Genomic DNA, 57,671 nt, shown 5'->3' with positions numbered 1-57,671 from the left:
ATTCGCGTTGGCCACGTGCGACTCCTGCCGCAACGTCAGATGGTTGAACGACCAGAACTTGTCATCCGGCCACGGCCCCGGCGCCGGCGCCACCAGGCTCGGCGGCAGATACGTCACCCCCTGCTCATGGTTGGCCCGCGCATCATACGTCTGGTACAGATAACCCACCGCCCCAAACAACCAGGGACGAATCTGCCGCTCCACCTGCAACGTATTGACCGCCTGAAAACTCCGCAGTTGCTCCACGATCCGCGCCACCTTGTCCGGCCCGTCCTTCCCCGCCACCAGCGTGGCCAGCTCCCGCTCATGCTGCAGCCGGGAAAACTCCACCCGCAGCGCCTCGCTCATCTGCCACCCGCGCCACGCGTGCGCCGCCTCCAATCGCACGACGTGCGTCCCTTCATCCTGCCGTTTCCACGCCGGATATATCCGCCGCACCTCCCCCGCCCCATCCGTCACATCCCCCCACTGGGTCAGCGCCGTGTCGCCCTGCCGGTAACGATACTCATACCCCACCGTCACCTGCGGCCCGCGGGACCGCCTCAATCCGGCCTCAATCCACGCCCGGCCAAGGTCCAGTTTCAATTCCCGCCCCAAACTCCACGCCTCGCTCGCCAGCCCCCCATAATACCCGCCCGCATCGTCCTCATAGCGCCGATATTGCTCCATGCCCGCCCGCACATAGCCCAACCCCGGACGGCTCAGCGACAACCGCGCCGCATACTCGGGCGTGCCCGCCACCGCGCGGGTCTCCACCTCAATCAACGTCCCATTCGTCAGGCGCTGCGCATAACTCAACTCCTGCACCCCGCCCCACACCCCCTCCCGCTGCCCTGTGTGTTCACGAAATAGATTTTGCCGCCCCCCCACCCATAGCCCGCCCGCTGTGGTGGTTAGCGTCAAACGGGGAGCATACGCCAGCGCATCGGCCGTTTCATCCCACGCGGCCCCCTGGTCAATCCACGCCCGAATCAGCGCCAACTCCTGCGTGCTCACCGGCGGCGCCTTGCCCGGCGGCGGCATCTCCATGTCCGGCACCAGGCCGGCAATGTAATGCACCAGCGGGCTTTGCGCGCTGTTGCCGGGAATCACCGCCCGGCCCTCCGCCCCCCCGCGCAACAATGCCTCCCGCGTCATGAGACTGAAATCACTCTTCGGCCGCTCATTGCCGTGACAGCGCAAACAGGAGCGATCAAAAATCGGTTTGATGTCCCGCAGGTAATCCACCTTGAACGCCACCGGCGCCGGCAGCCGCGCCAGCTCCGGCCCCGCCGCCGCCGCCAGCAGCGCCCCGGCCCACAGCCCCAGCAGATGGAGATGACGCGCCATGTCAGTACCTCAGGCGGGGGTTTAGGTTTGAGCCATGCACCGCGCTATGGCAGCCGGCCGACCAGCAGGTGCCCTGCCGCAAATAGGCCCCGTGGGGCACCTTGCCAATGTAGATGTCCCCCGCCGCCCCCGGCCCGGGGGTTTGGGCATGGCATTTCAAACAGAGATTGGCATCGCGCTCCAGCAACAGCTTCGCCGCCACCGTCCCGTGCGGACGATGGCACACCGTGCAGCCCTCGCGCAGCGCCTCGTGCTCAAACACATGCGGCTTGCTCTGCTCCTGATGGCACCCCGCACACTGTTGATTCACCCGTGCCATCGCCAGGCCCCCGGCGGCCTTCATGATGTCGCGCCCGTGCGGATCATGGCATTGCACGCAATTCATCCGCCCCTCCAGCACCGGATGATGCGACGGCAGCCGAAACTCCATCTCGATGTCCTTGTGACACGCCAGACACGCCGCCGGATCCTTGCCCGGATTCACAATGTTCTGGCGCCCGCCCCCCTGCGCAATATGCAGGCTGCCCGGCCCGTGGCACGCCTCGCAACTCGTCTGACCGGCCAGCGGCGCCCCGGCAAAGTGCACCCGCGCATGAGGACTCAGCGGAAACTGCTGCACCAGGTTGGAATGGCAATCGGCGCAGGCGGCATTCCCCACAAAGCTGGCGCCCGGAATGTCCGGCGGCCGCACCACCGCCCGCTCCACCGAGGCGCACGAAACCAAAAAAGACACCACCGCCCCACCGGCGGCGGCCGCCAGGGCCATGTGGACCCATCGGGAACAAAACGATCTGCTGCGCCAATAAATCATCATGCCCCGCCCAAATGCTAAGTGACCGGCTGCTGGGTTGGAACCGTTGAAACATAGCTTTGAACCCACCTGCGCCAAATTATTTTTGACCGCCCCTGACCCCAACGACGCCGGAGGGAAAAAGCCGTTTGCACTGCGCCCCCCGATCCGCCCCCGCAAATCTTCCCCCGCCTTCCGGCCTTTAATCTTTCCCGCAAAGCCCGGCCGTGTTAGCTTGCCTGTCAGCGGGCGACACCATCCCCGCCGTATTTCAAGCGCATGTTGGCAATACGCATCATACCGTGTTTGGATGTTCACGCCGGCCAGGTCACCCGTGGCCAGCAATTCGGCGTGGCCGAAAAGGGCGGCCTGCGCAACGTCGGCGATCCGGTGGAGCTGGCCCTGCGCTACAACGAGCAGGGCGCTGATGAACTGGTGTTCTACGACATCACCGCCACCGCCCACGGCCGCGCCACCATGATTGACGTCATCCAGCGCGTGGCCGATCAATGCTTCATGCCCCTCACCGTCGGCGGCGGCCTGCGCACCGTCGAGGACATGCGCGCCATGCTCAAAGCCGGCGCCGACAAGGTCAGCATCAACTCCTCCGCCGTGGCCAACCCCGATCTCATCCGCGCCGGCGCCGAAAAATTCGGCAGCCAGTGCATCGTGGTGTCCATTGACGCCCGCCGCGTCCCGGGCGAGGAGCGCTGGGAGGTGTACGTGGCCGGCGGACGCAAGGCCACCGGCTGGGACGCCCTCGAATGGGCGCAGCGCGCCGTGGCCTTGGGCGCCGGCGAAATCGTCCTCAACAGCATCAATGCCGACGGCATGCAAACCGGCTACGACATCCCCGTCATGCGCCGCTTGAGCCAGCTTATTTCCGTGCCCCTCGTCGCCAGCGGCGGCGCCGGCACCCTCGAGCACATGGCCGAGGTGGTCCTCGAAGGCCATGCCAGCGCCGTCCTCGCCGCCAGTGTGTTTCACTACGGCAAGTACACCGTGGGCCAGGTCAAGGAGTACCTGGCCGCCCGCGGCATCCCCGTGCGCCCCTTGCCGTCCTTGCCCGCCCGCGCCTGACCCCACCTTGCCGCTCCGGGAGCAGCCCGCCCTCCCCCGCGTGCCGTCGAAGCTCCGCCGTGGACTATGGCGGCCATACTTCCTGCCCGCCACCGCGCCGCCGCCGACGCGATGGCACAGATCTTCCTGCCCTATCAAATCGCCTGGATTCTGGATGAATCGCGCTTGTGCCTGGCGGAGAAATCTGTGCGCATCGGCTGGACGTTTGCCGACGCCTTCAAAAACGTCCGCAAACGCCTGCTCCATCCGCGGCGTGATTATCTGTTCACCACCAAGGACGAGGCCACGGCCCTCGAATACATCCGCCTGTGCCGGCAGTTCTGCGAATGGTTTGGCGGCGCGGGGGTGATGCTCGCCCACGGCGTGGAGCGGTTGCGCGCCCCCCGGCCGGGCGCGCGGCATCCCTGGCAGGTGGAGGAGTTCAAGGCCGGCGTCATCAAGTTCGCCAACCGCTCCCGCATCCTGGCTTTCAGCTCCAACCCCAACGCCCTCCGCGCCTTCGGCGGCGATGTGGGCGTGGACGAATTCGCCTTCCACCCGCGGCCCGAGGAGCTGTATGCCACCGTCTCCGGCCGGGTCACCTGGGGCTTCGATCTCGCCCTCTGGTCCTCCCACTGCGGCAGCCAGACCCTCTTCCATCGCCTGGCCCAGGAAGCCGCCGCCGGCAAAGGCGGCTGGAGCTATTACCGCGTGACCCTGCCCGACGCCATCGCCCTGGGGCTGGTGGAGAAAATCAATGCCGCCACCGGCGCCACCTTCACCCGCGAATCCTTCGTCGAGGACTGCCGCGCCCGTGCCCGCCTCCCCGAAATCTTCGAGCAGGAATACCTCTGCCAGCCCTCCGGCGCCACCGGCGCCCTGGTGCCTTGGAGCGTCATTGAACAATGCGCCACCGAAGACCGCATCCCACGCCTCCATCTGGAGGAGGCGGAAATCCAGCATCTCTTCGGCGCCTTTGCCCCCGCCCACGCGCCCGCTAGAGGCCATCGCATTCACTCCCTGCTGGCCCAAACCCTCGGTCCGGCCGGCCAGCTCCCCAACCAGGGTTTCGCGCTGGGCTTCGATGTGGCCGCCTCCGGCGCCGGCGATCTCTCCGCCTTCTACCTCGACCGCCTCCTCCAGAACGAGGCCCGCCTCTGCGCCCTCCTCACCTGCCGCACCCAGGACTGGCATTTCCTGCAGGCCGCCCTCGCCTTTTTCATGGACAACTTTCCGCAGCTCCAAGCCGCCGGCGACGAAACCGGCCTCGGCCGCCAAATCTGCTGGGAGGCCGCGCAGCGGTATCCCGGCCGCTTTGTGCCGGTCAATTTTGCCCGCGAAAAAGCCGCCCTCGGATTTCAACTCATGCAGGAACTCACCGCCGTGCGCAAACGCTTTCCCCGCAGCGAGCCAGACGTGGGCGCGGATTTTTTCGCGCTGCGCAAGTGCTGCCGGCAGGGCCGGTGGTGCTTCCTGGAAAGTGCCAACCCCCTCAATCCCGCCTCCCACGGCGACCTGGCGTGGGCGGGCGCCCTGGCCAGCCGGGCACGGCCGGTGGCGGGTGCCGTGCAGGCGGTCATCATGGATTAAACGAAATACATGGCCGAAAACACCGGACCCCCGCGGCCCGAACCTGGAAAAATCCCCCGTAAAAAAACATTCGGGAGCGAGGGTTCCCGTCTCGTCGTAACGCCTTAAATGCCACGCTTGCCTCTGGCCAGCTCGAGGCGTGGGGTGCGCAGCAGCGTCACGTGCAGACGGGAACCCCGCTCCCGAACGCGACATTACTTTAACCTTCTTAAGAAACGCTTTGCCATGCGGAAGGAATCCGAAAATAATGTCGGCGTTTATCCTACCCCATCCACGGGCATGTCGGAATAATGGCGAATTGGCAGGCATTTTATTGATGGATATAGTGGGCGGGTTAAACTATATTGATTGTGGCCGTGGCCTGAAGACAGCTCAATCATCTGGCCTTAAGGCTGTTTCCGCAAGGCACCCCAAAGGTGTTTGAGCAGCAAGGTTGTCGTGAAAGCGCAAAGTCAAACTCATGGTGCAACCCATGCCCGTGGCGAGCCGTCACATCCCTTGCGGATGTTGATTGCGGATGACCATTCCCTGGTGCGCCGCGGCCTGCGCCAAATCCTCGCGGACGCCTTCCCCAATGCCGAGTTTGGCGAAACTTCCACCGTCCCGGAAACCCTGGCCGCCCTCCGCAGCCATCCCTGGGACCTCCTGGTGCTGGACATCAACATGCCCGGCCGCTCCGGCCTGGACGTCCTCAAGGAAATGAAGTCCGCCAGCATCAAAACCCCCACCCTCGTCATCAGCGTGCATTCGGAGGACCAATACGCCCTGCGCGCCCTCAAGGCCGGCGCCGCCGGCTACCTCAGCAAGGACACCGCCCCGGAGCAGTTCTTGCTGGCCGTCGAACGCATCCTCGGCGGCCGCACCTTCATCAGCCCCGCCCTGGCGGAGAAACTCGCCGATGAAATGCGCGGACGCCGCCAGGCCAAGTCCGCCCTCGAACGCCTCAGTGATCGGGAAATGGAAGTGCTCCGCCTCATCGGCAGCGGCCGCACCGTCAAGGAAATCGCCGGCCTCCTCTCGCTCAGCGTCAAAACCGTAAGCACCTACCGCGTCCGCCTGCTGGCCAAGCTGCGCATGAAAACCAACGCCGAACTCATGCGCTTCGCCCTCGAGGAGCGGCTGGTGGATTAACCCGTCAGATGCCGGCACAGCCGGCGCAGCCCCTCCTCCAGTCCCACCTCCTCGCGCCAGCCCAGGCCCCGCAGCCGCGTGACATCCGCCACCATGTAATCCAGCGGATCTGCCACCCCCCCCGCCGCCTCGCGCACCAGCCCCGTCCTGCCCAGCAGGCCGGCGATCATCTCCGCCATCTGCCGCACCGTCACCCCGCGGCCCGTCCCCAGATTCAACGGCCCCCCACAGCGTTGCTCCAGCGCCATCACGATCGCCAGCGCCAGATCGTCTATGTAGATGTAATCCTTGGTGCTCTCCGGCGTTTTCAACGTCACCGCCTCGCCCCGCGCCAGCCGCCGAATCAGCGCGCTGCACAACCGCTCCGGATGCTCCCCCGGGCCAAAGGGATAAAACACCCGCCCCCAGCACGCCGTGCCCCCAAACTCACGCGCCAAATCCTCCAGCGCCAGCCGCAACTGATTTTTGCATCGGGCATACAGCGTGGCCTCGTTCAACGCCGCGCTCTCCTCGGCCAGCGGCTGCCGCGCCGGGCGATACTCCGCGCAACTGCCCAGCCCCATGAAGTGCCGGCCGCCGCGCGCAAAAAACGCGCGGGCAAAATGGCGGCTCCACTCGAGCAGCCGCTCGTTCTCCGGCGACTCCAGATACACCCCTGGCGTGGTGATCCAGGCGGTGTGCAAACAGGCTTCCCACGGCGTCGCGGCCAGCTCCTCCCACGGCGGCTCCGCCAGCGTGCCCACACAGGCGCGCACCCCTTCCCGGCGCGCCAGCTCCTCCGGCAACGCCTCCCCCGGCAGCACCAGCGCCGTGATCGCGTGCCCCCGCGCCACCGCCCGCCGCAGCACCGCGCGGCCAATGAAACCCGTGGGGCCGGTCACCAGCAAATTCATGGCAGCTCGCTCAAATACGGCCACTGCCGATCCCGCTCGCTCAGGCTCGGCTCCGGAATCGGCCACGGAATCGCCAACTGGGGATCATCCCACCGCACCCCCCGCGCCAGCTCCGGATGATAAAACTCGGACATCTGATAAAACACCTCGCAATTCTCCGTCAAACATTGGAAGCCATGGGCCACCCCCCCCGGCACATACAACATCCGCCCGCTGGCCGCGCTCAGCTCGAAGGCCGCCCACCGCCCATAAGTGGGCGAGCCGCGGCGCACATCCACCAGCACATCAAAAATCACCCCCGCCGCGCAGCGGATCAGCTTGATTTCCGGATGCGGCTCCGCCTGATAGTGCAGCCCCCGCAGCCCGCCCCGGCGCCGCGTCAGCGTCAAATTGCATTGCGGCCACCGCGTGTTCAAACCCTGCGCCGCAAACTCGCGCTCGCAATACGTCCGCGCCAGAAACCCGCGCTCGTCCTCGCGCTTCTCCAGCTCGATCACCCACACACCGGGCAGTTGGGCGGGCGTGAAAATCATGGCAGCCTCAGATGATGCGCACCTCCGGGATGGGCAGGATGAACTTGCCGCCCGCCGCGCGGTAGGCGGCCTGTTGCTGCAAAATCTCCTCCGCAAAATTCCATGTCAGCAGCAGCGTGTAATCCGGCCGCCGCCGCAGCAATTCCTCCGGCGGCACAATGGGCAAATGCACGCCCGGACTCAGCCGCCCCTGCTTGTACGGACTGCGATCCGCAATGAACTCCAGTTGCCCGCGGCCCAGGCCAAAATAATTCAACAGCGTGCTGCCCTTGGCCGAGGCGCCATACGCCGCCACCGTCCGCCCCTCCTGCCGGAGCCGCCCCACCAGCGCCGTCAGCTCCGCCTTCAACCGCCGCACCCGCGCCGCAAACGCCTCATACGGCGCCAGCGTGGTCAACCCGGCCCGCTGCTCCTCCGCCAGCAGCGCCGCCACCGCCGGCGCCGGCTCCGCCGTGCCGGCATGCGCCGCCAACAGCCGCAGCGAGCCCCCATGAATCGGCAGCCGCTCCACCCCCACCACCTCCAGACCGTGCCGCCGGAACAGCGGCTGCAGCGCCGTCAGCGTGAAGTAATACACGTGCTCGTGATAAATCGTGTCAAACTCCGTCTTCTCCAAAAACTCCACCCCGTACGGAAACTCCAAAATCACCCGCCCGCCCGGCCGCAGCAGATGCTTCAAGCCCGCCACAAAATCGTTGGTGTCCGGCGCATGCGCAAACACGTTGTTGCCCAGGATCAAATCCGCCCGCCGCCCCTCCCCGGCCAGCCGCTGCGCCAGCGCCAGCCCGAAAAACTCCACCAGCGTCGGGATGCCCTTCTCCCTGGCCACCTGCGCAATGTTCGCCGCTGGCTCAATCCCCAGGCACGGCACCCCGGCGGCGACAAAGTTTTTCAGCAGGTAACCATCATTGCTGGCAATTTCTATCACCAGGCTCTGCGCCCCCAGCCGGAACTCCCGGCAGTACCGCTCCGCGGCCGCCTGCGCGTGGCGCAGCATGGTGTCCGAAAAGGAGGAAAAATACAGGTACTCGCTGAAAAGCTGCACCGGCGGCACATCATCCGCAATTTGCAACATCCAGCAGGCCGGACACACCACCAGCCGCAGCGGAAATTTCGGCTCCGGCCGGGCCAAATCCTCCTCCCGCAACAGGTTGTTGGCCAGCGGCTGCACCCCCAGATCGAGAATCAGCCGCGCCCCCGCGGCGCCGCACGCCCGACAACGAAAATCCGGCAGCTCCTGGCTCATGGACGGGTCCACACCGCGCCGCGCGCCGCCGCGTCAGCGCAATATTGTTCAATCTGTTGCCGGCTCCACGCGGCCATGTCCGGCTGCTTCACCACATGCCGCTCATAATACCAGCGGGCCGTGTGCGCCACCGCCTCCTCCAGACCCCACACCGGCCGCCACTCCAGCAGCCGCACCGCCTTGTCAATGGTCAGATTCAACAGCGGCGCCTCCTTGGGCGCCGCGCTCTCCTGCAGCCGCTGCCACTGGCCCGGCCAGTGCCGCAAAAACAATTCCACCACCTGCTGCACCGGCACATTCGCCAGCGGGCCCGGACCAAAATTGAACGCCGTCGCCAGCGGGTTGGGCCGCCCTGCCGTCGCCAGCCGCGCCCCCAGCCACAAATAACCGCTCAGGCAGTCCAGCACATGCTGCCAGGGCCGCGTGGCCGCCGGATTCCGGATGCCGATCGCCCGCTCCTGCACCAGCGCGCGCACGCAGTCCGGAATCAGCCGGTCTTCGGCGTAATCGCCGCCCCCGATGACGTTGCCCGCCCGCGCGCTCGCCACCGGCCCCAGCGCCGGATGCGTCTCGAAAAACGAGCGCCGCCACGCCTGCGTCACCAGCTCGGCCGCGGCCTTGCTCATGCTGTACACATCATGTCCCCCCAGCGCATCCCCTTCCCGGTAGGCATAATCCCATCCCTGATTCTCGTAGCACTTGTCGCTGGTCACCACCACCACCGCCGCCGGCGATTCCATCTGCCGCAACGCCTCCAGCAGGTGCGCCGTCCCCAGCGCATTGATGGCAAACGTCTCCAGCGGCTCCCGGTACGACCGCCGCACCAGCGCCTGCGCCGCCAGATGAAACACCACCTCCGGCCGGGCCTCGCGCAACGCCTGCGCCAGCGCCTCCAGATTTCGCACATCCGCCATCCGCTCATGCGCAAACCCCGCCGGATCCAGCAGCTCATACAGGCTCGGCCGCGTCGGCGGCGGCAGGCTGAAGCCGCTGACCCGCGCCCCCAGCGCCTGCAGCCACAGGCACAGCCACGCCCCCTTGAAACCGGTGTGGCCGGTCACCAACACCCGGCGGCCCTGATAAAAGCCCTTGAACATGCCTACCAGATTTTCCATGGCGCCTGCCCGCTCTTCCACAGCTTGTTCAACAGCTCCGCCTCGCGAAACGTATCCATGCACTGCCAGAAGCCACTGTGCAGATACGCCCGCAACTGCCCCTCCGCCGCCAGCCGCTGAAACGGTTCATGCTCCAAAATGCACCCATCCTCCTCCCCCAGGTATTTCTCTATGGCGCGGTTGAAGACAAAAAAACCCCCGCTGATGAAACCGCTCTCCTTCTCCGGCTTCTCGTGAAACAGCACAATCTTGTCCCCCTCCAGCGCCAGCCGCCCAAACCGCCCCGAAGGCTGCACCGCGGTCAGCGTGGCAATGGCGCCATGCTGCTGATGAAAACGAATGGTCTCGTTGATGTTGCTGTTGGTCAGCCCATCCCCGTAAGTCATCAAAAACGTGTCGCTGTCAATATACGGCATCACCCGCCGCAACCGCCCCCCGGTCTGGGTCTCCAACCCCGTGTCCACCAGCGTCACCGTCCAGTCCTCCTCATCGTGCTGCGTGTGATACCGGATTTCCGGCACGCGCCCCAGTTTCAAGGTCACGTCGCTGGTGTTCCACTGATAGTTGCGGAAATAGTCCTTGATGATCTCGCCCTTGTATCCCAGGCACAAGATGAACTCCTTATGCCCGTACTGGGCATAAATTTTCATGATATGCCACAAGATGGGACGCCCCCCAATGGGCACCATCGGCTTGGGCCGGAATTCCGTTTCCTCGCGCAAGCGCGTCCCTAATCCGCCGCACAATATCACCACTTTCATGTCGGTTAATCGCCGAAACAAAGTTGGGGCTGGCTTCGGCGCGCGGCCTCAACCTAAAAGACTTTCCCCCCGCAACGCAATGCCAAAGAAACCACACCGGCCCCCGGCCGGCGCGGGCTTCGCCACCCGCGCGGTGTCACGGCGCTCGCGGCTCAGGGTTTCTGCGGCCCCACCTTGCTCAAATCAAACGGTTGGAATCCCACCCGCGCGGCCGGCGACCCCGGCTTGAGGGCAAAGTTGCCCCGGGCCGGATCCACAAACAGCGGATCCGCTATCACACTGCCCACGTCCTGCCCCCCTTGCTGCCATTCGCTCAACGTCTGCTTGCCAAAACGAATCTCCCCGCCGTCCACCCGCCAGTAAAGATTGGACACCATCAGAAAATTCGTGGGACCGCCCGCCCAGGTGCCGCCCAGCGCCACCCCCTCCTTCCACAACACCAGATTGTGGGCAAAGGTGAAGCTCAGATGTGGCTCGTTGCGCGAGCGCTGGATTTGATGATCCCGCGCAAACGCGAAGATGTTGTTGCGCACCACGTTCTCCCGCCCGTAATGCTGGTGAAACCCGCCGTGCGTCGTGTGGTACACCACGTTGTTCTCCGCCACAATGCGCGTGGTGCCTTCATCAAAGTAAATCCCCCACCCGCCATAACGGCGGCCGTAGCAGTCATGCCACAGGTTGTTGCGGATTACCGTCCCCTCGTGCAACCCCAGCGTGTAAATGCCCCCCATGTCGCTCAATATGGGCCCGTCCCCGTTGCTCTTCCGCCCAATGTGATGCACATGATTAAACTCCACCAGATTGTTGGTCGCCAGCGCCCGCGTGTACCCCCACGTCCACCCGATGCTGATCCCCGTGTAGTAAAAATCATGAATATGATTGTGCACCAGCCGGTTGCCCGGCGTCTGCCCCAGCCAGATGCCAATGGCGCTGTGAAATATCTGGCCCCCGTCATGAATGTGGCAGTCGGCAATGACGTTGCCCCGCGCCATGTCCGCCTCCGCCGTCCGCAACGCCGTCTCCCCCAGCTTCACCCCGCCCGCCCCCAGATCCGCCATCTCACACCAACGCACCGTGTTGTCTTGACAGCCCCGCCCCAGCTCCAGCGCATAGCCGCCCAGGTGCACAAACCGGCAGTGCTCAAACACCGCCACGTGCACATGCTCCCCCCACACCGCCCCGCTCACCCCCACCGCCGCCTGCGCAAACCCGCCAATGCTCGCCTTGGGCGGCGGCCACACCTCCACCTTGTCGCGCCCCGTGTCAAAACCCGGCGGGAAATACCATTCGGTATGGGCAAACGTCAGCCCCCGAAAGGCCACCCGGCTCAGGGGTTGATTCGACGCCCCCTCCAGCCGCACCACCTGCGACAACACCGGCGCCACCGCCGTGAATTTCTCCGCCTGCTCGCCCGGCCGCGGCCAGTAGTACAAACGCCCGCTGGCCTTTTCCAAATACCATTCCCCGGGTTGATCCAGCGTCTCAAACGTATTCTCCAGGTAATACTGATCCCCCGGATCCAGCTTGAACACGCTGTTCTTGGTGAAGCTCAACTCCTGATTGGCCGCCTCAAACGCCCGCACCGGCAGATGCGACTCCACCCAGCGCGTCATCGCCCGCACCTCCCCTTCCTTCAATGTGGGCCAGTCCTGAATCTCCCCCGCCTTTACCCGGAAACGCGCCTGACCCACATTCCATGGCGAGTCAGGCTTGGCATCCGGCACCGCCGCAATCTCAAAATATCCCTGATTCGGATGCCGCGCCCGCACCAGCCGCTGCTCCCCCGCCCAAAGCTGGCGAAAATACCACCGGCCTTCGCGCACTTCCGGCAGCTCAAGCATCCACAGGTTTTTCCCTTCGCGTGTGACGGCCTTCCAGCCACTTAGGGGACGCCCCCCGCTGAGGATGGGCGTGGCCCCCGGCAACGCCGCAATTTCCAGGCCGCTGTCCGTGGGTTTGAGTACCAGCGGGCGCGTCAATCGGTACGTGCCCGAAGCCAGATAAATCCGCAGCGGCATCCCTGCATTGGTGGCGCGCACCTGCCGGGCCAGCTCCAGCGCGCGCTCCAAGGTGGCCACCGGACCGTCCTTGCCCTTCACGGTGGGGCGGGCGCCATTGGCGGCATCATTTCCCTGCGGGGCCACAAAAAACGCCCGCGGCCCAAGTTTCCCCACCCCGGCCGTGCCCTCCCGCGAACCAGACTCGCACCCAGCCCACCAGAACAATGCAGGGACGAAAACCACCAGCCCAAAATACCTAAGCTTGCGCATAAAATTGTGTATCGGATTGGACTGTCATTAAAACGGGAACCCGCCCCCTTGCCAACGGCAAAACTTGACCCGCACGCCCCGGAAGAAAACCGACTTCGGCGGCGGCCTCCGCCGCCCGGACCCCGATCCCGGCAAAACGACCCGGCCTCTGCCTGACGCAGCCGCTTAATCCCGCAGGAAGTGACAATTATACCCGCCCGGATTTTTTTGCAGATAATCCTGATGATACTCCTCGGCCGGCCAGAATTTGCCCGCTTTCGTAATCTCCGTGACCACGGGCCGTTTCCACTTGCCGCTGGCGTTCACGCGCGCCTTGACCTTTTCCGCCGTCTGCCGCTGCTCCTCCGAATGATAAAAAATGGCCGAGCGATACTGCGTCCCCACATCGTTGTGCTGCCGGTTCAGGGTGGTGGGATCATGCATCCGGAAAAAGTATCCCAGCAGCTCCTCGTAGCTCAGCCGCGCCGGATCAAACACCACCTGCACCGCTTCCGCATGCCCGGTGCGCCCCGTGCACACCTCCTTGTACGTCGGCGTTTCGGTGGTGCCGCCGGTATAGCCCACCGTCGTCTCCAGCACGCCGGGGATTTTTCGAATTATCTCCTCCATGCCCCAAAAACACCCCCCGGCCAGCGTCGCCACCTCGGTCTTCTGCGTAGCCACACCCGACGGGGCTGCCGCCGCGGCCGCGGCCGGCGGGCGGTACACCCCCGCCTTGATAAACGGCTCCAGGTAATCGCCGTAACCTTCCTCCGCCATCTTCTCCACCGGAATGAACCGCAGCGCCGCGGAGTTGATGCAATAGCGCAGGCCGGTGGGTTTGGGCCCGTCGGGAAACACATGGCCCAGGTGGGAATCCGCCACCTTCGAGCGCACCTCCATCCGCTCCATGCCATGGGAAAAATCCGGTTTCTCGACCAACTGCGTCCCCGGCAGGGGACGGGTGAAGCTGGGCCAGCCGGAGCCTGAATCATACTTGTCCAGCGAGCTGAACAACGGCTCCCCGCTGACCACATCCACGTAAATGCCCGGCTTCTTGTTGTCCCAATAGGCGTTGCGGAACGGCGGCTCCGTGCCGCACTGTTGCGTGACCGCGTATTGCAACGGATCAAGCTTCTTCTTCAGCTCGGCGGCGTCCGGCTTGGTAAATGCGGGTTTGTTCTGGGCCATAAGCAGGGGAACCATGCAAAGCAACCATGCCGCCGCCACGCCGGCACACCAGCGAACCGCGGCCGGCCAGTTGAATCCGGTGGAAGGCCGTGCCTTCATCACTCATAAGTTAGCGCATCTGCCCGGCACCGCAACGGCGCCGCCCCCGCCCCGCCGGTTGACCCCGGCGGCCCTCCCGCCGCCCATGTCTTAAAAAAAGCCATGCCAAAAGGACTTGCCCCCCGGCACGATTTTTTTTTGACTGCTCCCATGGCACAAGCCTTTGCGCATTTTCTCAGCCCTCCCCGCTTCCCCCCGGCCTTGGACCCGGATTTCCGGCCGGCCGTGCTGGCCCATCAGGCCTTCGCGCGCGCCGTGGACGAGGCCGGCGGCGGGGAGCCTGTCATCCTGGCCCTGGAACAGGCCGACGGCTCGCTCTATCATCATCGCACCGCGCTCCTGCCGGCGGCGCATCCGCTGGCCAGCGCCAATGCCTTTTTCCTGGAGCGCCTGGTGAAGTTCCTGCTCTGGTCCCGCGGCGGTTTCCGCGTGTATGTGGCCGGGCCGCCCTCCCTCGCGGCGGACCTCGACTGGTATTACCGCCAGACCGCCACCGGCCGGTTTGACGCCGAAATCATGGGCCAGCGCATCTATGAGCGCCCCTTCGAAGTGGTGGCGGCCGACGCCGCCACCCTGCCCCCGGAGCGGGCGGTCACCCGTCCCCTGGGCCGGCATCTCAACGGCTGCCGTATCGGCTTTGACCTGGGCGGCAGCGACCGCAAAGCCGCGGCCGTCGTGGATGGCCGGGTGGTGTTCAGCGAAGAGGTGGTCTGGGACCCCGTCCCCCAACGCGATCCCCAATACCACTTCGACGGCATCATGGACTCCCTCCAACGCGCCGCCCGGCACCTGCCCCGCGTGGACGCCATTGGCGGCAGCGCCGCCGGCGTCTATGTGAACAACCGCGTCAAAGTCGCCTCCCTCTTTCGGGGCGTGCCCCCGGACTTGTTTCAGTCCCGCGTCAAAGACCTCTTCCTGGAAATCCGCCGCGCCTGGAACAACCTCCCCCTGGAGGTGGTCAACGATGGCGAAGTCACCGCCCTGGCCGGCAGCATGGCGCTGGAACGCAACGCCGTCCTGGGCCTCGCCATGGGCACCAGCATGGCCGGCGGTTACGTCACCCCCGCCGGCAACATCACCTCCTGGCTCAACGAAGTGGCCTTCATGCCGGTGGATTACGCCCTTAACGCGCCGGTGGACGAATGGAGCAAGGACCGCGGCTGCGGCGTGCAATATTTCTCGCAACAGGCCGTCGCCCGCCTCCTCCCCCGCGCGGGCATCGAAACCCCCGCCGACATGCCCCTGGCCGAGCGCTTGAAGGTGTTGCAGGCGTTGATGGCCCAGGGCGACCCCCGCGCCGTGCCCGTCTATCAAACCATCGGCACCTGCCTCGGCTACGCCCTGGCCCACTATGCCGCTTTCTACACCATCGAAAACGTGCTGGTGCTGGGCCGCGTCATGACCGGCGCCGGCGGCGATGTCATCCTGCGCGCCGCGCAGGAGGTTTTACAGGGGGAATTCCCCGAGCTGGCCCGGCGCATCGCCCTCCACGTGCCCGGTGAAAAGGAAAAACGCCACGGCCAGGCCATCGCCGCCGCCAGCCTGCCGGTGGTGGAGGATAAACCATAAACCCCGCTTCCCCGTCCCACACCCCCAAACGCATCCAATCCCTTTATGTCCACTCCCTACCATCAACTGGTGGCCAATCTGGCCCGGCTGATTCACGAAGCCAAAACCTATCCCCTCGGCGGTTTTGCCCCACTCCCGCCACCCGCCCCGGCACCCAACGCCCCCAAGGCGTTGATCTTCTCGCCCCATCCCGATGACGAGGTCATCATCGGCGGCCTGGCGCTGCGGCTGTTGCGCGAATCAGGCTGGCGCATCATCAACGTGGCCGTCACCCAGGGCAGCAACAAGGCCCGTCAGGCCGCCCGCTGGGAGGAATTAAAGCAGTGTTGCGCCCACATCGGTTTCGAGCTGCTCCAAACCGCGCCCCACGGCCTCGAAAAAATCAATCCCCGCACCCGCGCGCAAGATCCCCGGCACTGGCAGCAGTGCGTCGCCGTCATCGTGCAAATCCTGCAACGCGAGCAGCCCCGCGTTATTTTCTTTCCCCACGACGCCGATTGGAACAGCACCCACATCGGCGTGCATCATCTGGTGGTGGACGCGCTGCGCTCCCTCCCGGCGTTCACCTGCGAAATCGTGGAAACGGAATATTGGGCGCCCATGGCCTCCCCCAATCTGATGGTGGAAATCTCCCCCACCGACCTGGGGGATTTGATCGCCGCCCTCACCTTTCACGTGGGCGAAGTCCAGCGCAATCCCTACCACCTCTCCCTCCCCGCCTGGATGATGGACAATGTCCGCCGCGGCGGCGAAGTGGTGGGCGGCCAGGGCGGCGCCGCGCCGCCCTTCACCTTTGCCACACTCTACCGCGTGCGCACGTGGCGCGAGAGCCAATGGCAGCCCCGCTGGGAAGGGGGCCGTTTCCTCTCCCTGGCCGAAAAGCCGCACCTCCTGTTTGGCGCCTAACATCGCGCTTTTCCTCGAAGCCGCCCCGGCGTAAGATGAGGCCATGCAGCCATCATCACCGCCCGTTTTTAATCGCCGTCAATTCCTCGGCCTCACCGCCGCCGCCGCGGCGGGCGCAACCCTGGCCCCGCGCGCCACGCTGGCCGCCGACACCCCCGCGCCGCCCCGCCGCCCCGTCGTCGTTTTCTCCAAGGCCTTCCAGCAACTCAACCCCCAGGCCACGGCCGACCTCGTGGCCGAAGTCGGCTGGGACGGCATCGAATGCCCCATTCGCAAGGGCGGTCAGGTCCTGCCGGAGCGCATCGAGGAAGACCTGCCCAAACTCATGGACGCCCTGCGCCAGCGGGGCAAACAGATTTACATCGCCACCACCGATGTGGGCGAGGTGAACCCGCTCAACGAAAAAGTCCTGCGCACCTTGAGCCGGCTGGGCATCAAGCATTTTCGCATGACGCATTTCCGCTACGACCTGCGGCAACCCATTGTCGAGCAACTGGCGCGGCTCAAACCGCGGTTTCAGGAGGTGGCCGCCCTGAGCCGCGAGCTGGGCCTGCGGGCGGGCTATCAAAATCACTCCGGCACGGGTTATGTGGGCGGGCCGCTGTGGGATGTGCACCTGTTGCTGGAAGGCACCGATCCCCAGGCCATGGGCGTCCATTTTGACATCGGCCACGCCACCGTGGAGGGCGGCTCCTCCTGGCCCGTCCAGGTCAAGCTGCTCGAAGCCCGCTTCCACGCCGTCTATGTGAAGGATTTTTACTGGGAAAAGACCGGCTCGCAGTGGCGGACGCGCTGGTGTCCCCTGGGCGAAGGCATGATCCCCCGCGCCTTCTTCCAGCAGCTCAAAGCCGGCAACTTTGCCGGCCCCATCTCCATGCACTTTGAATACCCCATGGGCAATGAGCAGGAAACCTTGCAGGGTTACAAGGATTCCCTGGCCCGCCTGCGGGAATGGCTGGCCTGAGGCCATACCCAGGGGGGGACATGCCCGCCGGGGACAGTTGCGGTTGGCAGGTTGCAGGCTATGTTGGGGCCGCGTCGCGAAACAGCGAAACGCCATCATGGCAGAGTAATCATGGCTAAAAAAATGGCATTCAACCCCGCGGTGGGGGTCGGGGACCCGGCCCCGGATTTCACGGCCCAAGACCAGCACGGGCGCACCCTTCGCCTCTCCCAGTTGCGCGGGCAGGTGGTGGTCTTGTATTTCTATCCCAAGGACGACACCCCCGGCTGCACCACCGAGGCCTGCGCCTTCCGCGATGAACACACCGCCCTGCAGCAGGCCGGCGCCGTCGTGCTGGGCGTCAGCACCGATTCGGCGGCCAGCCACGATAAATTCGCCCGCAAATACAACCTCCCCTTCTCCCTGCTCGCGGATGAGGACCGCCACATCGTGCAGGCCTACGGCGTCTGGGGCAAAAAAACCTTCATGGGCCGCGAGTACGAGGGCACGCACCGGGTCACTTTTCTCATCGGGCCGGACGGCCTGGTGCGCCGGGTCTGGACCGAAGTCAAACCCGCCACGCACGCCGCCGAGGTGTTGGCCGCCGTGCGGGACTTGGCCGCGGCGAAGTCCGCGCCCCGGCAGGCTTGAACCCTTTTCGTCAAACGCTGAAACCCTAAACCCAAAACTCAATCGGAACTATGGCAATACCTGTTGGCTCCAAAGCCCCGGACTTCACCCTCAAAACCAAAAACGCCGCCGGCCTGGCGGACGTGACGCTGAGCAAAAATTTCGGCGTCAAAAACACCGTCCTCCTGTTCTTCCCCCTGGCCTTCACCGGCGTCTGCACGCAGGAAATGTGCGACATCACCGCCGGCCTCAACGCCTACCAGAGCCTCAATGCCGACGTCATCGGCATCAGCGTGGACAGCCCCTTCGCCCAGGAGGCCTGGGCGCAAAAGGAAAAAATCGGCATCACCCTCTGCAGTGACCTCAACAAGAAAACCGCCGAAGCCTACGGCGTGCTGCTCCCCGATTTGATCGGCCTCGGCTCGGTCTCCGCCCGCGCCGCCTTTGTGATTGATAAAAATGGCATCGTCCAATACAGCGAGCAGACGCCCACGGTGAAAGACCTGCCCAATTTCCAGGCCATCAAGGCCACGCTGGAAAAATTGAAATAACGGGGGATGCTTCCCTCCTTGCTCCGCCCTCTCCCCTCTCCGGGGAGGGGGCATTTTTTTGCCCCGGCTGAAATCAGCGCTGGACTGACCGAATGGCGCCGACCGCCCCAGCCCATGGCTCCCGATGGATTTACTTCTTCTTGCGCGCCAGCGCCGCCTGCGTGGCGGCGCGCATCCGCTCCAGCTCCGGCTGCCATTTCTCGCGCGTCTCCGCCGGCATGCGGTCAATGAAGAGAATGCCGTTCAGATGATCCACCTCGTGTTGAATGGCCCGCGCCAGCAACCCGCCACAACGAAATTTGATCGGCCGTCCCTCCTGATCCTGCGCCTCCACCTCCACCGCCCCCGGCCGGGTGATGTCCCCATAAACCTCCGGAAAACTCAGGCACCCCTCCGGCCCGGTTTCCGGCGCGCCCACGGGCGTGACTTGCGGGTTGATGAGCACCATGGGCATGTGCGCCGCAATCTCCGCCGGCTGGCCGTGGATTTCCAGGGTGGAGGGACGATCCGTGGCCCCGCGCACGTCCACCACTGTCAGTTGCAATGCCAGCCCCACCTGCTGCGCCGCCAGCCCCACCCCCTCGTACTCATACATCGTCTCGAGCATGTCCGCGATCAACCGCCGGAGCTCCGGCGTGATCTGCTCAATCCGCGCCCCCTTCTGGCGCAGGGCCGGATGACCATACTGGACAACTTCCAAAACCATGAGCGGTCAGGACGCCGGCCACTGGCGCATCAGGTTCACCAGATCGGACACCGCCGGGCTTTTCGCCGTGCGCACGTAGAATCCGCTGGTGGACACCCCGCAGCAGAGACTCGTCGCGTTGTCCAGCCCCAGCAGTTTGCCCAGACAGAACCCGGAGTTGAAATGATCGCCCGCGCCCGTGGTGATGAACGGCTTCTCCGTGTACGGGCCTTTGACCATGGACACCTCGCCGCGGCTGCACGCCAGCGCATAGGACGTGGGATGAATCAACACCGTGTCCACCGGCACTTTTCGGTTGATCTCCAGCGCCAGCGCCGCCAGCCCCTCGGGGGTGTGCGCCGGGGCGGACAGCCCCAGCGCCTCGGCCACCTCGAAAGCCTCCTTCTCGTTCAACCCCAGAATGACGCTGAAATAGCGGTTGAAGTTGCCGATCAGCTCCATCGCCCGCGCAATGTCGCTGTTGGAGCGCTTCTCCGGATCGCACAAATCAAAAAACATCGTCCGCCGCGGCCCTTTCACCTCGGGACACAGCTCCTGGAGGATCGCCGTCCAGATGTCGCTCATGTACGGCAGCATCGTCCAGTTCACAAAGCCCACCAGCGACGCGTTGTGGAAGCGCTGCGCAAACTTGTCCTTCCCGTAACGCGCAATGAGATTGGCCCAGTTCACCTCGGCCAACTGGGTCAGCTTGCCGAACATCAGCTTCCCGTCGTCAAACTCCAGCGCGTCCGTGTAACCCGGCTCCCCGATGGTCACCACCTCCGCCCGCTGGGCAAACTCCTTGAACACCGGATGCAGCTCCGGCCACCCCAGCGCCCCCACATAAGAAACCTGAATGCCAAAGGCGGCCAGCGCGTTGGCCATGATGGGGCCGTTGCCCCCCAGCTTGGTCATCACCCGCACCAGCTCAACGTTGGTGCTGCGCCCCGCCGCGGCAATGATGCGCTCGCCCAACTGCGCCATGCGGTGCATGCGGTCAAATTTCTCGGCATTCTCCCGCTTGTCCACCACATGGATGATCTGATCCACAAATCCGTCCAGCCCCACAAACGCGGTCAGTTGCGGCACTCGGGCGGCGGCGGCTTCCAGTCGGCCGGCGCAGGCATCGCGGAAGGCTTGGTTATCCAACATCTGGCTCATGTTTCAATAATTAGTTTCTGTTATCAATTAAAGACCGCTATTACTCCAGTTTTATGCCGCTGATGTCAAGTATTCGTTCCAGCTCGGCGTCACTGTAAAAACGGATTTCCACCGCCCCCTTCCCCTTCCGGTATCGCAGCGTCACCCGCGTCCCAAACCGCTGCTGCAGCCGCTGCTCCAAATCCACAATGTGCACATCCCGCGCCGGCGCGGGCGCGGCCGCCGCGCTGCTCTTCCTGGGCGGCGGCTGCGACTGCCACAACGCGGCCAATTCCTCCAACTGCCGCACGCTCAGGCCTTCCTTGATCGTCTTCTCCGCCGCCAGCCGCTGCTGCTCCGGCGCCAGCAGGCTGAGCAGCACCTTGGCATGGCCCACACTGAGCTGGCCCTCCTTGAGCCACTGCTGCACCTCGACCGGCAGCTTGAGCAGCCGCAGCGCATTCGCCACCGACGCCCGGCTCCGCCCCACCTTGGCGGCGGCTTCCTCCTGGGTAAGTTGAAATTGATGAATCAACTCCGCATACCCCAGCGCCTCCTCCATCGGATTGAGGTTTTCCCGCTGCAGGTTCTCCACCAGCATCATCTCCAGCGCCGTCCGGTCATCCGCCTGCTTTACCACCACCGGCACCGTGGCCAGCCCCGCCAGCTTCGCCGCCCGATACCGCCGCTCGCCGGCAATGAGTTGAAACCCCTCGCCGCGCTCACGCACGATCAACGGCTGGATGATCCCCTGCGCCTTGATGGATTCAGCCAGCTCGCGCAGCGACTCCTCCGGAAAATCTTTCCGCGGCTGCAGGGGACACGGATGAATCCGCTGCACCGGCACCTGCAACACCCGCTCCCGGCTGTCGGACGGCCCCGCCGCCGCGGCCGCTCCCGCCGGGGCGGTCACCCCGGCGGCGCCCGTCCCTGCGGCGCCAGTCCCGGCTGGTGACGGCCGGGCGGCCGGGCTGCTCTTGCCCAGCAATGCATCCAAACCACGGCCCAAAACAGGTTTCATCGCCCAAGGAGAGTGTCCAACCTTCCCAAAAAAGGCAAAAGTTTTATGCGCCCGTTGATCCAAAAGCCCGCGCCCCGGGCAAACGCCGAAGGCTGCCTGCCCCCCCCGGACCCGCCCTGCCGCAGGCTTCACGGCTCCGCCGGCAGATTCACCCGCTCAATTTTGATGCGCGACACATCGGCCACCCCCAGCTCCAGCAGCGCGGCGTTGCTAAAGAGTTCATTTTGTATTTTGCGCGGCACCGCCCGGGCCGCGTCGCGCAATCGCTGGAGACGGTCACGCCCCAGCACATCCAGCGCCACCGGATCGCGGCTGAACCAAAGCTCATTGAGCACCACCGAGTAATGCAACAAGCTGCGCTGCTGACCCTCATACTGGGCGATCAACGCATCCGTAACACAAAACAGGAGCCGATCGGCAAAACACTCCAGCGCCACAATTTCCGGCACCGCCTCCATGAGCTGCGTGGCGTTGGCCTCAAACCGCTGCACATTATCCACGCCCCCCAGCGCAAGGCTGTACAAATGCCCCGTGATCTCCACCTGGTTGTGATTCAACAGGGGCGTCACCACCATGTGCCGCTGTATCTTTTGCGTGATCAATCGCGCCACGTGCGACCGCCTGCCCACCCCCGGCCCTTCCCGGCCAAACTCGACATCGCCATACACCAGATTGCCCAGCACCGGCCGCTCATACGCCACCTCGGGATCATAGCCTCCCTCGCTGACGGCCTCGACGCGCACCCCCAAAGTGGCCGCCAGCTCCCCATAACCGGCGCGCCACAGGGCCTCGCGGCTCTTGTCCCAGATGATCACCCGCTTCGGCTCCCAACCCGCCTGGATCAGGCTCCGGGCCAGCGCCGCCACCACCTCCGGCCGCGTGCCGCTCAGTTTGCCCGGCAACGCATACACCTTGATCCCCACCACCGTTTGCGTGGGCATGAGGCTCCGCCAAACCTCCCCGCTGTCCGCCCGCCCAAAACAGCGCCGCAACCCCTCCTCCACCATCCGCTGCATCACCTCCGGCTGCGGCTGCAAATGGCGCGTGGCCTCCGGATGATGCACCATCACCACCCGGGAGGGCGCCGGCGGAGACGTCGCGGCGGCCGCCGGCAGGCCGCCCAGGCCCGCCACCGCCACCGCCACCGCCAGCGCGCAACGCCTGACCCAACCACACCTGTTCATTGCCTTCGTACCCATAATCCAACACTTCCAGGGGCGGCCTCGCTCAAACTCCCGCCCCGCCGTCCGTCACCGCCTGTAGGTTCTCAGGCCGGGTTTCTTGACACACGGCGGGGCGGATGGTACCACCAGCGATGATGGTCACCACCAAAAAACGGGGTGTATCGCGCAGCGCCCCCTGGAGCTGGTGGGCGCTGGCACTCGCCTTGACGGCGGGTTGCTCGCCCCCCGGCGTCAAGGAATTGCTGGAGGGAGACCGCCTGGTGCGCGAGGGGCAATACCACGAGGCCATCAAGCCCCTCCAAAAAGCCTCCGCTCTCCTGCCCAACAACGCGCTCGCCTGGAACCAGCTCGGCGTGGCCCATCACTACGCCGGCCTGCCCGATGGCGCCGAAACCGCCTACCGCAAGGCCCTGGCCATCAATCCCAATCTGGTGGCGGCCCGCTGGAATCTGGCCTGCCTCTGCCTGGAATTAAACCGGGCGGCCGATGCCGCCCAGCACTTCGGCAGTGTGCTCGTTTTCGACGCCAAAAACGCGGACTTCCAACTGATGCATGCCATCGCGCTGGTGCGCGCCGGCAAGGCCGATGAAGCCGAACGCAGCTTCAAAAGTTACCTCGCCGCCCGCGGCGCGCAACCCGAGGCGCTGAACGGCCTGGCCATCGCCCAATGGATGCGCAACCGCCCCCAGGAAGCCGCCGCCTCCCTGCAAAATGTGTTGCAGATCGCGCCCCAGCATCGGCCCGCCACCCTCAACCTCGCCATCCTGCATCACACCCATCTGGGCAACAAGCCGCTGGCCCTGAAATACTATCAGCGCTACCTCAGTTTCACTCCCGAGCCGCCTTTCCGCGCCCAGGTGGCGCAGGTGGCCAAACTGTTGGAGGCCGAGCTGCACGGCGCCGCCTCCGCCACCACCAACCTTGTCACCACCCCAACGCCTCCCCCACCCACCTCGCCCCCGCCCCCCGCCCTCACCGCCCCCACCAACTTGGCCCGCGGGCCTGCGGCAACCAATCCTGCCGTCGCCCCCTCCCCGCCGCCCCGCACCAACCGGCCGGCCAACCCCGAGGCAGTGGCCGCCGTGACCCGGCCCGCCACTTCTGCGCCCCCGGCGGCCCCCGCCATCACCACCACTACCACCACGCCGCCCGCCGCCCCCGAACCGGCACCCCCCCCGCCGCCGGGAGCCGCCCGGCGTTACACCTATCTGCGCCCCCCCAAACCGGAGCCCGGCGACCGCACCAAAGCCCTGACGCACTATCAGGCGGGCGAAGCCGCCCGCCAGGCCCAAAATTGGGCTGACGCCCAGAAGCATTACGAAGCCGCCGTCAAAGCCGATCCCACGCTCTTTGAAGCCCATGCCATGCTCGGGCGCGTGGCCATGGAAAACCGGGACTGGCCCCGGGCCTTGTCGGCGTATGAGCAGGCCCTCGTGTTGCAACCCGAGGCCGCCAGCACCCGCTTCAATTTTGCGCTCGCTCTGCACCAGGCCGGTTTTGCCGCCGATGCGGTGGCCGAATTTGAACGCTTCTACGCCGCCCAGCCCCAGGAAACCAACGGCCGCATGTTTGTGGCCAACATCTACCTGCAGGAATTGCACGACGTGCCCAAGGCCCGCGCTCATTACCAGCGCCTGCTCGAACTGCAGCCCAATCATCCCCAGGCTGCGGCCCTCCGCGAGTGGCTGCGGCAGCACCCCTAGCCCGCCCCCCGCCCGGCTTCGCACTTGCTGCCCCGGCCCGCTCCGGGCAAAGTACGCTCATGAACTCTGACTGGGCGGCACAACAGTTGCACACCATCCGCACCCTGATGGAGCGCTCCGCCTTGTATCGGCGCGCGCTGGCGCCGGTGACCACCCTCACCGGCGCGCTCGGGCTGGCGGCGGGCCTGCTGGGCTGGAAGTTGAATCTGGGCGAGCCCATCCCCTTTGTCCTGTTCTGGGGCGGCACCGCGCTGGTGGCGATGGTCCTCGTCAGCCTGCTCATTCGCCGGCAGGCCTTCAAGGCCGCCGAGCCTTTCTGGTCCCCGCCCATGCGGCGCGTGGCGCAGGCCGTGGCCCTCCCCGCCGTGGCCGCCGTCGTGTTGAGCGTGTACTGGTGCCTGGGGCAGCCCGCCCCGGAAAGCGTGTATGAGCTGCTCCTCTTGTGGCTGCTCCTTTATGGCCTGGCCTTGAACGCCGCCGGCTTCTTCATGCGCCGGGGCATCCGGCTTTTTGGCGGATTGATGGCGCTGCTGGGACTGGCCCTCGGCGGTTATTTCCTGCACGCCGGCCCCCCCGCCGCCGGCGCCGGGGCGCATCTGTGGGCGGGGGCGCTCTTCGGCGGGCCGCATCTGGCCTACGGGATTTACCTTTATTTCACCGAGAAAAAAACCTCCTGACGCATGGACCCGGAGGCATTCCGCCATCTGGATCGCGTGATCCACGAAAAAGGGCGGCTGGCCATCATGTCCCTGTTGGCGGCCAATCCGGAGCTTTCCTATACCGACCTGCGGGCCTTGTTGCAGATGACCGACGGCAACCTCACCACCCACCTCCGCACCCTGCAGGAGGCCGGTTACGTGGTGATGACCAAAAGCACCTTCAACAAACGCCCCCTTACCACCCTCGCGCTCTCCGAAGCCGGCCGCCGCGCCTTTGCCGAATACCTCAACCTGCTGGAAAAAATCGTGCAGGATTCCCGCGCCGCCACGGAAAAAACCGGGCCCCCGGATTAAGCCGGCCGCACGGTGTGATACTCCTGCAAGGTCTTCACCTCATAACCCCGCTGCTTCAACGCCGCTATCCCCAGTGCCGCCGCCTTGGCCCCGCCCAGCGTCGTCATGATCGGCGTCCCCGTGTACACCGCCGTCGTCCGTATCTTGATCTCGTCCGCGCGCGGCGCCTGCCCGGACGGGGTGTTGATCACCAGTTGAATCTCCCGGTTTTTCAGCATGTCCACCGAATTGGGCCGCCCTTCGCTTAATTTGAACACCGTCTTCACCGGCAGGCCCGCCCGGCTGATGGCCGCCGCCGTGCCGTGCGTCGCCACCAGCTCAAAACCCAGCTCCAAAAACTGCCGCGCCACCGCCGCAATGTGCGGCTTGTCCGCATCGCTCACGCTGATGAACACCCGCCCCGCAGTGGGCAGCGGTGAGCCGGCCGCCATCTGCGATTTCGCATAGGCAATCCCCAGATCCGCATCCAGTCCCATGACCTCCCCGGTGGAGCGCATCTCCGGCGACAGCAAAATGTCCTGCCCGTGAAACCGGCTGAAGGGGAATACCGACTCCTTGACCGCCCAGTAGGAAGGCCAGATCTCCGCCGTGAAACCCAGCTCACTGAGCGGCCGGCCCGCCATCACCTTGGCGGCCAGCTTCGCCAGCGGCACCCCGATGGCCTTGCTCACAAACGGCACCGTGCGCGAGGCACGAGGGTTCACCTCCAGCACATACACCCGCCCCTCCTTCACGGCGTATTGCACATTCATCAGCCCCGCCACACGCAGCTCGCGCGCCATGGCGTGGGTGTACTCCCGGATGGTGGCGATCGTCTCCTGGCTCAGCGTGTGCGGCGGCAGCACCATGGCCGCATCCCCCGAGTGCACCCCGGCAAACTCGATGTGCTCCAACATGCCGCCCACCACCACCAGGCCCTGCTCCGGGCGGGAATACAAGCCCACATCCGCAATGCAATCCACGTCCACCTCAATCGCATCCTCCAGAAACTTGTCCACCAGCACCGGCCGCTCGGGGGAGGCCTCCACCGCAAAGCGCATGTAATGGGCCAGATCAGCATCGGAATACACAATCTGCATGGCCCGCCCCCCCAGCACAAACGACGGCCGCACCAGCACGGGATACCCCAGCTCCCGCGCCACCGCCAGCGCCTCCGTCTCATTGGTGGCAATGCCGTTGGGCGGCTGCGGAATGTCCAGCTTCCGCAGCATGGCCGCAAACAGCTTCCGGTCCTCGGCAATCTCAATGCTCTGCGGAGAGGTCCCGATGATGTTCACACCGTTGCGCTGCAAACCCAGCGCCAGGTTCAACGGCGTCTGCCCCCCAAACTGCGCAATCGCCCCCTGACACTTCTCCCGGTGATAAATGTGCAGCACGTCCTCCAGGGTCAACGGCTCGAAGTACAGCCGGTCACTGGTGTCATAATCCGTGGATACCGTCTCCGGATTCGAGTTGACCATGATCGTCTCATACCCGATTTCCTTCAACGCAAAGGCGGCATGCACGCAGCAGTAATCAAACTCGATGCCCTGCCCGATGCGGTTGGGACCGCCGCCCAATATCATTATCTTGGGCCGGTCACTGGGTTTGACCTCGTCATCCCCCCGGTCATAGGTCGAGTAATAATACGGCGTGTACGCCTCAAACTCCGCCGCACAGGTGTCCACCAGCCGGTAACAAGGCGTCAACCCGTGCGCCAGACGCCAGGCGCGCACGGCGTCCTCAGTCTGGCCAGTTAAATGGGCGATTTGCCGGTCGGAGAAACCAAGCGCTTTGGCGCGTTTAATCAATTCCATGTTCATGCGCGGGATTGCGCGGCGGGGTGCCCGCAAAATCCGGCAAATAAAAGCTTGGGAAGCAGCATTTGTCCAGTGTTTTACTGGAACAATTTTGCGCCAGCGCAACCCCCCTGCCCCCCCGCCGGCCCCGGCCCCTCAACGCTGCTCCAGCCGGAAATAACGGCTGGCCCCGGTGGGCGCCGTGCGGAAAAGATAAAAACCATTGGTCTGCAGCAGCGTCCCCGCCACCGGCTGCCAGAGCGCCTCCGGGCCCAGCGTGGGGGAGGAGTACAGCTCCCACCCATGCATGTTGGTGGGCCACAACAACTGCAGTTGCCCCGCCTGCCACTCCGGCGGCGGCGCCACCGCCGTCGGCGGCGGCCCCTGGAAACCCCGCCCCTCCAGCGCCAGATCAAAGGCCAGATCACTGCTCGTCGCCGAGTTTTGATGAATCTCCACCGCCACCAAATTCAACCCCCCCAGCACCCCGGCCACCGGCACCACAAACTCAAAATAGGTTTGTTCATCCGCCCCGGACACGGCGCTGCTGGCCAACGTGGCATAGCCCACCGGCCCCGGCGGCATGTTGCTGCGGAACACCTCCCCGCCATTGAGGTACACCACCGCCCCATCATCGCGCAGCAGCCGGAATACCAGATTCGTCAGCGTCACCCCGGAGGGCACGGAAAACCACCGCCGGAAATAATACGCCGTGTATTTATTGTTGGTCGGCCCGGTCTGCAGCACCGTCACCTCGCCGTCATCCCCATACCCCAGCCGCCCCGGCCCGGCGCTCCAGGCCGCATCACTGTACCCGCGCCGCGCCCAATTCGTGGCCGGCAGCGTCCCCCGATCCCAGTACCGCCACACCGCCCCCGTGCTGATGAGGGTGGCCACGTACGGCGGATATTGCACCGTCACCGTCACCGGCGCCGACACCAGCGTCACCCCGCTGGCCAGCCGCAGCCGCGCGCTCACGGCATAAACCCCCAGTGCCGGGTTGGCCCACGTCCACTGGGTTTCCCCGGGAGCCGTTTCCCCAATCTTCTGCGCCCCGGCGTAAAACTCGATCGTCTCCCCCGCCGGCGCCAGACCGGTCCACGCCGCCGCCTCCAGGATCAGCGGCTGGCCCGCCACCACCACCTCATCCCGGGCGGGCCGCAGCAACCACAACCGCGGCTCCGTGGTGCCCCGCGCGATGAGCTGCATATCAAACCCGCCATCCGAGCTGGTGGCGCTGGACTGATGCAATTCCACCGCCACCACATTCGTCCCCGCCACCAGCCCCGCCCCGGCCACCGGCACCACCGTCTCAAAAAAGGTGGTCTCCTCCGGCGTGTTCACCGTGCCGGCCGCCAGCGTGGCCGCGGTAACGGTCCCTTCGGGCATGTTGCTGCGAAAAACCTCCCGCCCGTTCAAATACACCACCGCCCCGTCGTCGCGCACCAGTTGAAAGACCATCTCCGTGTACAAAGCCGGATTGGTCACCGTAAAGGTATAACGGAAATAATGCGTAATGCGCCCGGCCGTCAGCTCCGTGCGCTCCCCATCCCAGCCCCACCCAAAACGTGCCTGACCCACCGGCCACGCGGCGTCCTGGAAGGCCCTTTCATTCCAGCCCGGCGCCACCGCCGCCACGTTGTCCCAATAACGCCAGGTGGCCCCCGCCGGAATCCACGTCGCCAGCACCGGCTGCACCGGCGGCGGCAACGGCGCCACAGTCAGGGCCACCGGCGCGCTGGTCATCACCACCCCGCCGCCAAAGTCGGCCACCGCCATCACCACATAATCCCCCGCCGGCGGGTTGGTCCATCCCCGCGCATAGGGATAAACCGAAGCCGCACCGGCCCGCTGGCCGTTGATCAGGTATTCCACCCGTTGCGCCGGTTGCGCATTGGACACGGCAAAGGCCGTCAGGGTCACCGCCGCCGGCGCCACCAGCCGCGCCCCCTGCGCCGGCGCCGTCACATACACGGTGGCCGGCGCGGACGGCACCATGCGCCGCCCGATCAATTCCAAATCAAATCCCAGATCGCTGCTGGTGATGCTGTTCTGATGCACCTCCACCGCCAGCACATTGGTGCCGCTCCGCAACACCGTGGGACTCAACGTCACCCGCACCGGTGTGGTTTCATCCGCGCCGGAAACCGCCGTCAACGCCAGGCTGTTGTAACTGATCAACCCGGCGGGCAGATTATGCCGGAAAACCTCCTGCCCGTTGAGATACACCACCGCCCCATCATCACAAATCAGCCGCAGCTCAAGCTGCGTCAACCCCGCCGGGTTGGCCAGGAACGTCTTGCGGAACCACGCCGTGATGTGCCGGAACGCAGGATCCCCTCCATCAAAAATCACCGTCCGTTCACCATCCCCGCCATAGCCCAGACGCGCCGCGCCGGCTTTCCAGTTCTGATCCGCATAAGCCAGGTTCGTCCACGCCCCCGCCGGCGGCAGCCGGTCATCCCAGTATTTCCACACCTCGCCCCACGCCACCACGCTTTGCCACGGCGGCGGCGCGGTGAAGCTCACCTGCACCGGCGCGCTGGTCACACTGCCCCCCACCCCATCGCTGGCCACCGCCACCAGCTCCACCCGGTCCACCGGCGGGCTGGCCCACGTCCACGCAAACGGCGCCGGCACTTCGGCCAGCCACTGGCCATTGGCGTAGTACGCCACCCGTTGGAAAGGAGCGCCGCCACCGCTGACGACCTGCACGGCCAGCGGCAGCGCGCCTGCCGGCGCCTCGGCCCCCGCCGCCGGCGTCACCCAATAAACCCCCCGCGGGCGGTTGGTGGCCATCCAGACCGTCAGGCTCAAATCAAAACTTAAATCCGAGCTGGTCACGGCGTTTTGATGCACCTCCACCGCCAGCACGTTGGTGCCCGGCAGAAACGGCAGGGCGGCAAAAGGAAAACTGAAGAACGTCTTCCCATCATCTTCCGCCGCCATGGTGGCCAGCGTGTCATACCTGATCGGCCCCTCGGGCATCAAATCGCGCAGGATTTCCTGGCCGTTCAGATACACCACCGCCCCGTCATCGCGTTTTAACTGCAGCACGGCGTTGGTGATGGCGTACGGATCGCTCACCACAAAGGCATGCCGGAAATAGGCCGTAATCCATTTGTTGTTGCTGTTGGTCCCGTAACTCAGGCGTGTCGCCTCGTCGTTTTCCCCATAACCCAGCTCCGCCAGCCCATTGCTCCAGCCTGACGCATCAAAGTCCACCGCCGCCCACGCCGGCGGCGCGCCGGTCGGCCCCGTGAAAAATTGCCAGCGCGCCCCCGCGGCAATGAGCAAATTCGTCACCGACGGCGGCGGAGCAGGCTCCGGCAGCCGCACCGTGATGGCCACCGGCGCGCTGGTCAACATCTGGCCATTGGCCAGCACGGCCACGGCATAAAGTTGATGCTGGCCCACCGGCGCCTGCGGCCAGAAACCGGCATACGGCGCGGTGGAATCCGCAATCAAAAGCTGGTCATTGGCATAAATCCGCACCTGCGACACCGCGGCCGCATCGCTCTGCGCCACGGCACTCAAACTGATGTTGGTGGGATGGATGAAAACCTCCCCCGACCGCGGGCTGGCCAGATACAACATCTGCACATTGGCCGCATTCGTGCGGCTCATGCCGGTGAGCGCCAGGTCAAAGAACAAATCCGAGCTGGTGGGCTCCACCTGATGTACCTCCACCGCCAGCGTGTTGACCCCGGTTTGCAGCACCCCCGGCGCCAGCTCCGCCCGCAAATAATTGTCCGGCTCCACCGCCGCCAGCGCCCGCGTGGTGTGAGTCACCGCGCCGGTGGGCAGGTTGTCGCGGAAAATTTCCTGCCCATTGAGCCACACCAGCACCCCGTCATCCCGTTTCACCTCCAGCACCAGATTCGTGAAGGCACTCGGCGGCGTGCTGTTGGTGAAGGTGGTGCGGAAGTAATAGGTAATGTGCTTGTTGGTGCTCACCCCCCCGTAGCTCAGGATCGTCCGCTCCCCGCCCTGCCCATACCCCAGCGGGCCGTCGCCGCTCGCCCACGCGCTGTCATTGAACCCCGCCTGCCGCCACGCCGTGCCCTGATTCGAACCGTCATCCAGGTATTTCCACCGGCTCTCCTTCGCCACCAGGGTGGTGCTGATGAACAACGCCCCCGGAAATTGCACAAAATCCGCCCCGCTGAAATTCGGCCCCACCGTCACCGGGTTGTTGAAGAAGGGATTTACAAAATTGAGCTCGTTGTAAAACGGCTCGTACACCGTCAGTTGATGGCTGCCCGCCCCCAGTTGCGTCAGCAAATAGGAGCCATCGTCCTGCACCCACGCATACCGCGAGGCATTGACCCGCACCAGCATCCCCGGCACCGGCTGCGCATTGGTGGTCACCACCCGGCCCGCAATCTGGTAGCTGGTGGAACTGCCCACCCGCACCATCACCGCCCCCACGCCCAGCCCCCCCTTCATGTCGCTCACCAGACAGTGCACCACGTAATCCCCGGCACTCGCAAACGACTGCGTCGCGGTGGGCTGGTTCTCCACGCTGTAATTCCCGTTGCCAAAGTCCCAATAATAAGCCAGCCCATCCCCATCCGGATCGCTCGCCGTCACACTGAACTGCACCGGCGCATTCACCGCCACCTGCGTGGCCGAGGCCGTCACCCGCGCCTGCGGATTGCGATTGTTGGGGAAACTGCCCACCTGAATAATGACATCCAAAGATTGCGGGTAGGTGTTGCCCTTGCCCACCGGCGTCACGTGCAGCCCCAGCTTCCGGTCGCTGAACGTGCGCCCAATCACCAGCGGATGATCATCCTTGCTGCCGGCCGAGCCGGGCGTCGCATCCAGCAACGTCGTGCTGCCCCCCACCCACCGGAACGCCAGGCCGTTCATCATCGCCCGGTTGCCCGTGAACAACTGCCGGAATTCCATCCAATAATCCCCATTGGCCCGCCGGAACCGCAGCCCCCGCACGCCGCTCGCCCGCGGATCATCATGCGCATACAGCCGGTAAAATCCGCTGCCGCTCACCGTCGGGCAATCCGCATCGGGGATCCACCCCAATTTGTTTTTGCTGAACGACGAAAAATGCCGCGCCCCACCGCCGCTCCCGCCCATGGTGTCAAACGGATCCCCATATTCCTCGCTGGTGCCGGTGCCCAACATGCTCGCCCCGCTGGTGTTCCACCAGTTCGCATGCCCCAGCCCCAGATTGTGGCCGTACTCATGCGCCCCCGTCCGCACATCCCAATACCGGTTGGCCAGCCAGAAACCCACCCCCCCCACATACCCAAGCCCGGCAAACGTGGCCGTCGGCTTGCCGGCCGTGCACACAAAATAAAAATCGTACTTGTTCATGTCATACCCCAGCGCCGTGGCCGCCGTACGGCAGGCCCCCAGCAGCGTGCCCATGTTCTGGTAACTCTCCACCTCATTGGGCAGCCGCATCGTGGGCGTGATGTCCGATCCCTCCCCCACCGGCGCAATATTCAGCCGCCCCTGCGAGACCTCGGACATCCACGCGGCCAGATCGCGCATCAACGTCAGCGCCTCATTCGTGCTCATCACCTCCCCCGCATAATCCGGAAAATCCACCCGGAACAATATGAACCGCTTCCGGCCCTCCGTGTACGACGACGCCGCCGTGGGCAGATTCCCCGGCGGCAGGGGCTCATCCAAATCCTGCACGGCCGGCTGCGCCGCCACCCAGGCCGCCGCCACTTCCGGGCTGGCAAACAACCGCACCTCGCCCCCCAGTTGCAAGGCCGCCGGCGTCCCCCGGGCCGTCCACGCCTCCCCGGTGGCCGCGCAGGCCGCCGCCTCCCCCACCGCCGCGCGCAGGGACTCCAGCTCCGGCCCCTCCAGGTAACGGGCCGGCTGCGGATCCAACACCATCCAGTGCGTGGCCGCCGCCAATCTTTCATGGGCCAGCGCCACCTGCGGCGGCCGCGCCACCAGGATGCCCTGCACCGGCACCCGTGGCCGCGTCACATACTCCAGCCCCCGTCCAAACGTGAACACCCGGCTCTGCACGTCCCCCATCCGAACCGTGCGCACCAGCCCGCCCGGCTGGTTTTCGCCCGCCGGCAGCACACACAGCACCTCATAATCAGCCACCGCGTTCACCGGCTGCTCCACCTGCGCCTGCACCGCCGCCGGCAACTGCGCCCACACCCACGGCGGCACCGCCCGCGCCAGCGCGCGCTCCGGATCGTGCTGCATCAGCTCCAGCATCACTGCCAGCCGCGCCCGAGCCAGCGCCTCCCCCTCGGCTGCCAATGCCTCCCGCTCCGCCGCCCCCGCCTCCCAATACCGCTCCACCCACCGATGAAATGCCGCCAGGGCCGGCTCCGGCGGCGAAACCGCCCAGGCTGCTCCCGGCCGGCGCGGCGGCGGCAACGCGGCTGCCGGGGCCGCATGCGCAGGCTCCGCATGATCGTGGCCCGCTTCCCTCGCCAGCGCAGCAGATTGCGGCGCGGGCTGGACGCCCACTGCCTGGGTGGGGCTTGGCTCACTTGGAACGGCCTGGAATGATGAAAAACCGGAGGCTTCCGGCGGCGCTGGCTGTCGTTGAAGCATCCAGACGGCCATGACCGCCACCAGTACAACGGCGCCCAACCACGGCGCCCCGCGGCGTGAAATCATACGCCTATACCATCCCTTAAAAACCCCAACAATGCAACCCTTCCCGCCGGCGAGGGCCGCCCGCCGCGAAAATCCCCCCAACCTGCCCCCCCGCGCTCACCGCGCCCGGTTCTCGTGCCAGGATTTCAGCACCGACACGGCAATCGAAAGCAGAATGATGGACAACACCACCCCCAGCGAAAGGGTGGTGGGAATTTTGACCCCGGGCCACAACTCAAACTTCTCCTGCACCCACGGCAGCAGCATCTTCAACCCAATAAACACCAGCACAAGAGACAACCCCGTCTTCAAATAACGGAAATAGCGGATGGCCCCGGCCAGCAAAAAGTAAAGCGAGCGCAGCCCCAAAATGGCGAACACATTGGAGGTGAACACAATGAACGGTTTCTGTGTAATGGCAAAAATGGCCGGTATGGAATCCACCGCGAAAATCAAGTCCGTCGTCTCCACCATCAGCAGCACCATCGCCAGCGGCGTCAGGGCCACGGTCAGCCGCCCCGTGCCATCGGCCGCCGGCACCCGCACCACAAATTTCTGCTCGTGGAAATCCGGGGTCACGGGGAACAGCTTGCGCGCCAGCTTCAACACCGGATTCTTCTCCGGATGCACCCCCTCATCGTCCACAAACAGCATCTTGATGCCGCTGAACACCAGAAAAGCGCCCATGAAGTAGAGAATCCAGTGGTAGCGTTTGACCAGCTCGCTGCCGGCGCCAATCATGACACCCCGCATGATCAGCGCCCCCAGGATGCCCCAGAACAACACCCGGTGCTGGTATTTGTCCGGCACGCGAAAGTAGGCAAAGATCATCGCGATCACAAACACGTTGTCCATCGAGAGCGAGTACTCGATGACATAGCCGGTGATGAACTCCACCGCCTCCTGTTTGCCCCGCCAGTAATACACCGCCCCGGCAAACAACATCGCCATCGAAAACCAGACCGTCGTCCACGCCAGCGCCTCCTTCACCTGCACCACATGCGCGTGCTTGTGAAACACCCCCAGGTCCATCGCCAGAAAAAACAGGACGATGGTGATAAATCCCACCCAGTGCCAGACGGTGATCTCTGCCAGTGCCAGCATGGCCTATATAAATGGCCTTAAAGGCCAAAAACGCCAAATGATTATGTCGCCCCGCCCCGGCCTCAAGCCGTGCGGGGACGCGACACCGGCGTCTCGATGGCCACATTCGTGGCCAGGGTGGGCCGCTCGCCCTTGTTCAGCCACAACACCAGCGCCCCCGCAATGTAGATCGAGGAATAGGTCCCGGTCAGAATCCCCACCAGGAAGCAGAACGAGAAATCATTGATCACCCCGCCGCCAAACAAATACAGCGACAGCGTCGCCAGAAACACCGTCCCCGAGGTGATGATCGTGCGGCTCAGCGTCTGGTTGAGCGCCTTGTTCATGATCTCCAGGAAGCTGCCCCGCACCCCCAGCTTCAAATCCTCCCGGATGCGGTCAAAAATGACGATGGTGTCATTGATCGAGAAACCAATGATGGTCAACACCGCCGCCACCACCGGCGCACTGAGCTGCCGCCCAAAGATGAAGAACACCGCCAGCGTCATCAAAATGTCATGCAACACCGCCACAATCGCGCCAATGGCAAACGAAAACTCATAGCGCATCGCCACATACACCAGAATCCCCAGCAGCGCGAGGAAGATGGCCACCATCGCCGATTTCTTGATCTCCTTCCCCACCGTCGGCCCCACCTTGTCCACCCCCATCACCTTCCAGCCGGCGTCAGGAAACGCCTTCTTCAACGCCGCCACCGCCTCCTCGCCCTTCTCGTACGGCGTGACCAAAGTCAGCGTCTCCTCATTCGAGCCAATGTCCTTCTGGTACTGAATGTTCACATCGCCCATGCGAATGCGATCCATTTCCTGGCGGATTTTGTCCACCTCCACCTTCTGGGCAAACGCCAGTGTCACCCGGTCGCCCCCCGCAAAGTCCACGCCATAAATGTGCGAGCCCCGGAAGATGCCCACCACCAGCCCCGCCACAATCAATGCCCACGAGGCAATGAACGCCGGCTTGGCGTAACGCATGAAATTGATGTTCGGGTTGTGGATCAACTGCAACATGGGCAGCGACTTCACCAAATTGAAGTGAATCATCGCGTCAAAAATCAGCCGCGTCACCACCAGCGCCGTGAACATGCTCGCGCTCACGCCAATGGTCAGCGTCACGCCAAACCCCTTCACCGGCCCGGTCCCCATGTAAATCAAAATCACCGAGGCAATCAGCGTCGTCACGTTCGAGTCCAAAATCGTGCTGAACGCCTTCTCATACCCCGCCGCCACCGCCCCGCGCAGCGACTTGCCCGCCGCCAGCTCCTCCCGCATGCGCTCGTAGATCAGCACGTTGGCGTCCACCGCCATGCCAATCGTCAGCACAATGCCCGCTATGCCCGGCAACGTCAGCGTCGTCCCAAAACTGCACATCACCCCCAGCAGGATGATGATGTTCAACAACAGCGCCACATTCGCCACCAGCCCCGCCACCAGGTAATACACCAGCATGAAAGCGCTCACCAACACCACCCCAATCACCGCCGCCCGGAATCCCTTGTGAATCGAGTCCGCCCCCAGCGACGGATCCACCTCGCGGCTCTCGATGATCTTCAACGGCGTGCGCAGCGGATTCTCCAGCACGCTGGCCAGCTCCACCGCCTCTTTTTCCGTGAACCGGCCCGTGATCTGGCCCCGCCCCCCCGTGATCGGCGTTTGTATCACCGGCGCCGACTGCAACTGCCCGTCCAGCACAATCGCCAACTGCCGCCCCACGTTCTCCTCCGTGATCCGCCCAAACAAATCCGTCCCCTTGGCCGTCAGACTGAAGGCGATCTGCGGCCGGCCGGTCAGCGGATCCCGGTCAAACCGCGCCTCCTTGATGTACTCGCCCGTCATCACCGCCTTTTTGGCCACCAGATAGGGAATCGCCGTCTCCTTGCCCTCCCGCGTGGAGACCTCCTTCAGCACCTCATACCCCGCCGGAATAATCTCCTGCGCCAGCAGCTCGCTGCTCTCCGGATGCACCAGCCGAAACTCCAGATACGCCGCCTTCTCAATCTGCCGCCGCGCCGCCTCCTTCTCGTCCTCGGACAACCCGGGAATCTGCACAATGATCCGATCCGACCCCGCCGGCTGGATGATCGGCTCCGCCACCCCAAACTTGTCCACGCGCCGCCGCAGCACCTCGATGGCCTGCGCAATGGCAATGTTGCGCTCCTCCTCGCTCCGCTCGCCCACCTGCGACAAATAATTGGTGTCCAAACCCACCAAAAACGAAGTGCCGCCCCGCAAATCCAGCCCCAGCTTGATCTTGCCCGCCGCCTCCCGCTGCAACTGCGCCAGAATCACCACCGTCATGTTGGAGGCCCCCACTTCCTTGCTCACGTTCACAAAGGGGAAGTAGTTGGTGATCATCCGCTCCCCAATGGCGTCCCGCAAGTTCCCAAACGTCCGCAACGGATTCTTGGCGTTCAGCTCCTTCGCCTTCGCCACCATGGCCTGAAAATTTGTGTCCGTGTTGACCGCCCGCGCCTGGAAGTACTCCAGCAAATCCCGGCTGGTCGGCGGATACATTTCGGCCGCCGACCACGCCACCACAAACACAATCAACAACAATTTCCAGAGATGACTTTGCTTCATAAGACAGGATGACGCTCCGTTGCTTCCCGATACCGGCTCATGCCCCTGCGCCCACGGTTACTTCTTCGGCGGGGCGGGCTCCTCCTCGGCCGCCGCCTCGCCCTTCTCCAACACTTCCGTCACCGCGCCGCGCGTGATCTCCAGCTTGGCGTCGCCGGAGCGCAGCGTCAGCGTCCGCTCGCGCACGGTCAGCACCGTCCCCACAATCCCGCTGGCCGTCAACACCTTCATGCCGCTTTTCAGGTTCTTTTGCATGTTCTCCAGCTCCCGCTGCCGCTTGGTCTGGGGGCGGATCAGCAGGAAGTAGAACACCACAAACATCAAAATGATGGGGAACAGGTTGACCCAGAACGGTGCCGATGACTGCGTGCCCGGCGGGGTTGCTCCGGCCAATAGCCCTATGCTCATAAACCACATATTCAATTAAATTAAGCCGACTAATTTACGGGCTGTCTGGGTTTTAGCAAGCCACAATCTTGCCCCGCCCCGCCGCCCCATCCCTACGGACGCCCGGAACGCAGTACGGGGCCTGGCCCTTGCCGGGGAGGCCTCACCCCAACAATTCCCGCGCCGCCTGCGCCATGCGCTCGGCCGTCAACCCATAGTGTTGATACAGATGCTCCGCCACATAGGCGCTGCGCCCAAACTCGCCCGGAATGCCCAGCGACTTCATGCGATGGGGGATGCCCGCGCAGGCCAGCGCATGGGCCACCTGCGCCCCCATCCCGCCCTGCACCTGATGATCCTCGATGGTCACCACCCGCCCCCCGCACCGCTGCACCGCGGCGCCAATCGTCGCCACATCCACCCGGTTGATGAAGGGGTTGTTGATCACTGTGGCCTGAATCCCCGCCTCGGCCAGCTTCTGCCCCGCCGCCAGGGCCTTCTCCACCAGCACCCCGCACCCCACCAGCACCACATCCTTGCCCTCGCGCAACACCTGCGCCTTGCCCCACGGATACGTGGCCCCCTCCACCCACCGCAGCGGGTAATTCTCCCGGCCCACAAAAAAGATGTAGCTTTCCCCGTCCCTGCCCGCCAGCCGGTCCGCCACCTGCCGCCGGATGGCCTCATACATCAACGCCTCCGCTTCCTCCGCGCAGGAAGGCGCAATTACCACCGTATGCGGTATCGCGCACGTCGCCGCCAGATACGTCGTCGCCTGGTGCGACGCCCCATCCGCCGCATCCTGCAGCCCAATATGCGAAAACACCGCAATCACCGGCGCCTGCGACAACGCCGCCATCGTCAGCGGCAGATTCCCCTTGGTCACCCCAAACTGCCCAAACGTATCGGCGATGGCCACAAAACCCAGCTTGGACAAACCCGCCGCCACACTCACCATGTTGGCCTCGGCAATGCCCACCTCCACCCAGCGCTCCGGAAAACTCTTCTGAAACAGGCTCATGCCCGTGGATCCCTGCACGTCCGAGGACACACTGAACACCGGCAACCCCTCCGTGGCCGCCCGCACCGCCGCCTTGGCCAGGCCGGTCTGCACCTTGTCCTTCTTCACCGCCGGCCCCGCCGCTGGCGCGGCCGCCGCCTTGGCCTTTTTGGCGGCCTCCTTCTGCTCCCATTCCGCCCGCAACGCCGCAGCCCACCGCGCCAACTCCTCCGGCGGCTGGCCGCCGTAGATTTCCTGCACAAATTCCACGATCTTCTCCGCGTTGTTCAGCGGAAAACCATGCCCGCCCGCCGCGTTCTCCATCGTGGCCTTCACCCCGTAACCCTTGATGGTCTTGACCCACACACACACCGGCTGCTGCGGATTGCCGCGGGCGGCCTCAATCGCCGCCTCCATGGCCTGATACACCGCCTCCAGATCGTGCCCGTTGGCCACCTTGAGCACCTTCCACCCCAGCACCGCCATCGCCTCCAGGCTGGGCTGCATGGAAAACGCATCCTTGCTGATCCGCCCGCTCAACTTGGTGTCATTGTCCGAAATCACCAGCACGAAGGGATTGAGCCGCCCCTTGCCCGCCAGCCCCGGAATGGACGCATACGCCTCCCGCGCCTCCCCCTCCATCGAGGCCCCGTCCGACGCCACGCACAATGTCACCCGGTCATTCCCCGCCAGCTTGTCCGCCATCGCCAGCCCCTCGGCCTGCCCAATGGCCGAACTCAGCGGCCCGTTGCTCAGCAGCACGCCCTCAGGATTCAGGTGCGATTCGCCATGGCCGGTCAGCTTGCTCTGCAGGCTCCGGAAACCCTTCAAATCATCAAACGTCATCCCGTCAAAACCATACAGGGCGCGCAACGCATAAATGCCATTCTCCGCATGCCCCGCGTCATTCACGTAATTGTAAGCCTCGTGCCACGGACGCCCCTGCACCGCAAACATCAGGCCGTGCAGCGCCGCATTGATCTCCGCAAACGCCGCCGGCCCGCCCCAGTGGCAGGCCGCCCCGCCGTTCACCGCGTGGATGTTCATCAGGGCCACCAGCGCCCGCGTGGCCCGCGGATCCGCCAGCACCACCGGCTGCCCGGCCCGGTTGCGCACCGTAACCGCATACTTCGGGGGTTGCGAGGGAGTGCCCGCCAGGCGGGAACGCAAGGCCAACGGTTTCAACGGCGGCGCTTCCACCGCCTGCACCACGGTCGTATCAGCACCCATAAAACATCGTCATTTCATTAACTTATTCAACCTGCACGCCAAATTAAGACCGGCACTTTAGTTAGACCGCCAAGAGAAGTGAAGCCCTTTTCTAACGATCCCCCCGCCCCATTGCGTGAGCGCTAGATTCCCTCAAAAGTGGAGCCCCAACAAAGCTGGCGCTCACTCGAATTGAATGGGCAAAACCAGCTTGTTAGGGGTATAGTACAAGTATGAATCGAATAACGATTGATCCAGACCAATGCGGAGGCCGCCCCTGTATCAGGGGCCTGCGCATCCGTGTGATTGACGTTTTGGATCTGCTGGCCCATGGCTTGACTCCACAGCAGGTGCTCGAGGAATTGCCAGACCTTGAGCCAGAAGACATTCAGGCTTGCCTCCAATACGCCAGCCGCAAGCTCAATCACCCTGTCTTGCTCTCTTCATGATTTGGGTGGACGCCCACTTGTCGCCTGCCCTGGCACCGTGGCTCACCACGGAATTTGGCGAAGACGCCCGCTCCGTGCGCGAGCTGGGGCTCGCTCATGCCAAGGACAAGGATATCTTCGCCGCCGCCCGCCAGGCCAATGCCATCGTCATGACCAAGGACGAGGATTTTGTGGAGATGGTGGAACGCCTTGGGCCACCCCCATGCGTGATTTGGCTGACCTGCGGCAACACCAGCAATGCCACACTTCGCCAGTTGCTGAAGACGACGCTGCCAAAGGCCTTGGACTTCATCAAGCAGGGCAATGCGATAGTGGAAATTTCCCGTTCCTCGTAAGCGCGCAAACCAGCCTCAAACATCGCCGCCGACTGCCAGGACAAAAGCAAAGGTCCTGCCTATAAGGTAATGTCTGCCCCTGCTGCCGGGGCCTCCGACCCAGCTCGGCCACTCCGGCACGGACTCCCGCCTCTGCTCATGGCTTAAGCCCCCCACGGTTGAATAAGGCGGCTTCGGCCAGCGTCTAACCTCGGCACGCAGCTTATGAAGCAACCCAACTCTGCCTTCTGCTCGCGCCGCCGGTTTTTACGCGCCTCGGCGGCCACCCTCGCCGCCGCCACGGTTCTGCCCGGCCACATTCTCGGCCTGCATGGCGCCACCCCCCCCAGCAGCAAATTGAACCTGGGCTTCATCGGCGTCGCCGGCCGCGGCGGGGCCAACCTGGACGGTTGCGCCGGGGAAAATATCGTGGCGCTGTGCGATGTGGACCGCGCCCGCCTCCAGAAGGCGCAGGAGCGCTTCCCCCAGGCCAAAGCCTTCCAGGACTACCGCAAAATGATGGACGAAGTCGGGCGCACCCTCGATGCCGTGGTGGTCTCGACGCCCGACCACACCCATGCCGTGGCCCTCATGCGCGCCATCAAGGAGCGCAAGCATGTCTATTCCGAGAAACCGCTGGCCCATTGCGTGCAGGAAATCCGCGCCCTGCGCGCCGCCGCCCGCCAGTACAAAGTCGTCACCCAACTGGGCAACCAGGGGCACTCCTCCGATTCCATCCGCCGCTTCCATCAAATGATCCAAAGCGGCTTCATCGGCCCGGTGCGGGAAATTCATGCCTTCTGTGGCAGCAACTACAGCCGCGTCGCCGAGCTGGAGCGCGCCAAACAGGAAATGCCCGTCCCCGAAACGCTGGACTGGGACTTGTGGCTCGGGCCGGCCCCGTGGCGCCCCTACAACTCCTGCTACGTGCCGGGCAAATGGCGCGGCTGGCTGCAATTCGGCACCGGTGTCATTGGCGACTGGGTATGCCACGTGGTGGATCCGGTCTTTTGGGCGCTCAATCTAACCGCCCCTGTCGCGCTGCAGGCCGAAGTCATGGACTACGACCCCAAATTGCACGCCGAAACCTGCCCCCCCGGCACCCGCATCACCTATGAGTTCGCCGCCCAGGGCACGCGCCCCGCGCTTAAATTAATCTGGTACGACGGCAAATGGTCCCCGCCCACCCCGGAGGAAATGGGCACCGAAAAACTCCCCGGCATCGGCGCCGTGGTGGTGGGCGAAAAAGGCAAGATCGTGTACGGCTCCCATGGCGCCGGCAGTTGCCGCATGATCCCCGATGCCAAAATGGACGAGTACCGCGAGCTGGAAAAAACCCTGCCCCCCAACCCCGTCCCCAAATCCCCCGGCCACTACGCGGAATGGTTGCGCGCCTGCAAAGGCGGGCCGCCGGCCCTGTCCCATTTCGATTACGGCGGGCCGCTGACGGAAATCGCCCTGCTGGGGGTCATTGCCTTCCGCTATCCGGGCACGCGCTTGCAATGGGATGCGGCGCGCGCGCAGTTCACCAATCACCGCGACGCCAACCGCCACCTCTTGGCCGAATATCGCAAAGGCTGGTCCCTCTAACACCGGGCCGCTGCACCAGCCGGAAAAAGCCCCGCCGGCCGGCGCGCCCGGCCGCCCGAGGCCGTCCACACCCGGCCAATTTCTGCTCCCGGAGCACTCCGCTCCGCCACCTCATGCTTCACGCTTCGCCCACCCGGCGTGACCGGGTCTTTGATGGCGCTGAACCTCAACTCATAAGGCCCATGAACCTCCTGCACTCCCTCCGCCACTGGCTCACCCCCGCCCCCACCACCAAGGCCTGCGCCCCCACCCTCGCCGCCTGGTTGCGCGGCGACCCCGCCGAGGCCTCCGGCGCCTTCCTCAACGCCCATCAGCAATCCGCCTGGGTCTATGCCGCCATCGCCGCCAAAGCCGCCAAACTCGCTCAAATCCCGCTCAAACTCTATCAGGGCGAGAATCTCATCCTCTCCGGCCCCGCTTACCAACTGCTCCAACGCCCGCACCCCCACCTCGACCGCTTTGCCTTCTGGGAACTGGTGGCCACCTGGTTGGATTTGCGCGGCGAAGTCTTTTTGCTTCCCGTGGACCGTCAAGGCGCCGTGGCCGCCTTGCGCCCCGGCGCCGCCCTCCAATACCTCCTGCCGCTGCCCCCCGACCAATTCACCGAAATCATCGAGCATCACACCCTCGCCGGCTGGCGTTATCAGGCCGCCAGCCCCCACGACCCCCTGCCCGGCATGGTGCTGTTGCCGGAGGAAGTCCTGCACCTGCGCCTGCCCAACCCCTGGCATCCCTGGCGCGGCCTCTCCCCCTTGAGCGTGGCCCACCTCGCCGCCCAAACCGATTACCACTCCGCCCAGTTCATGAAAGGCCTCATCCTCAACAACGCCGACACCGGCCTGATCGTCACCACCGAGCACCACCTTTCCCAGGCCCAGATGGACCAGGTCCAGGCCGCCTTGCGCGAGCGCAAAGCCCGCGCCGGCATGGCCGATCGCCCCCTCTTCCTCTCCGGCGGGGTCAAAGTCGAAAAACCCGCCCTCAACGCCGCAGACCTTCAATTCCTCGAAAACCGCAAATTCAACCGCCAGGAAATCCTGGCCGTCTTTCGCGTGCCCGACACCATCCTCGGCTTCACCGAAGATGCCAACCGCGCCGTCGCCGAAGCCCAGCTCCTGCACTGGATTCATCACGTGCTGGCCCCCCTCTGCCGCCGTCTCGAAGCCGGCCTCCAACCGCTCCTGGCCGCCCTGGAACCGCGGGCCACCCTGTCGGCCTGCTTCGACCTGGAGGACCTCCCCGAAATGCAGGACGCCCGCCGCGGCCGCGTGGATGCCGCCCGCACGCTCTTTCACCTGGGCGTCCCCCTCAATGACATCAATCAGGTCCTGGACCTCGGCCTGCCCCATTACCCGTGGGGCGACCGCCCCTACCTGCCGCACAATGTGCAACCCGTGGACGGGCACCAAAAACCCTGAACGGCCCCCCGCCTGCCCTGCCCCCTCAGGCCCCCCGCAAATCCTCCAGCGTCACCTCCGCAATCGTGGCCCGCACCACCGCCGCCTCCCCCAGTCGCTCGGGCGGATAACTCGACGCCACCGCCACGCAACGCATCCCGGCGGCGCGCGCCGCCTGGATCCCGCTCACCGCATCCTCAATCACCACACACTCCCCCGGCGCCACCGCCATCCGCCGCGCCGCCGCCAGAAACAAATCCGGCGCCGGCTTCTTGTGCACGGCGTCCTCCGCGCTGACCACCGCCTCCCACGTGGCCCGCGGCAGCCCGATCTTGTCCAGATTGGCCTCGATCTTGATCAAGTCCGCACTCGAAGCCACCGCCGTCTTCAACCCCGCCTGCCGGCACCGCCGCACCAGCTCCACCGCCCCCGGAAAGGCCCGCAGTTGGGCAGGCACCAGCTCCAGGTAAATCTCGTACGTCCGCCGTTTCGCCTCCTCCAGATTCAGCGCAAAACCATATTTCTCCGCCACCCCGCCCAAATACCGCAGCTCCCCCGTGCCAATAAACGGATGAAAATCCTCCGGCTGCACCACCAGCCCGCGCTCTTTGAACATGGCAATGGCCGCCGCATTGATCAGCGGCTCCGAATCGGTCAGCACGCCATCCATGTCAAAGATGACCGCCGTAATCCTCGAAGCATTCATATCATCAATCCGGCCAGCGTGGCCGATACATAACAGGCCAGCAGCCCCCCCAGCATGGCGCGCAACCCCAGCCGCGCCAGCTCCCCCCGGCGCTCCGGAATCAACGCCCCAATCCCGCCCACCTGAATGGCGATGCTGGCAAAATTGGCGAAACCGCACAGCGCATAGATCGCGATCGTGTAACTGCGCGCCTCCACCGGCGCGGCGTTCAGGGACACATAACCGATAAACTCATTCAACACCACCCGCTCCCCCAGCACCGCGCCAATCGCCAGACAATCCTGCGCCGGCACCCCCATCAGCCACGCCAGCGGCGCGTTCAGCCAGCCCAGCACCGTCTGCAAATTCGCCGGCGAGGTGATGCCCGCCACCGATTGCGCCCCCACCAGCAGCGCGTTGGCCAGCGCCACCACCGCCACAAATGCTATCAACATCGCCATCACATTGAGCGAAAGTTTCATGCCGTCCGCCGCCCCCTGGCACAGCGCGTCCAGGCTGTTGGTGGTGGTCCGCGGCACAAAACCCGCCGCCTGCCCGGCCGTCTCGCTGGTTTCCGTCTCGGGATGCAACATCTTGGATAGATACAACGCCGCCGGCGCATTCATCACCGAGGCCGTGAGCAGATGCCCCGCAAAATCCGGATGCCCCGCCTCGCTGGCCAGCTTGACATAAACCGATGCCACCCCGCCCGCCAGCGTGGCCATGCCGCCGGTCATCAAACACAACAGCTCGCTGCGCGTCATGCGCGCCAGGTACGGCTTCACCACCAGCGGCGCCTCCGTCTGGCCCATGAAAATATTGGCGGCCGCCGCCAGGGTTTCGCTGCCGCTGGTGCGCAGGACGCGGCGCATCAGCCACGCCATGGCCTGCACCACCCGTTGCAGCACCCCCCAGTGATACAGCAGCGAAGACAGCGCCGACACCAGAATGATCGTGCCCGCCACCGTGATGGCGAAAATAAACGTCTGCCCCGGCCCAAACGCCTGCTCCAGCGTGGCCGGCCGCGCCAGCGGGCCGAAAACAAAGGCGCACCCCTCATTGGCAAAAGCGATCAGCGCCCGGATGCCCCGCCCCGCATAATCAAAAACCAACTGGCCCGCCCGGGTTTTAAGGATGAACAACGCCAGCGCCGTTTGCAGGCCCAGCCCCCACAACACCGTGCGCCACGGCACCTCCCGGCGGTTGGCGGAAAGCGCCCACGCCACGCCCAAAAACACCCCCAGCCCCAACAGCCCCGTCAGCAGACCATGCATCGTCGCCCAGGGTATTCGCCCCCGCCCGCCCCCCTTTAATTCAACTCGCGCACGAAGATGTTTTTGAACTGCAGCAGGCTCGGCGGGCTGTTCCACCGCCCCTGCGCGTCCTTGCCGCCGTGATGTTGCAGCGCAATGCGCCCCCGCAGGGGCAGCTCCGGAATGGTGGCCCCGGGGATCACCGTCACCCCGTTGAGCACCACCGTCACCGTGCGCCCGCGCACCGTGATCTCAAACCGGTTCCACTCACCCACCGGCTTGTCAGCCTGATGGCGCGGCGTCACAGCCGCGCGCAATTCCGGCGGCGTCTTGGGATTCATGCGCACGCCGTACATCTCCCCCGACCCGATGGGCCAGCACCAAATGTTCACCTGGTACGTCCCCGAGCCCCGCAGGAAGATCCCGCTGTCGGAGTCCGGCAGCGCCAGTTGCAATTCCTTGCCGGTGATGTCGCGCGCATGCGTCCCATCGGGCAGAATGTAGGGCACATGCGGATTGGTGTAGGGCGTGGCCTTGATGCGCCAGTCCACCCGCAAAATAAAATCGCCCAGCTCCCGCTCGCACCACAGGCTCTTGTCGCCCTTGGCCTCGCTCTCCGCGTCGTAATCAATCACCCCATTGACCACCTTCCAATGGCCATTGTCCCCCTCCGGCACCCGCCAGCCCGTGAAATCTTTGCCATTGAACAGGGCAATAAACCCGGGCGGCGGCTCGTTGTCGGCGGCACATACCGGCGCGGGCGCGTTCAGGGAAACCGCCACCGCGGCGGCCAGCGAAGCAAACAGCAGGTGTTTCATGGCGTTGGATGGTTGGGAGCTTTTAAGTGCTTTTCATTAACCGCCCATACCGGCACACAACACCGGCGGGGACTTAATCAGGAATTATCCCCAGCGGCCGCTGGCGTGCAAGGTAAAACGCTCAACCTCCGGCAGCGGCGCTGCAAGTTTCAGCGGCCGCCGCGGGGGCTTTCTCCACCCCGATGTGCCGGCAGTCATTCTCGTCCTTCTCCGTGTACCCGCTCTCCTGCCGCTTGAAATTGATCTCGTTCTTCTTAACGTACGCCTGAAACACGTCATCGGCGCTCATCCCCAATACCTGCGCCAGGCTGATGAGAAAATGAAACAAATCCACCACCTCCACCCGCGCATTCTGCTCGTCAAACTTCTGGTATCGCGCCCACCACTTCCACGGCACGCTGTCGGTCAGCTCCGCTATCTCCTGGGACATCGCCCGGCAGTAGTTCAGAACCCACTGAATCCGCTCGGCCTCCGTCATGCCTTCCGTGCGGACCCCGATGCGTTCATTCAGGGCCTTTTGCATTCGGAACAGCTCGCGCAGTTGATCGGGTGCATCCATGCCCGCAGTGATGCCCCAGCCCGCCTCCGGCGACAAGGAAAATCACGAGAAGTTATTCACACGTGCGCAAGCGGTTGGGCTTGTCCATCCGCCGCCAACGGTGAGTTTTTAATCCGTCCGCCCCGCTTCTTTCACCCGGATAAACCGCTGGAAGAAAATCAGCCCCAACGGCGTGACGGCCGCCATCACCGCAATATACGTCCACAACATCCACGACATCCGCTCGCCCGTTGCCGGACAATACTGCTCCAGCAACCGGCCGGAGGACATCCCCACAAACACCTTGGCCACAAAAAAAGGCAGGTACGACAGCGACATGTAGGAAGCCTCCTGACCCTTGGGCGCAATGGCCGCCGGGTACTCATACAACCGCGGCGAGTACAGCGATTCGCCCAGCGACAACCCCACCACAAACAGGAAAATCATCACGTAGTACGGATGAATGAACGCCCCCTGCAGGCCCAGATAACCGTGATACAACCACGCCCCCAGCCAGCTTTGCGCCAGCGGCGCAAACCACTCCGGCGGCAGCGCCATCACAAACACCGCCGCCACCGCCACCGCGCTGCCCAGCGTCACCACCCGATATGCCGACCACCGCAACGTCAGCGTGCCCATCAGCGGCACCAGGAAAATAATGAGCATCTGGTTGATCGCCCACAACCGCCCGATCGGCGCCCCGTCCCCCAGCTCCCGAATCCCAAACTTGGGGTAGGTGTAGTTCATGTGATACATGATGAGCCGCACCGCCACCACCAGCGTTAAGAACGCCAGAAACTTGAAAAACGCCGGCTGCCGCCACAGCCCCGCAAAAATGCGCACAGTGTCATCCACCGCATCCCGCACCGTCAGCGCCAGCCCCTTGAACACTCCGCGATCCGCGTATTTGGGCTGCTCCGGCGTGATTTTGAGGCCCTCGTCCGTGGCCTCCACCCCCGGCCGCACCCCCCAATACAGCAAAACCAGGTTGGGCAAGGTCAGTAAAAAGCTGATGAGAAACAACACGCGATACGTGCTGAACTCCCACCCCAGCAGCGGCAGCGTGTAGCGCCCCGTCTCCCCCAGCCACGCCCGCACGTGATCAAAAATATAGGCCCCCAGCAGGAAGCCCAAATTCATCATCACATAGAAAATGGAAAACGACAGAGAGCGCTGCGCCGTGGTGGCATACCGGCGCACCGCCGCCACCATCACCGGCGTCATCAATGCCTCGCCCACCGCCAGCGCCATCAGCCCCACCCCCACCGCCAGCCACGGCACCGTGCTCAGCGTCATGGTCCCCCGCGCAAAAATGCAGACACTGATCCCCAGCAAAAACGCCCGCCGCAACCCAATCGCATCCACCAGCGATCCCACCATGACCGTCGCCATCGTCATCAGCGTGGACCACAACATCACAATGTCCCCCGCCTGCACGTCGCTGTAGCCCAAATCGCTGGAAAGCCACAAAATCAGGCACGCGTTCATCACCCCGTAGGCCGTGATGGCCAGCAGCTTGGCGAGGAACACAAGCCACAGCTCCCGCGCCGCGCCCCGCAGCACCATCACACGCCCCGCCATCTGGCGGAAGACCGGCGAAAACCGGGCGCTCATGCGTCATCCAGCCGGCACCCCGGCCCCGCCGCGGCGGTATCCCCTCCCGCCCGTGAAGATGGCCCAACCATACGCTCAGGTGGAAGTCTTCACCTCCACCACATCATGCGGCCCCGCCTCGCGCATCCCCGCCGGACTCACCCGAATGTACCGCGCCTTCTGCCGCAGCTCGGCCAGATTCGCCGCCCCCAGATAGCCCATCCCGGACTGGATGCCCCCAATCAACTGCGTCAGCACGCGATTCAACGGCCCGGCGGCCTCCTTGAGCGCCTCGATGCCCTCGGCCGCCACCTTGCGCGTGGGATCCGGCGTACTGTGGCCGTAGCGGGCGGCCGAGCCGGCCTTCATGGCCGCCAGGCTGCCCATGCCGCGATACTGCTTGTACAGTTTCCCGCTGATCTCAATCACCTCCCCCGGCGCCTCATCACAACCCGCCAGGATGCCCCCGCACACCACCGCCTGCGAAAGCGTCAGCGCCTTGACAATGTCGCCCGATTTGGTGATCCCCCCATCGGCCAGCAAAGTCACGCGCTTCTTTTTGGCGGCCTGGCTGCACACGTACAGCGCCGTCAACTGCGGCACCCCCACCCCCGCCACCAGCCGCGTCGTGCAAATGCTGCCCGGCCCCTGCCCCACCTTCACGATGTTGGCCCCGCAATCGGCCAGAAACTCCACCCCCGCCGCTGTCGTCACATTCCCGGCAATGATGGGCAGCTTGGGAAAGGCCTGCCGGATCATCCGCACCGCCTCCCCCACCCCCCGCGAAAAACCATGCGCCGTGGACACCGCCACCACATCCAGCCCCCGCTCCACCAGCCCCCCCACGTGCGAGATCAGCCGCTCCCGGTCAATCTCCCCAAACGCATTGCGCGTGGCCGACACCGCCGCACCGCAAATCAACCGCCATTTGTCATCCCGCGCCGGTTTGAACAGGGCCTTTTTCTCCTGGATGATACGCTCCACATCGCTGATGGTGAACAGCCCGTACAGCCGGTCCTGATCATCCACCACCAGCAGCTTGTTGATGCCCGGATGCTCCGAGAAAAATTTGTCCGCCCGCGCAATCGGATCCCGCCCCAGCTCCCGCTTCTGAATCGTCTGCACCTGCGCGCGCGGCGTGAGGATCTCCGCCACCGTGTGCCTGGCATAGCGCGGCTTCACCACGTGCCCCGGCAGCAGCCCCAGCAACTTCCGCTGGGCGTCAATCACCGGAAACGTCCGAAACTGAAACCGCCGCTCCTCCACCATCGCCAGCACCTCCCCAATGTGCTGCTCCGGGCTGACCGTCACCGGATCCTGAATCAGCCCGTGCACATGATGCTTGACCCGCGAGACCTCCGAAAGCTGCTCGCGGTCGCTCATGTTGTAATGGATCAGCCCCAGACCCCCGTTCAGTGCCATCCCAATGGCCATCGCCGACTCCGTCACCGTGTCCATGTCGGCCGAGATGATCGGTATGTTCAGGGTGAGGCCCGGCGCCAGCACACTTTGCAGCACGGTGTCCCGGGGCAGAATCTCCGAGTAATTCGTTGCCAGCGTGACGTCGTCGTACGTCAACGCCAGCGCGGCGTGAGCCCGAAAAAAGGCGTCCGCCGGCAGGTAGAACTGGTTATCGGTCGCGTTGCGAAACGATTTGGTCGCCATGCGGTATTGTGTCTGGCTTGCCGCCCGAACGCAAGCCCGGAAAATCACCCCCACCCCCCCGCACCGGCGGCGGGAGCAGAAGCAAGGCCCGCTTGCTTTGTTGCGCTTTTGTAACCGTTCAGTCAGAATTGGCGTCTAAATCAAAGACGTATTAAGTTTTTACATGAGAAACATTCTTTGGGCCTTGGCCGCCTTCGGCCTTTCGCTGGCATCGGCCATCGGGCAACCGGCCAACAATAGTTTCGGCAACCGCATCCCCCTCACCGGCGTCACCGCCACCGCCACCGGCAGCAATGTCGGGGCCGACATGGAGTTTGGAGAGCCCAACAACCCCAACCAAGTGGGACGCCTGGATGGCACTGTCTGGTGGAGCTGGACGGCCCCCATGAGTGGCCGCGTCACCATTGACACCGTGGGCAGCGACTTCGACACCGTCCTCGGCATCTACACCGGCACATCTGTTTTCTTTCTCACTGTGGTGGCCGCCAATGACAATATCGCCACCAATCAGGTGCAAAGCCGCGTAACCTTCGAGGCCACCGCCAACACCCAATACCAAATCCAGGTCGGCGGCCGGCGGCCCGGGGGCGGCAATACCACCGCCCGCGGCAATATCGTGCTGAATGTGGCCATGCAGTTGCCGGTCATCCTCAGCTCCCCCACCAACGGCAGCCTCTACGCCGCAGGAGCCCCCGTCCCCTTCACCGCCACCGGCACCCCGCCCACCCCCCCCATCGTGCGCATGGAATTTTACCGGGCCACCACCCTCATTGGCACCGTGAGCAATGCGCCTTACTCCCTGGTGACAAGCAACCTCCCGCTGGGCACCTACGGCGTCTATGCCGTCTTGGTGGATGGCGCCAACACCCGCTCCACTTCAGCCGTGGCCACCGTGACCATCATGAACCCCGGCGTGGCCATTACCGCCCCCCCCGACGGCGCCAACCTGGCCACCAATGTCATTAACATCTCCGCCGTGACCGTCCTCCCCTCCGGCGCCATCACCAATGTGGCCTTTTACGGCGATGAAAACCTGCTCGGCTTTGATGCCACCGCCCCCTTCAGCTTCACCTGGACCAACGTAAGCCAGGGCTTGCACCTCCTCCGGGCCATCGGCTGGGCAAACACCGGCCTCACCTACACCTCCCCGCCCGTCTATGTGGCCATCGCGCAGACCATCGTGCCCACCGGCTCTGTCTGGAAATACCTCGATACCGGCGTGGACCAGGGCACGGCCTGGCGGGACCCGGCCTTCAACGACTCCGCCTGGCCCGAGGGCCCGGCGGAACTGGGCGCCGGCGACTCCGCCGACGGCCGCCCGGAGGCCACCGTCATCAACATCGGGCCGGACAACGCCCGTTTCCCCACCATTTATTTCCGCCATCGCTTTATGGTGGCCAACCCCGCTGCCTACTCGGCCCTGCTCCTCCGCGTGCTGCGCGACGACGGCGCCGTCATCTACCTCAACGGCGTGGAGGTCAACCGCCAAAACATGCCCGCCGGCACCATCACCTACAACACCTATGCCTCGACCTCGGCCAGCGACGACGGCACCGTTTATTATGAGGCGGAAATCGCCAATTTGCTCGTGGCCGGCACCAACGTCCTCGCCGTGGAAGTGCACCAGAACAGCGCCACCAGCTCCGACCTGAGTTTTGATTTGGAACTGCGCGGCTACCCCGTCATCGTCCGCAATCAATCCCCCCTAGTTACCTGGCAAAATCCCACCAACCAGGCCGCCCTGGCCGGCCCCGCCGCCGTCACCCTCCAAGTCCAGGCCACCGACCCCGATGGCACCGTGGCCTACGTGGAGTTTCGGGTGGATGGCCTGCTCCTGGGCCAGGCAACCAACAGCCCCTATCAAATGACTTGGAATGCTCCCGCAGTGGGCTTTCACACCCTGGAGGCCGCTGCCGTGGATGCCGAGGGCGCCCGCGGCAGCAGCACCCTGCAAGTTTCCATTCATGATGCCCAGGCCACCCCCCTCGTGCAACTGACCAGCCCCACCAACGGCACCCGCATCTCCGGCCTGGAAATGCCCACCAACGTCTTGCTGACCGCCCTCGCCGCCGGCGTGGGCGGCCTGGCCCAGGTGGAATTTCGGGCCAACGGCCTGACCCTGGGCACCGACACCACCGAGCCTTACAGCCTGACCTGGAGCAACGCCAGCTTCGGCACCAACGCCCTGACCGCCGTGGCCACTGACGGCCAGGGCCGCAAAGCCACCTCCGCCGTCGTCACCCTCATCCTTGACGAGCCGCCCCGCAACACCAACCCCCCGGTGGTCGCCAGCGTCACCCCGGCCCGCGGCGCCACCGTCACCAGTCTCACCAGCATCCAGGTCATCTTCAGCGAGCGGGTGACCGGCGTCCATGCCGCGGATTTGCTCGTCAATGGCGTGCCGGCCACGGCCGTCACCGGCAGCGGCTCCAACTACACCTTCACCGTCACCCAGCCCGCCTTCGGCCTCGTGGCCATCACTTGGGCCGCCAATCATGGCATTGCCGACATCGGCTGGCCCGCCTCCCTGCCCTTTGACCCGCAGACCCCCGGCAACACCTGGTCCTACGAGCTGGTGGACCGCACCCCCCCGGTGGTGGCCTCCCAAAATCCCCCCGCCGGCAGCACCCTCACCAACCTGAATCAGGTCACCGTCGTGTTCAGCAAACCCGTGCAGGGCGTGGACGCCGCCGATTTCCTGGTCAACGGCACCCCGGCCGTGGGCGTGACCGGCGCCGACACCACCTACACCTTTTATTTCGCCCCGCCGGCCCCCGGCACGGTGAACATCACCTGGGCCGCCAATCATGGCATCACCGACCGGGTCTCTCCACCCAATGCCTTCAACCCCGCCACCGCCGGCAACACCTGGAGCTACACCCTGGACAACCGCACCGTCCTCGTGGCCAGCAATGCCGTGTACCGCTTCTTCCGCGGCCGCACCGAAGCCTCCGATCCCTACAACGCCTGGCGCCTGTTGAACTTTGACGACTCGGCCTGGGAGGTCGGCATGGCGCCGTTTTACTACGATGCCAACACCCCGCCGGTGTACTCGGGCAACACGGCGCTGAATGACATGCGCAACAACTACACCTGCGTCTTCCTGCGGCATGCCTTCGTGGTGCGCAACGTCCAGGCCATCACCAATATGTTCGTGCAATTCCGCTGCGATGACGGCTTCGCCGCCTGGATCAACGGCGTCGAAGTGGCCCGCTACGCCATCCCCAACGGCGAGCCTAGTTACACCACCCTCGCCAACAACGCCCCCAGCCCCCTGGTCACCTACACCTACACCCTTCCCGACCCGCGCACCTATCTCGTCGAGGGCACCAACCTCCTGGCCATCATGCAGTTCAACACCAGCCTCGCCAGCTCCGACCTCCTCCTCGAAAGCATCTGGTACACTTATCTCGCCGATGTCTCCCTGCTCCCGCCCACCGTCCAGGTGGTGATGCCTCCCGCCGGCCCCGTCTTCACCCTGACCAATCTGACCGTCAAGTTCTCCGAGCCGGTCACCGGCGTGGACGCCGCGGATTTGCGCCTCAACGGCGTGCCCGCCGTCGCCGTCACCGGCGGCAGCAGCAATGACACCTTCACCTTCAGCTTCCCCCAGCCGGCTTACGGGCCGGTGGCCATCACCTGGGCCGCCAATCATGGCATCGTGGACTTTGACAATCCGCCCAAGGCCTTCGAGCCGGCCACCCCGGGCAACACCTGGCAGTACCAGCTCCTCAACCCCAACGCCCCCTTCGTGGCCGCCCAGAATCCGGCCGCCGGCGCCCAACTGACCAACCTCACCCAAATCACCGTCATCTTCAGCAAGCCCGTCACCGGCGTGGACGCCGCCGACCTGCGCATCAACGGCCTGCCCGCCACCGCCGTCAGCGGCAGCGGCGCCACCTACACCTTCACCCTGGCGCAGCCCGCCTACGGTCAGGTGAGTGTCTCCTGGGCCGCCAATCACGGCATCACCGATTTGGAAACCCCCGCCAACGCCTTCGAAAACACCCGCGCCGGCAATTCCTGGACCTACACGCTGGTGGACCTCATCCCCCCCACGCTAATCTCCGTCACCCCAACGCCCAACTCCGTGGTAACCAACCTCACCCAGATCACCGTGCGCTTCTCCGAGCCGGTCACCGGCGTGGACGCCGCGGATTTGTTGATCAATGGCGTGCCCGCAGCCGCCGTCAGCGGCAGTGGCGCCCAGTACACCTTCACCTTCCCGCAACCCAACTCCACCTTGATTCAGGTCGCCTGGGCCATCGGCCACGGCATCACCGACCTCGCCGCCAACCCCAACGGCTTTGATCGCAATGCGCCCAACGCCTCGTGGACCTACACCACCCCCGACACCCTGCCGCCCTCGGTCATTGCCATCACCCCCCTGCCAGGCACCACCGTGGGACGCCTCGACCAGATCACCATCCTCTTCAGCGAGCCGGTCACCGGCGTGGATGCCACCGATCTCCTCATCAACAGCCGCCCGGCGCGCTCCGTGACGGGCAGCGGTGCGGGCCCGTACGTCTTCAGCTACCTGCCGCCCTCCAACGGCGTGGTCGAAGTCCGCTGGTCCCCCGCGGCCAATATCCAGGACCTGGCCCCCTCCCCCAACGCCTTCGCCGGCGGCGAGTGGACCTACCGCCTCCAGGCCGGCCTCAGCTACGCCAACAAGGTCATCTTCAATGAAATCATGCACAACCCCCGCGGCGGCGCGGCCGCCCTCGAATGGATCGAGTTAAGAAACCTCACGGCCGAGCCGGTAAATCTCACCGGCTGGCGTCTCAGCCGCGGCGTCTCCTTCACCTTCCCCGCCGTGACCCTGCCCGCCAACGGTTATCTGGTCGTGGCGGCCAATGTCGCCGCCTTCCGCTCCAACTACCCCACCGTCACCAACGTCGTGGGCGGCTGGACGGGTCAGTTGGCCAATGGCGGCGAAACCCTCGCGCTCGTCTCCGCCGAGGGCGAGGAAATCCACCGCGTGCGCTACGCCAGTGAAGGAGACTGGGCCACCCGCGAGCGCGGCCGCGGCGCCCAGCCCGTGTTGAGCATCACGCGCAGCGGCACCACCGCCACCGTGACCATTTTCAGCCACGGCTACACGGCCAATGACCACGTCCTCATCAGCGGCGCCGACCAGCCCGAATACAACGGCCGCTTCGTGGTCAACAGCGTGGGCGCCAGCACCTTCACCATCACCGTCTCCGGCAGCCCGGCCACGCCGGCCACCGGCAACATCATCTGCCGCCAGGTGCTCGATAACGGCGCCTCCGGCTGGGCCTGGTTCTCGGCCGCCGACGGCTTCGGCAGCTCGCTCGAGCTGGTCAATCCCGCCCTGCCCCATACCTCCGGCCAAAATTGGTTGAGCAGCACCGTCCCCGGCGGCACCCCGGGGCGCGCCAACTCCGTGGCCACCAACAATGTGGCCCCGCTCATCCTGTCCGCCTCGCATTATCCCCTGGTGCCCCGCTCGACCGACCCCGTGACCGTGCGGGCGCAAATCGTGGATGAACTGACCAACGGCGTCCAGGCCGTCACCCTCTATTACCGCAATCACAGCACCACCTCCCCCGGCAATTTCACCGCACTGGCCATGCGCGACGATGGACTCAGCGGCGATGGCGTGGCGGGTGACCGCTGGTATGGCGCCCGCCTCCCCACCTTCACCAATGGCGCCATCATCGAGTTCTACCTCCAGGCCACCGACACCTCAGGATTGAGCCGCACCTGGCCGGCCCCCGCCTGGAATACCAACGGCGTCTATGGCCAACTGGCCAATGCCCTCTTCCAGGTGGATAATGAAGTCCTCACCAACACCATGCTCGGCGTGCGCATCGTCATGACCGCCACCGAGCGCGCCACCTTCCCCGCCACCGATACCGCCAGCGACGCCGAGTCCCACATCACCCTCATCCTCCAGGACGGCAATGAAACCGACGTCCGCTACAACGGCGGCGTGCGCATCCGCGGCGCCGGCTCGCGCTCGCGCAACCCCAAAAACAACCGCATCAACATCCCCAATGACAACCCCTGGAAAAACCTCAGCGCCATCAACCTCAACTGCCAGTTCATCCACGCCCAATACGTCGGCAACGTCCTCGCCCAAAAATCGGGTTTGCCGGCGGCCGACTGCATGCTGGCGCAGTACCGGGTCAACGGCCTGAACCTGGCGCCGGTCACCGCCCCCGCCAACGGCACCAGCTCCGGCGCCGGCTATGGCACCTACCTCCTCCTGTATCCCGTCAACGGCGAGCTGGCCCAGGAAATCTGGCCGGAAGATGGCGATGGCAACGTCTATCGCGCCTCCATCTTCCCCCACAACGCCAACCTGAATTATCTGGGCACCGACCCCTCCAGTTACGTGGCCAGCGGCTATTATAAAAACTCCAATCGCGCCGAAAATGACTGGAGCGATTTGATCAACCTGACCTATGCCTTCAGCCAGATCGCCAACGAACAGGACTACCGCAACGCCATCGTCACCAATCTCAACGTCCAGTTGTGGATGCGCTACTTCGCCTATGGCTCCATGGTGAATTACGGCGAAACCTCCCTCTTCAACGGCCGCGGCGATGACTACGCCCTCTACCGCGGCATGAAGGACCGCCGCTTTGTGCTCATCGGCCATGACTTCGACACCATCTTTGGCCAGGGCGATACCACCACCTATTACCCCACCCTGACCAATTCCTCCATCTGGATCATGCTCAACCCCCCCAGCCCCGAGCCGAATGTGCCGTTGCTGCGCCGCTTCCTGACCAACGCCCCCTTTGCCCCCATCTTCTTCGCCGAGCTTAAACGCTTGTGCGACACCACCTTCCACCCCGACCACCTCTTCCCCTTCTTTGATCAGTTGCTCTCCGGCTGGGGGCCGGACGCCGCCAAAATCCGCGAAATGAAAACCCACGCCTTCAACCGGCGGGCGGTCGTCCTCTCGCAGATTCCCCTCACGCTCACCGTCAGCAGCAGCCTCCCCACCCAGAACGGCTACCTCTACACCACCTCCCCCAACGTCACCCTCTTCGGCCAGGCCAACGTCATTGATACCCGCCAGGTCTGGGTCAACGGCAACGCCGCCCTCTGGTCCGCCTGGGAGGGACGCTGGACCAACAGCCTGACCCTCCGCCCCGGCCTCAACCGCGTGCTCGTGCAGTCCCTCAACAGCAACAATGTGGTTTTCGCCAGCGCCACGGCGGACATCTGGTATGACACCACCAGCCAACCCGTCTCCGGCACCATCAGTGCGGACACCACCTGGCTGGCGGCCAGCGGGCCCTACAACGTGACCGGCACGCTGACCATTGGCAGCGGGGCCACCTTGACCATCCAGCCGGGCACCACCGTCTACTTCGGCAGCGGGGCCAACCTGGTGGTGGCC

38 protein-coding genes and 4 pseudogenes are annotated in these 57,671 nt (G+C 64.8%); 16 read left to right on the top strand and 26 right to left on the bottom strand.

Annotated elements, in window-relative coordinates:
* Positions 1-1,068: 1,068 nt before the first annotated feature.
* Together N3J91_14690 and N3J91_14685 are read right to left on the bottom strand one after the other, a co-directional pair.
* A pseudogene (locus tag N3J91_14690) lies at positions 1,069-1,137 on the bottom strand (hypothetical protein).
* 193 nt (positions 1,138-1,330) lie between these two features.
* A complete protein-coding gene (locus N3J91_14685; GenBank protein ID MCX8157668.1) occupies positions 1,331-2,095 on the bottom strand; it encodes a hypothetical protein in 765 nt (254 codons plus the stop codon).
* Positions 2,096-2,398: 303 nt separating this feature from the next.
* Between N3J91_14685 and hisF the strand changes: the two genes are divergently transcribed.
* The 3 genes from hisF (at position 2,399) to N3J91_14670 (ending at position 5,899) form a co-directional block, all read left to right on the top strand.
* On the top strand, positions 2,399-3,199 hold the full coding sequence (hisF, locus tag N3J91_14680) for an imidazole glycerol phosphate synthase subunit HisF (protein ID MCX8157667.1): 801 nt from the start codon (positions 2,399-2,401) through the stop codon (positions 3,197-3,199).
* 66 nt (positions 3,200-3,265) lie between these two features.
* Entirely contained in the window at positions 3,266-4,768 is a 1,503-nt protein-coding gene (locus N3J91_14675) for a hypothetical protein (protein MCX8157666.1), read from the top strand.
* 438 nt (positions 4,769-5,206) lie between these two features.
* Positions 5,207-5,899 (top strand): response regulator transcription factor, encoded by a 693-nt coding sequence (locus N3J91_14670; GenBank protein MCX8157665.1) that lies wholly within the window; start codon positions 5,207-5,209, stop codon positions 5,897-5,899.
* Here the strand turns inward: N3J91_14670 and N3J91_14665 are convergent.
* The 7 genes from N3J91_14665 to N3J91_14635 all read right to left on the bottom strand — a co-directional run bounded on the left by N3J91_14665 (position 5,896) and on the right by N3J91_14635 (position 13,902).
* Complete coding sequence (locus N3J91_14665) at positions 5,896-6,792, bottom strand: NAD(P)-dependent oxidoreductase (protein MCX8157664.1); 897 nt, start codon at positions 6,790-6,792, stop codon at positions 5,896-5,898. The genes N3J91_14670 and N3J91_14665 overlap by 4 nt on opposite strands.
* Positions 6,789-7,325, bottom strand: coding sequence for a dTDP-4-dehydrorhamnose 3,5-epimerase (rfbC, locus tag N3J91_14660; protein MCX8157663.1), 537 nt, complete (start codon positions 7,323-7,325; stop codon positions 6,789-6,791). Before rfbC ends, N3J91_14665 begins: the two co-directional genes overlap by 4 nt.
* 7 nt (positions 7,326-7,332) lie before the next feature.
* Positions 7,333-8,571, bottom strand: a complete 1,239-nt coding sequence (locus N3J91_14655; GenBank protein MCX8157662.1) for a class I SAM-dependent methyltransferase — start codon at positions 8,569-8,571, stop codon at positions 7,333-7,335.
* Positions 8,568-9,686 carry a CDP-glucose 4,6-dehydratase gene (gene rfbG, locus N3J91_14650; protein MCX8157661.1) on the bottom strand — a complete coding sequence of 373 codons (1,119 nt, stop codon included), beginning with the start codon at positions 9,684-9,686 and terminating at the stop codon, positions 8,568-8,570. The genes N3J91_14655 and rfbG overlap by 4 nt, the downstream gene beginning before the upstream one ends.
* Positions 9,671-10,447, bottom strand: coding sequence for a glucose-1-phosphate cytidylyltransferase (rfbF, locus tag N3J91_14645; GenBank protein ID MCX8157660.1), 777 nt, complete (start codon positions 10,445-10,447; stop codon positions 9,671-9,673). Before rfbF ends, rfbG begins: the two co-directional genes overlap by 16 nt.
* Before the next feature lie 152 nt (positions 10,448-10,599).
* On the bottom strand, positions 10,600-12,717 hold the full coding sequence (locus N3J91_14640) for a right-handed parallel beta-helix repeat-containing protein (GenBank protein MCX8157659.1): 2,118 nt from the start codon (positions 12,715-12,717) through the stop codon (positions 10,600-10,602).
* Positions 12,718-12,882: 165 nt separating this feature from the next.
* Positions 12,883-13,902, bottom strand: coding sequence for a bifunctional methionine sulfoxide reductase B/A protein (locus N3J91_14635; GenBank protein MCX8157658.1), 1,020 nt, complete (start codon positions 13,900-13,902; stop codon positions 12,883-12,885).
* 234 nt (positions 13,903-14,136) lie between these two features.
* On the opposite strand from N3J91_14635, the gene N3J91_14630 reads away from it, so the two are divergent.
* The 5 genes from N3J91_14630 to N3J91_14610 all read left to right on the top strand — a co-directional run bounded on the left by N3J91_14630 (position 14,137) and on the right by N3J91_14610 (position 18,585).
* Positions 14,137-15,555: an ROK family protein gene (locus N3J91_14630; GenBank protein MCX8157657.1), complete on the top strand. Its 1,419-nt coding sequence runs from the start codon at positions 14,137-14,139 to the stop codon at positions 15,553-15,555.
* 45 nt (positions 15,556-15,600) lie between these two features.
* Positions 15,601-16,461: a PIG-L family deacetylase gene (locus tag N3J91_14625; protein MCX8157656.1), complete on the top strand. Its 861-nt coding sequence runs from the start codon at positions 15,601-15,603 to the stop codon at positions 16,459-16,461.
* Between the two features lie 43 nt (positions 16,462-16,504).
* Positions 16,505-17,425, top strand: a complete 921-nt coding sequence (locus N3J91_14620) for a sugar phosphate isomerase/epimerase (protein MCX8157655.1) — start codon at positions 16,505-16,507, stop codon at positions 17,423-17,425.
* A 123-nt stretch (positions 17,426-17,548) separates the two neighbouring features.
* The gene (gene bcp / locus N3J91_14615; protein ID MCX8157654.1) at positions 17,549-18,055 is read left to right on the top strand and encodes a thioredoxin-dependent thiol peroxidase; all 507 of its coding nucleotides are present in this window, start codon (positions 17,549-17,551) and stop codon (positions 18,053-18,055) included.
* A gap of 50 nt (positions 18,056-18,105) precedes the next feature.
* Complete coding sequence (locus N3J91_14610; protein ID MCX8157653.1) at positions 18,106-18,585, top strand: redoxin domain-containing protein; 480 nt, start codon at positions 18,106-18,108, stop codon at positions 18,583-18,585.
* A gap of 130 nt (positions 18,586-18,715) precedes the next feature.
* Here N3J91_14610 and def read toward each other — a convergent pair whose 3' ends face one another.
* The 4 genes from def to N3J91_14590 all read right to left on the bottom strand — a co-directional run bounded on the left by def (position 18,716) and on the right by N3J91_14590 (position 22,630).
* Complete coding sequence (def, locus tag N3J91_14605; protein ID MCX8157652.1) at positions 18,716-19,291, bottom strand: peptide deformylase; 576 nt, start codon at positions 19,289-19,291, stop codon at positions 18,716-18,718.
* Between the two features lie 6 nt (positions 19,292-19,297).
* Positions 19,298-20,431, bottom strand: a complete 1,134-nt coding sequence (locus N3J91_14600; protein MCX8157651.1) for a carbohydrate kinase family protein — start codon at positions 20,429-20,431, stop codon at positions 19,298-19,300.
* Positions 20,432-20,471: 40 nt separating this feature from the next.
* On the bottom strand, positions 20,472-21,431 hold the full coding sequence (locus N3J91_14595; GenBank protein ID MCX8157650.1) for a ParB/RepB/Spo0J family partition protein: 960 nt from the start codon (positions 21,429-21,431) through the stop codon (positions 20,472-20,474).
* 128 nt (positions 21,432-21,559) lie between these two features.
* Positions 21,560-22,630: a DUF362 domain-containing protein gene (locus N3J91_14590; protein ID MCX8157649.1), complete on the bottom strand. Its 1,071-nt coding sequence runs from the start codon at positions 22,628-22,630 to the stop codon at positions 21,560-21,562.
* A 101-nt stretch (positions 22,631-22,731) separates the two neighbouring features.
* Between N3J91_14590 and N3J91_14585 the strand changes: the two genes are divergently transcribed.
* Genes N3J91_14585 through N3J91_14575 form a run of 3 tightly spaced genes read left to right on the top strand, consistent with a single transcriptional unit; the run spans position 22,732 to position 25,331 of the window.
* Positions 22,732-24,318 carry a tetratricopeptide repeat protein gene (locus N3J91_14585; GenBank protein MCX8157648.1) on the top strand — a complete coding sequence of 529 codons (1,587 nt, stop codon included), beginning with the start codon at positions 22,732-22,734 and terminating at the stop codon, positions 24,316-24,318.
* Between the two features lie 59 nt (positions 24,319-24,377).
* A complete protein-coding gene (locus N3J91_14580; GenBank protein ID MCX8157647.1) occupies positions 24,378-24,995 on the top strand; it encodes a hypothetical protein in 618 nt (205 codons plus the stop codon).
* A 3-nt stretch (positions 24,996-24,998) separates the two neighbouring features.
* Positions 24,999-25,331 carry a transcriptional regulator gene (locus N3J91_14575; protein MCX8157646.1) on the top strand — a complete coding sequence of 111 codons (333 nt, stop codon included), beginning with the start codon at positions 24,999-25,001 and terminating at the stop codon, positions 25,329-25,331.
* Here the strand turns inward: N3J91_14575 and carB are convergent.
* From carB to N3J91_14540, 7 genes and pseudogenes are all read right to left on the bottom strand, one after another.
* Positions 25,328-27,124, bottom strand: a pseudogene (gene carB, locus N3J91_14570) (carbamoyl-phosphate synthase large subunit). The gene N3J91_14575 and the pseudogene carB sit on opposite strands and share 4 nt — an antisense overlap.
* 141 nt (positions 27,125-27,265) lie before the next feature.
* The gene (locus N3J91_14565) at positions 27,266-30,706 is read right to left on the bottom strand and encodes an Ig-like domain-containing protein (protein ID MCX8157645.1); all 3,441 of its coding nucleotides are present in this window, start codon (positions 30,704-30,706) and stop codon (positions 27,266-27,268) included.
* Between the two features lie 900 nt (positions 30,707-31,606).
* Positions 31,607-31,984 (bottom strand): annotated as a pseudogene (locus tag N3J91_14560) (PKD domain-containing protein).
* A 1,848-nt stretch (positions 31,985-33,832) separates the two neighbouring features.
* Positions 33,833-34,819, bottom strand: a complete 987-nt coding sequence (locus tag N3J91_14555; protein ID MCX8157644.1) for a TerC family protein — start codon at positions 34,817-34,819, stop codon at positions 33,833-33,835.
* 62 nt (positions 34,820-34,881) lie between these two features.
* Complete coding sequence (gene secD, locus N3J91_14550) at positions 34,882-37,395, bottom strand: protein translocase subunit SecD (protein MCX8157643.1); 2,514 nt, start codon at positions 37,393-37,395, stop codon at positions 34,882-34,884.
* Between the two features lie 57 nt (positions 37,396-37,452).
* The gene (gene yajC, locus N3J91_14545; protein MCX8157642.1) at positions 37,453-37,716 is read right to left on the bottom strand and encodes a preprotein translocase subunit YajC; all 264 of its coding nucleotides are present in this window, start codon (positions 37,714-37,716) and stop codon (positions 37,453-37,455) included.
* 229 nt (positions 37,717-37,945) lie between these two features.
* The gene (locus N3J91_14540) at positions 37,946-40,012 is read right to left on the bottom strand and encodes a thiamine pyrophosphate-dependent enzyme (GenBank protein MCX8157641.1); all 2,067 of its coding nucleotides are present in this window, start codon (positions 40,010-40,012) and stop codon (positions 37,946-37,948) included.
* 212 nt (positions 40,013-40,224) lie between these two features.
* On the opposite strand from N3J91_14540, the gene N3J91_14535 reads away from it, so the two are divergent.
* The 4 genes from N3J91_14535 (at position 40,225) to N3J91_14520 (ending at position 43,762) form a co-directional block, all read left to right on the top strand.
* Positions 40,225-40,440, top strand: a complete 216-nt coding sequence (locus N3J91_14535; GenBank protein ID MCX8157640.1) for a DUF433 domain-containing protein — start codon at positions 40,225-40,227, stop codon at positions 40,438-40,440.
* Positions 40,437-40,775, top strand: a complete 339-nt coding sequence (locus N3J91_14530; GenBank protein MCX8157639.1) for a DUF5615 family PIN-like protein — start codon at positions 40,437-40,439, stop codon at positions 40,773-40,775. Before N3J91_14535 ends, N3J91_14530 begins: the two co-directional genes overlap by 4 nt.
* 204 nt (positions 40,776-40,979) lie before the next feature.
* Positions 40,980-42,344 carry a Gfo/Idh/MocA family oxidoreductase gene (locus tag N3J91_14525; protein ID MCX8157638.1) on the top strand — a complete coding sequence of 455 codons (1,365 nt, stop codon included), beginning with the start codon at positions 40,980-40,982 and terminating at the stop codon, positions 42,342-42,344.
* A 338-nt stretch (positions 42,345-42,682) separates the two neighbouring features.
* The gene (locus tag N3J91_14520) at positions 42,683-43,762 is read left to right on the top strand and encodes a phage portal protein (protein MCX8157637.1); all 1,080 of its coding nucleotides are present in this window, start codon (positions 42,683-42,685) and stop codon (positions 43,760-43,762) included.
* Between the two features lie 25 nt (positions 43,763-43,787).
* Here N3J91_14520 and N3J91_14515 read toward each other — a convergent pair whose 3' ends face one another.
* From N3J91_14515 to N3J91_14490, 6 genes and pseudogenes are all read right to left on the bottom strand, one after another.
* Positions 43,788-44,447 carry an HAD-IA family hydrolase gene (locus N3J91_14515; protein ID MCX8157636.1) on the bottom strand — a complete coding sequence of 220 codons (660 nt, stop codon included), beginning with the start codon at positions 44,445-44,447 and terminating at the stop codon, positions 43,788-43,790.
* Positions 44,444-45,700, bottom strand: a complete 1,257-nt coding sequence (locus N3J91_14510) for a Na+ dependent nucleoside transporter domain protein (GenBank protein MCX8157635.1) — start codon at positions 45,698-45,700, stop codon at positions 44,444-44,446. The genes N3J91_14515 and N3J91_14510 overlap by 4 nt, the downstream gene beginning before the upstream one ends.
* Positions 45,701-45,735: 35 nt before the next feature.
* Positions 45,736-46,497, bottom strand: a complete 762-nt coding sequence (locus tag N3J91_14505; GenBank protein MCX8157634.1) for a DUF1080 domain-containing protein — start codon at positions 46,495-46,497, stop codon at positions 45,736-45,738.
* A 181-nt stretch (positions 46,498-46,678) separates the two neighbouring features.
* Positions 46,679-47,056: pseudogene (locus tag N3J91_14500) on the bottom strand (dUTPase).
* Positions 47,057-47,164: 108 nt separating this feature from the next.
* Positions 47,165-48,649, bottom strand: coding sequence for an MFS transporter (locus N3J91_14495; GenBank protein MCX8157633.1), 1,485 nt, complete (start codon positions 48,647-48,649; stop codon positions 47,165-47,167).
* 75 nt (positions 48,650-48,724) lie between these two features.
* Entirely contained in the window at positions 48,725-50,293 is a 1,569-nt protein-coding gene (locus N3J91_14490; protein ID MCX8157632.1) for an IMP dehydrogenase, read from the bottom strand.
* Positions 50,294-50,456: 163 nt separating this feature from the next.
* Here N3J91_14490 and N3J91_14485 point away from each other — a divergent pair.
* The coding region (locus N3J91_14485; GenBank protein ID MCX8157631.1) for an Ig-like domain-containing protein at positions 50,457-57,671 on the top strand (7,215 nt) is incomplete at its 3' end.

It is taken from the genome of Verrucomicrobiia bacterium (genome assembly GCA_026414565.1).
GTDB lineage: Bacteria > Verrucomicrobiota > Verrucomicrobiia > Limisphaerales > Fontisphaeraceae > Fontisphaera.
This window is presented reverse-complemented; position numbering and strand designations above follow the sequence as displayed.

Bases quoted from the DNA above. Each gene is read 5' to 3' on its own strand.
- def (MCX8157652.1), bottom strand. From the start codon at position 19,291: ATGGTTTTGGAAGTTGTCCAGTATGGTCATCCGGCCCTGCGCCAGAAG.
- N3J91_14540 (MCX8157641.1), bottom strand. From the start codon at position 40,012: ATGGGTGCTGATACGACCGTGGTGCAGGCGGTGGAAGCGCCGCCGTTG.
- N3J91_14515 (MCX8157636.1), bottom strand. From the start codon at position 44,447: ATGAATGCTTCGAGGATTACGGCGGTCATCTTTGACATGGATGGCGTG.
- N3J91_14525 (MCX8157638.1), top strand. From the start codon at position 40,980: ATGAAGCAACCCAACTCTGCCTTCTGCTCGCGCCGCCGGTTTTTACGC.
- N3J91_14640 (MCX8157659.1), bottom strand. From the start codon at position 12,717: ATGCGCAAGCTTAGGTATTTTGGGCTGGTGGTTTTCGTCCCTGCATTG.
- N3J91_14635 (MCX8157658.1), bottom strand. From the start codon at position 13,902: ATGGTTCCCCTGCTTATGGCCCAGAACAAACCCGCATTTACCAAGCCG.
- bcp (MCX8157654.1), top strand. From the start codon at position 17,549: ATGGCATTCAACCCCGCGGTGGGGGTCGGGGACCCGGCCCCGGATTTC.
- N3J91_14580 (MCX8157647.1), top strand. From the start codon at position 24,378: ATGAACTCTGACTGGGCGGCACAACAGTTGCACACCATCCGCACCCTG.
- secD (MCX8157643.1), bottom strand. From the start codon at position 37,395: ATGAAGCAAAGTCATCTCTGGAAATTGTTGTTGATTGTGTTTGTGGTG.
- N3J91_14595 (MCX8157650.1), bottom strand. From the start codon at position 21,431: ATGAAACCTGTTTTGGGCCGTGGTTTGGATGCATTGCTGGGCAAGAGC.
- N3J91_14630 (MCX8157657.1), top strand. From the start codon at position 14,137: ATGGCACAAGCCTTTGCGCATTTTCTCAGCCCTCCCCGCTTCCCCCCG.
- N3J91_14610 (MCX8157653.1), top strand. From the start codon at position 18,106: ATGGCAATACCTGTTGGCTCCAAAGCCCCGGACTTCACCCTCAAAACC.
- N3J91_14685 (MCX8157668.1), bottom strand. From the start codon at position 2,095: ATGGCCCTGGCGGCCGCCGCCGGTGGGGCGGTGGTGTCTTTTTTGGTT.
- N3J91_14510 (MCX8157635.1), bottom strand. From the start codon at position 45,700: ATGCATGGTCTGCTGACGGGGCTGTTGGGGCTGGGGGTGTTTTTGGGC.
- N3J91_14625 (MCX8157656.1), top strand. From the start codon at position 15,601: ATGTCCACTCCCTACCATCAACTGGTGGCCAATCTGGCCCGGCTGATT.
- rfbG (MCX8157661.1), bottom strand. From the start codon at position 9,686: ATGGAAAATCTGGTAGGCATGTTCAAGGGCTTTTATCAGGGCCGCCGG.
- hisF (MCX8157667.1), top strand. From the start codon at position 2,399: ATGTTGGCAATACGCATCATACCGTGTTTGGATGTTCACGCCGGCCAG.
- rfbC (MCX8157663.1), bottom strand. From the start codon at position 7,325: ATGATTTTCACGCCCGCCCAACTGCCCGGTGTGTGGGTGATCGAGCTG.
- N3J91_14505 (MCX8157634.1), bottom strand. From the start codon at position 46,497: ATGAAACACCTGCTGTTTGCTTCGCTGGCCGCCGCGGTGGCGGTTTCC.
- N3J91_14585 (MCX8157648.1), top strand. From the start codon at position 22,732: ATGGTACCACCAGCGATGATGGTCACCACCAAAAAACGGGGTGTATCG.
- rfbF (MCX8157660.1), bottom strand. From the start codon at position 10,447: ATGAAAGTGGTGATATTGTGCGGCGGATTAGGGACGCGCTTGCGCGAG.
- N3J91_14495 (MCX8157633.1), bottom strand. From the start codon at position 48,649: ATGAGCGCCCGGTTTTCGCCGGTCTTCCGCCAGATGGCGGGGCGTGTG.
- yajC (MCX8157642.1), bottom strand. From the start codon at position 37,716: ATGTTTGTGGTGTTCTACTTCCTGCTGATCCGCCCCCAGACCAAGCGG.
- N3J91_14600 (MCX8157651.1), bottom strand. From the start codon at position 20,431: ATGAGCCAGATGTTGGATAACCAAGCCTTCCGCGATGCCTGCGCCGGC.
- N3J91_14665 (MCX8157664.1), bottom strand. From the start codon at position 6,792: ATGAATTTGCTGGTGACCGGCCCCACGGGTTTCATTGGCCGCGCGGTG.
- N3J91_14490 (MCX8157632.1), bottom strand. From the start codon at position 50,293: ATGGCGACCAAATCGTTTCGCAACGCGACCGATAACCAGTTCTACCTG.
- N3J91_14590 (MCX8157649.1), bottom strand. From the start codon at position 22,630: ATGGGTACGAAGGCAATGAACAGGTGTGGTTGGGTCAGGCGTTGCGCG.
- N3J91_14530 (MCX8157639.1), top strand. From the start codon at position 40,437: ATGATTTGGGTGGACGCCCACTTGTCGCCTGCCCTGGCACCGTGGCTC.
- N3J91_14575 (MCX8157646.1), top strand. From the start codon at position 24,999: ATGGACCCGGAGGCATTCCGCCATCTGGATCGCGTGATCCACGAAAAA.
- N3J91_14655 (MCX8157662.1), bottom strand. From the start codon at position 8,571: ATGAGCCAGGAGCTGCCGGATTTTCGTTGTCGGGCGTGCGGCGCCGCG.
- N3J91_14620 (MCX8157655.1), top strand. From the start codon at position 16,505: ATGCAGCCATCATCACCGCCCGTTTTTAATCGCCGTCAATTCCTCGGC.
- N3J91_14535 (MCX8157640.1), top strand. From the start codon at position 40,225: ATGAATCGAATAACGATTGATCCAGACCAATGCGGAGGCCGCCCCTGT.
- N3J91_14675 (MCX8157666.1), top strand. From the start codon at position 3,266: ATGGCGGCCATACTTCCTGCCCGCCACCGCGCCGCCGCCGACGCGATG.
- N3J91_14555 (MCX8157644.1), bottom strand. From the start codon at position 34,819: ATGCTGGCACTGGCAGAGATCACCGTCTGGCACTGGGTGGGATTTATC.
- N3J91_14565 (MCX8157645.1), bottom strand. From the start codon at position 30,706: ATGTTGTATCTGGCCAGCCCGCGGTCGGGGGAGGTTTTCATCCATCCC.